The organism is Pseudomonas sp. AG1028 (assembly GCF_007993955.1).
Classification (GTDB): domain Bacteria; phylum Pseudomonadota; class Gammaproteobacteria; order Pseudomonadales; family Pseudomonadaceae; genus Aquipseudomonas; species Aquipseudomonas straminea.
Genome location: NZ_VIVP01000001.1, coordinates 572041 through 628463, shown reverse-complemented (window position 1 = coordinate 628463; position 56423 = coordinate 572041). Strand labels below are relative to the sequence as shown.

At 63.0% G+C, this 56423-nt stretch carries 55 protein-coding genes and 1 tRNA gene (2 of these 56 only partly in view); 16 read left to right on the top strand and 40 right to left on the bottom strand.

Annotation, left to right across the window (positions count from 1 at the left end; all coding sequences use genetic code 11):
- The 3 genes in view from FB481_RS02880 to FB481_RS02870 are tightly spaced (each overlapping or abutting the next) and all read left to right on the top strand, a layout consistent with a single transcriptional unit that may run on beyond the window.
- On the top strand, positions 1-614 hold the 3' portion of the coding sequence (locus FB481_RS02880; RefSeq protein WP_256662694.1) for an ABC transporter substrate-binding protein. The gene continues 400 nt to the left of window position 1, outside the view; only the last 614 of its 1014 coding nucleotides appear in the window; its start codon lies off the left edge, out of view; the stop codon is at positions 612-614.
- A complete protein-coding gene (locus tag FB481_RS02875) occupies positions 607-1677 on the top strand; it encodes an iron ABC transporter permease (RefSeq protein WP_147175012.1) in 1071 nt (356 codons plus the stop codon). The genes FB481_RS02880 and FB481_RS02875 overlap by 8 nt, the downstream gene beginning before the upstream one ends.
- Entirely contained in the window at positions 1674-2465 is a 792-nt protein-coding gene (locus FB481_RS02870) for an ABC transporter ATP-binding protein (protein ID WP_147175011.1), read from the top strand. The genes FB481_RS02875 and FB481_RS02870 overlap by 4 nt, the downstream gene beginning before the upstream one ends.
- A 251-nt stretch (positions 2466-2716) precedes the next feature.
- Here FB481_RS02870 and FB481_RS02865 read toward each other — a convergent pair whose 3' ends face one another.
- The 4 genes from FB481_RS02865 to FB481_RS02850 form a co-directional block, all read right to left on the bottom strand.
- Positions 2717-4840 (bottom strand): TonB-dependent siderophore receptor, encoded by a 2124-nt coding sequence (locus tag FB481_RS02865; RefSeq protein WP_147175010.1) that lies wholly within the window; start codon positions 4838-4840, stop codon positions 2717-2719.
- 153 nt (positions 4841-4993) lie between these two features.
- Entirely contained in the window at positions 4994-5671 is a 678-nt protein-coding gene (locus FB481_RS02860; protein ID WP_147175009.1) for a type 1 glutamine amidotransferase domain-containing protein, read from the bottom strand.
- Between the two features lie 73 nt (positions 5672-5744).
- Entirely contained in the window at positions 5745-7064 is a 1320-nt protein-coding gene (locus FB481_RS02855) for an ATP-binding protein (protein WP_147175042.1), read from the bottom strand.
- A 73-nt stretch (positions 7065-7137) separates the two neighbouring features.
- Positions 7138-7908: a response regulator gene (locus FB481_RS02850; RefSeq protein WP_147175008.1), complete on the bottom strand. Its 771-nt coding sequence runs from the start codon at positions 7906-7908 to the stop codon at positions 7138-7140.
- 104 nt (positions 7909-8012) lie between these two features.
- Here FB481_RS02850 and FB481_RS02845 point away from each other — a divergent pair, with 104 nt between their 5' ends.
- Positions 8013-10313, top strand: coding sequence for a TonB-dependent siderophore receptor (locus FB481_RS02845; protein WP_147175007.1), 2301 nt, complete (start codon positions 8013-8015; stop codon positions 10311-10313).
- Positions 10314-10423: 110 nt separating this feature from the next.
- Here FB481_RS02845 and der read toward each other — a convergent pair whose 3' ends face one another.
- The 19 genes from der to trmJ form a co-directional block, all read right to left on the bottom strand.
- Positions 10424-11896, bottom strand: a complete 1473-nt coding sequence (gene der, locus FB481_RS02840) for a ribosome biogenesis GTPase Der (RefSeq protein ID WP_075963735.1) — start codon at positions 11894-11896, stop codon at positions 10424-10426.
- A gap of 116 nt (positions 11897-12012) precedes the next feature.
- Positions 12013-13164, bottom strand: a complete 1152-nt coding sequence (gene bamB, locus FB481_RS02835; RefSeq protein ID WP_093503598.1) for an outer membrane protein assembly factor BamB — start codon at positions 13162-13164, stop codon at positions 12013-12015.
- Positions 13157-13795, bottom strand: coding sequence for a tetratricopeptide repeat protein (locus FB481_RS02830; protein ID WP_147175041.1), 639 nt, complete (start codon positions 13793-13795; stop codon positions 13157-13159). The genes bamB and FB481_RS02830 overlap by 8 nt, the downstream gene beginning before the upstream one ends.
- A gap of 33 nt (positions 13796-13828) precedes the next feature.
- Positions 13829-15118 (bottom strand): histidine--tRNA ligase, encoded by a 1290-nt coding sequence (hisS, locus tag FB481_RS02825; protein WP_093503600.1) that lies wholly within the window; start codon positions 15116-15118, stop codon positions 13829-13831.
- 20 nt (positions 15119-15138) lie between these two features.
- Positions 15139-16251, bottom strand: a complete 1113-nt coding sequence (ispG, locus tag FB481_RS02820; protein WP_013792381.1) for a flavodoxin-dependent (E)-4-hydroxy-3-methylbut-2-enyl-diphosphate synthase — start codon at positions 16249-16251, stop codon at positions 15139-15141.
- A gap of 1 nt (position 16252) precedes the next feature.
- Entirely contained in the window at positions 16253-17275 is a 1023-nt protein-coding gene (locus FB481_RS02815) for a RodZ domain-containing protein (RefSeq protein ID WP_147175006.1), read from the bottom strand.
- On the bottom strand, positions 17272-18036 hold the full coding sequence (gene pilW / locus FB481_RS02810; protein ID WP_147175005.1) for a type IV pilus biogenesis/stability protein PilW: 765 nt from the start codon (positions 18034-18036) through the stop codon (positions 17272-17274). Before pilW ends, FB481_RS02815 begins: the two co-directional genes overlap by 4 nt.
- A 10-nt stretch (positions 18037-18046) precedes the next feature.
- Complete coding sequence (rlmN, locus tag FB481_RS02805) at positions 18047-19195, bottom strand: 23S rRNA (adenine(2503)-C(2))-methyltransferase RlmN (RefSeq protein ID WP_147175004.1); 1149 nt, start codon at positions 19193-19195, stop codon at positions 18047-18049.
- A 24-nt stretch (positions 19196-19219) separates the two neighbouring features.
- Entirely contained in the window at positions 19220-19651 is a 432-nt protein-coding gene (gene ndk, locus FB481_RS02800) for a nucleoside-diphosphate kinase (RefSeq protein WP_013792385.1), read from the bottom strand.
- Between the two features lie 139 nt (positions 19652-19790).
- Positions 19791-19991: a Fe-S cluster assembly protein IscX gene (gene iscX / locus FB481_RS02795; protein WP_013792386.1), complete on the bottom strand. Its 201-nt coding sequence runs from the start codon at positions 19989-19991 to the stop codon at positions 19791-19793.
- A 15-nt stretch (positions 19992-20006) separates the two neighbouring features.
- Positions 20007-20348: an ISC system 2Fe-2S type ferredoxin gene (gene fdx, locus FB481_RS02790; RefSeq protein ID WP_070887881.1), complete on the bottom strand. Its 342-nt coding sequence runs from the start codon at positions 20346-20348 to the stop codon at positions 20007-20009.
- A gap of 3 nt (positions 20349-20351) precedes the next feature.
- Complete coding sequence (hscA, locus tag FB481_RS02785; RefSeq protein ID WP_147175003.1) at positions 20352-22217, bottom strand: Fe-S protein assembly chaperone HscA; 1866 nt, start codon at positions 22215-22217, stop codon at positions 20352-20354.
- Positions 22218-22271: 54 nt separating this feature from the next.
- Positions 22272-22799, bottom strand: coding sequence for a co-chaperone HscB (gene hscB / locus FB481_RS02780; RefSeq protein ID WP_013792389.1), 528 nt, complete (start codon positions 22797-22799; stop codon positions 22272-22274).
- The gene (iscA, locus tag FB481_RS02775) at positions 22799-23122 is read right to left on the bottom strand and encodes an iron-sulfur cluster assembly protein IscA (RefSeq protein WP_013792390.1); all 324 of its coding nucleotides are present in this window, start codon (positions 23120-23122) and stop codon (positions 22799-22801) included. Before iscA ends, hscB begins: the two co-directional genes overlap by 1 nt.
- Before the next feature lie 12 nt (positions 23123-23134).
- Positions 23135-23521 carry a Fe-S cluster assembly scaffold IscU gene (gene iscU / locus FB481_RS02770; RefSeq protein WP_002552476.1) on the bottom strand — a complete coding sequence of 129 codons (387 nt, stop codon included), beginning with the start codon at positions 23519-23521 and terminating at the stop codon, positions 23135-23137.
- 41 nt (positions 23522-23562) lie between these two features.
- Entirely contained in the window at positions 23563-24777 is a 1215-nt protein-coding gene (locus FB481_RS02765; RefSeq protein ID WP_147175002.1) for an IscS subfamily cysteine desulfurase, read from the bottom strand.
- A gap of 44 nt (positions 24778-24821) precedes the next feature.
- On the bottom strand, positions 24822-25319 hold the full coding sequence (gene iscR / locus FB481_RS02760; protein ID WP_013792392.1) for a Fe-S cluster assembly transcriptional regulator IscR: 498 nt from the start codon (positions 25317-25319) through the stop codon (positions 24822-24824).
- Positions 25320-25468: 149 nt separating this feature from the next.
- Positions 25469-26248 carry a serine O-acetyltransferase gene (cysE, locus tag FB481_RS02755; protein ID WP_147175001.1) on the bottom strand — a complete coding sequence of 260 codons (780 nt, stop codon included), beginning with the start codon at positions 26246-26248 and terminating at the stop codon, positions 25469-25471.
- Entirely contained in the window at positions 26241-27032 is a 792-nt protein-coding gene (gene trmJ, locus FB481_RS02750; protein ID WP_147175000.1) for a tRNA (cytosine(32)/uridine(32)-2'-O)-methyltransferase TrmJ, read from the bottom strand. Before trmJ ends, cysE begins: the two co-directional genes overlap by 8 nt.
- 128 nt (positions 27033-27160) lie before the next feature.
- On the opposite strand from trmJ, the gene suhB reads away from it, so the two are divergent.
- Complete coding sequence (suhB, locus tag FB481_RS02745; protein WP_013792395.1) at positions 27161-27976, top strand: inositol-phosphate phosphatase; 816 nt, start codon at positions 27161-27163, stop codon at positions 27974-27976.
- A 226-nt stretch (positions 27977-28202) separates the two neighbouring features.
- Here the strand turns inward: suhB and FB481_RS02740 are convergent, their stop codons facing one another.
- The 6 genes from FB481_RS02740 to queA form a co-directional block, all read right to left on the bottom strand.
- The gene (locus FB481_RS02740) at positions 28203-28745 is read right to left on the bottom strand and encodes a glycine zipper 2TM domain-containing protein (protein ID WP_013792396.1); all 543 of its coding nucleotides are present in this window, start codon (positions 28743-28745) and stop codon (positions 28203-28205) included.
- Between the two features lie 125 nt (positions 28746-28870).
- Complete coding sequence (gene secF, locus FB481_RS02735) at positions 28871-29791, bottom strand: protein translocase subunit SecF (protein WP_093503620.1); 921 nt, start codon at positions 29789-29791, stop codon at positions 28871-28873.
- A gap of 10 nt (positions 29792-29801) precedes the next feature.
- Positions 29802-31670 (bottom strand): protein translocase subunit SecD, encoded by a 1869-nt coding sequence (gene secD, locus FB481_RS02730; RefSeq protein ID WP_147174999.1) that lies wholly within the window; start codon positions 31668-31670, stop codon positions 29802-29804.
- A gap of 73 nt (positions 31671-31743) precedes the next feature.
- Positions 31744-32079 (bottom strand): preprotein translocase subunit YajC, encoded by a 336-nt coding sequence (yajC, locus tag FB481_RS02725; protein WP_070887893.1) that lies wholly within the window; start codon positions 32077-32079, stop codon positions 31744-31746.
- A gap of 38 nt (positions 32080-32117) precedes the next feature.
- Positions 32118-33233 (bottom strand): tRNA guanosine(34) transglycosylase Tgt, encoded by a 1116-nt coding sequence (tgt, locus tag FB481_RS02720; protein WP_178109823.1) that lies wholly within the window; start codon positions 33231-33233, stop codon positions 32118-32120.
- Between the two features lie 14 nt (positions 33234-33247).
- The gene (queA, locus tag FB481_RS02715) at positions 33248-34297 is read right to left on the bottom strand and encodes a tRNA preQ1(34) S-adenosylmethionine ribosyltransferase-isomerase QueA (protein WP_147175040.1); all 1050 of its coding nucleotides are present in this window, start codon (positions 34295-34297) and stop codon (positions 33248-33250) included.
- 113 nt (positions 34298-34410) lie between these two features.
- Here queA and FB481_RS02710 point away from each other — a divergent pair.
- From FB481_RS02710 to FB481_RS02700, 3 genes are all read left to right on the top strand, one after another.
- A tRNA-Leu gene (locus FB481_RS02710) sits at positions 34411-34495 on the top strand.
- Positions 34496-34838: 343 nt separating this feature from the next.
- On the top strand, positions 34839-35051 hold the full coding sequence (locus FB481_RS02705; RefSeq protein WP_003284681.1) for a cold-shock protein: 213 nt from the start codon (positions 34839-34841) through the stop codon (positions 35049-35051).
- 97 nt (positions 35052-35148) lie between these two features.
- The gene (locus FB481_RS02700) at positions 35149-35643 is read left to right on the top strand and encodes an RDD family protein (RefSeq protein ID WP_147174997.1); all 495 of its coding nucleotides are present in this window, start codon (positions 35149-35151) and stop codon (positions 35641-35643) included.
- Positions 35644-35714: 71 nt separating this feature from the next.
- On the opposite strand, the gene lptG is transcribed toward FB481_RS02700, so the two are convergent.
- On the bottom strand, positions 35715-36776 hold the full coding sequence (lptG, locus tag FB481_RS02695; protein ID WP_147174996.1) for an LPS export ABC transporter permease LptG: 1062 nt from the start codon (positions 36774-36776) through the stop codon (positions 35715-35717).
- Positions 36769-37881: an LPS export ABC transporter permease LptF gene (gene lptF, locus FB481_RS02690; RefSeq protein ID WP_147174995.1), complete on the bottom strand. Its 1113-nt coding sequence runs from the start codon at positions 37879-37881 to the stop codon at positions 36769-36771. The genes lptG and lptF overlap by 8 nt, the downstream gene beginning before the upstream one ends.
- A gap of 144 nt (positions 37882-38025) precedes the next feature.
- Between lptF and FB481_RS02685 the strand changes: the two genes are divergently transcribed.
- The 7 genes from FB481_RS02685 to rlmF all read left to right on the top strand — a co-directional run bounded on the left by FB481_RS02685 (position 38026) and on the right by rlmF (position 46869).
- Positions 38026-39516 (top strand): leucyl aminopeptidase, encoded by a 1491-nt coding sequence (locus tag FB481_RS02685; protein WP_093503630.1) that lies wholly within the window; start codon positions 38026-38028, stop codon positions 39514-39516.
- A gap of 115 nt (positions 39517-39631) precedes the next feature.
- The gene (locus tag FB481_RS02680; RefSeq protein ID WP_147174994.1) at positions 39632-40051 is read left to right on the top strand and encodes a DNA polymerase III subunit chi; all 420 of its coding nucleotides are present in this window, start codon (positions 39632-39634) and stop codon (positions 40049-40051) included.
- A gap of 9 nt (positions 40052-40060) precedes the next feature.
- Complete coding sequence (locus FB481_RS02675; protein WP_027903429.1) at positions 40061-40468, top strand: hypothetical protein; 408 nt, start codon at positions 40061-40063, stop codon at positions 40466-40468.
- A 125-nt stretch (positions 40469-40593) separates the two neighbouring features.
- Entirely contained in the window at positions 40594-43425 is a 2832-nt protein-coding gene (locus FB481_RS02670) for a valine--tRNA ligase (RefSeq protein WP_147174993.1), read from the top strand.
- A gap of 120 nt (positions 43426-43545) precedes the next feature.
- Positions 43546-43842, top strand: a complete 297-nt coding sequence (locus tag FB481_RS02665; protein ID WP_027911017.1) for a helix-turn-helix domain-containing protein — start codon at positions 43546-43548, stop codon at positions 43840-43842.
- 24 nt (positions 43843-43866) lie between these two features.
- Positions 43867-45696: an SLC13 family permease gene (locus FB481_RS02660; protein ID WP_147174992.1), complete on the top strand. Its 1830-nt coding sequence runs from the start codon at positions 43867-43869 to the stop codon at positions 45694-45696.
- Positions 45697-45876: 180 nt separating this feature from the next.
- Positions 45877-46869 (top strand): 23S rRNA (adenine(1618)-N(6))-methyltransferase RlmF, encoded by a 993-nt coding sequence (gene rlmF, locus FB481_RS02655; RefSeq protein WP_093503636.1) that lies wholly within the window; start codon positions 45877-45879, stop codon positions 46867-46869.
- Between the two features lie 12 nt (positions 46870-46881).
- Here the strand turns inward: rlmF and FB481_RS02650 are convergent, their stop codons facing one another.
- On the bottom strand, positions 46882-47508 hold the full coding sequence (locus FB481_RS02650) for a DUF998 domain-containing protein (RefSeq protein ID WP_093503638.1): 627 nt from the start codon (positions 47506-47508) through the stop codon (positions 46882-46884).
- A gap of 186 nt (positions 47509-47694) precedes the next feature.
- On the opposite strand from FB481_RS02650, the gene FB481_RS02645 reads away from it, so the two are divergent.
- On the top strand, positions 47695-49314 hold the full coding sequence (locus FB481_RS02645) for an NAD(P)/FAD-dependent oxidoreductase (protein WP_093503640.1): 1620 nt from the start codon (positions 47695-47697) through the stop codon (positions 49312-49314).
- Here FB481_RS02645 and FB481_RS02640 read toward each other — a convergent pair.
- The 8 genes from FB481_RS02640 to FB481_RS02605 all read right to left on the bottom strand — a co-directional run.
- Positions 49311-49817 carry a GNAT family N-acetyltransferase gene (locus FB481_RS02640; protein ID WP_093503642.1) on the bottom strand — a complete coding sequence of 169 codons (507 nt, stop codon included), beginning with the start codon at positions 49815-49817 and terminating at the stop codon, positions 49311-49313. The genes FB481_RS02645 and FB481_RS02640 overlap by 4 nt on opposite strands.
- 93 nt (positions 49818-49910) lie before the next feature.
- Positions 49911-50243 (bottom strand): Na+/H+ antiporter subunit G, encoded by a 333-nt coding sequence (locus FB481_RS02635; protein ID WP_093503644.1) that lies wholly within the window; start codon positions 50241-50243, stop codon positions 49911-49913.
- A 13-nt stretch (positions 50244-50256) separates the two neighbouring features.
- Positions 50257-50526, bottom strand: a complete 270-nt coding sequence (locus tag FB481_RS02630; RefSeq protein ID WP_013792415.1) for a K+/H+ antiporter subunit F — start codon at positions 50524-50526, stop codon at positions 50257-50259.
- Entirely contained in the window at positions 50511-51008 is a 498-nt protein-coding gene (locus FB481_RS02625; protein WP_147174991.1) for a Na+/H+ antiporter subunit E, read from the bottom strand. Before FB481_RS02625 ends, FB481_RS02630 begins: the two co-directional genes overlap by 16 nt.
- Positions 51005-52507, bottom strand: a complete 1503-nt coding sequence (locus FB481_RS02620) for a monovalent cation/H+ antiporter subunit D (protein WP_147174990.1) — start codon at positions 52505-52507, stop codon at positions 51005-51007. The genes FB481_RS02625 and FB481_RS02620 overlap by 4 nt, the downstream gene beginning before the upstream one ends.
- On the bottom strand, positions 52507-52833 hold the full coding sequence (locus FB481_RS02615) for a Na+/H+ antiporter subunit C (protein WP_013792418.1): 327 nt from the start codon (positions 52831-52833) through the stop codon (positions 52507-52509). Before FB481_RS02615 ends, FB481_RS02620 begins: the two co-directional genes overlap by 1 nt.
- A complete protein-coding gene (locus FB481_RS02610; protein ID WP_147174989.1) occupies positions 52833-55625 on the bottom strand; it encodes a monovalent cation/H+ antiporter subunit A in 2793 nt (930 codons plus the stop codon). The genes FB481_RS02615 and FB481_RS02610 overlap by 1 nt, the downstream gene beginning before the upstream one ends.
- 469 nt (positions 55626-56094) lie before the next feature.
- Positions 56095-56423, bottom strand: the 3' portion of a protein-coding gene (locus tag FB481_RS02605; RefSeq protein WP_013792420.1) for a membrane protein. The gene runs 136 nt beyond the window's last position; the window shows 329 of its 465 coding nt (coding positions 137-465); the start codon falls outside the window, past its right edge — the gene reads right to left on this strand; it ends in the stop codon at positions 56095-56097.

Below are 56423 nucleotides of genomic sequence, written 5' to 3'. Positions count from 1 at the left end.
GCGAAGTGACCGGCCAGCAGGCCCGCGCCCGTGAGCTGGCGGACCTGTACAGCGAGGCGGTCAAGGATATCGAGTCGCGCATTGCCAAGGCCAACAAGTCCAAGCCGCGCATCTATATCGAGTTCGGCAACAAGGGCCCGGCCGAATACTCCTTCACCTACGGCAAGAACATGTGGGGCGCCATGGCAATTGCGGTCGGTGGCGACAATATCGCCGCGCCGTACGTGCGCGACTGGGGCCAGATCAACCCGGAGCAGGTGCTGGTCGCGCGCCCCGAGGTGATCATCATTTCCGGCCGTGAAGACAACACCAACCCCACCGCCCTGTCCATGGGCCCAGGCGTGGACGCAGCCACGGCGCGCAAACAGCTGCAGGCCTTCGCCGCACGACCGGGCTGGTCGGAACTGCCGGCGATTCGTGATGGTCGCTTGTACGGCGTTTACCAGGGCGCGTCGCGCAGCCTGGGCGACTTCACCATGCTGCAGTTCATCGCCAAGCAGCTGTACCCGGATCTGTTCGCCGACCTCGACCCGATGGCCAATTACCAGAATTACTACCGCAAGTACCTGCCGATTCCGTTAGAGGGCACCTATGCCATCAGCGCCCATGAATAAGCCGGAAACCGCGCTGCCGACTGCGGTCGAGCGCGACGCCATCGCCGAGCACCGCATGCGCGAGCGCAAGCGCTGGCGCAACTGCCTGCTGTTCACCCTGTTGTGCGGCGCCTGCCTGGTGCTGGATATCGCCACCGGGCCGTCGATGCTCTCGCCGTGGGACGTGCTGCGTTCGTTGCTGGATATCGGCGAGCGCCCGGCGATGACCGATACCATCGTCCATGACCTGCGCCTGCCGGTGGCGCTGATGGCCCTGGCCGTCGGCGCGTCCCTCGGCGCCGGTGGCGCGCAGATGCAGACGCTGCTCAACAACCCCATGGCCAGCCCTTATACGCTGGGCATGGCCGCCGCGGCCGGCTTTGGCGCGGCGCTGAGCTTGGCCTTCGGCAGCTTTGGCCTGGGCCCGCTGATCGGCGTGCCGCTGGGCGCCTTCGCCTGCTCGATGCTCGCGGTGGTGTTCCTGTTCGCCCTGGCCACCCTGCGCCACGCCGGCAGCCACACGATCATCCTGGGCGGCATCGCCATGCTGTTCCTGTTCCAGTCGCTGCTGTCGCTGGTGCAGTTCTTGTCCTCGCCGGAGCTGTCGCAACAGATCCTGTTCTGGCTGTTCGGCAACCTCGGCAAGGCGACCTGGACGACCCTCGGCATCACCGCCGGCGTGACCCTCTTGTGCTGCGTGATCCTGATGGGCGATGCCTGGAAGCTGGCGGCCCTGAGCCTGGGCGAAACTCGTGCGGTGAGCCTGGGCGTGAACATCCGCGTGCTGCGCCTGAAAATCCTGATTCTGGTGGCGGTGATGACCGCCACGGCAACCAGCTTCGTCGGCGTGATCGGTTTCGTCGGCCTGGTATCACCGCATATCGCGCGGATGATGGTCGGCGAGGATCAGCGCTTCCTGCTGCCGCTATCGGCCATCTGCGGCGCGTTCATGCTGTCGGCGGCCTCGGTGCTGTCCAAATCCATCGTGCCGGGCGCGCTGTTTCCCATCGGCATCGTCACCGCCATCGTCGGCGTGCCGTTCCTGCTCTGGCTGATCTTCGCCCCACAGCGAGGCCGCTCATGATCCAGCTCGACAACCTCGCCCTCGTCCGCTCCGGGCGCACCATCCTGCATGGCCTGAGCACTACGCTGGAGCCCGGAGCCATCCATGTGGTGCTGGGCCCCAACGGCACCGGCAAGACCACCCTGCTGCGCGCCATGGCCGGCGATTTGCCGCTGGCCGGCGGCACCATCACCCGTGGCGAACACAGCCGCGGCGCCCAGGCGCCAGGCCGGCGCGTGCTGGAAGCCTGGCGCCGCGACTTCGCCTATATGCCGCAGGACTGCAGCACCGAGGTGTCGCTGTCGGTACTCGAAGTGGTGGTGCTGGGCAACCTCGGGCAGATCGGCTTACGCCTCGATGATGCGCAGTTGCAGCGCGCCATGGAAAAGCTCTCCCAGGTCGGCATCGCCCACCTGGCCGGGCGCAGCATCGGCTCGCTCAGCGGCGGGCAGCGGCAGATGGCGTTCTTCGCCCAGGTGCTGATGCGCGAACCCAAGGTGATGCTGCTCGACGAGCCGGTCAGCGCACTGGACCTGCGCCACCAGATCGCCCTGCTCGACCGCGTGCGCCAGGAGACCCGCAGCCGCGACCTGGTGACGGTGGTGGTGCTGCACGACCTGAACCTGGCCTGCCAGTACGCCGACAACCTGCTGGTGCTGGTCGACGGCAAGTTGGCCGCCAGCGGCCACCCAGGCGAGATCGTCACCGCAGAGTTGCTGCAGAGCACCTATGGCGTGGCGGTGGATATTCTGAAGGACCGTCAGGGGCGGCCAGTGGTGCAACCGCTAAGCGCTCACGCCTTCGCCTGAGAAGCTGTTCACGATCTTTATGCGCTAAAGCGGCAACTACAAAGGCAAAAGCAGCCGGTGACCGTAGGAAGGGTCGGGCCGCGCAGGTGAAACCCATCAATTGCGATGGGTTTCACCCATCCTACGGCCTGGCACAATCTGTAGGGTGGGCTTCAGCCCACCGCTGCAAATGTCCGCTCCCGCCGCTTATCTACCAAAATCGACGAATCAGGTCTGGACGATCATGAATAGGTTCTGAGCGCTACGGGTTATCAAAAGGTGTAGGTGAAGCCGGTCTGCACGGTACGTGGCTCGCCCGGGTAGGCGTAGTTGTTCCACGAGCTTTCTTCGTAGCCCTTGTTGAACACGTTGCGCACATCCAGATTCAGCCGCAGCTGCTCGTTGACCTTGTAGAAGCTCAGCAGGTCGGTGACGGTGTAGTCGTCCATGGTGAAGGTCGGTACGGCCGTCTGCCCGGCACGCTCGTCCACGTATTTGATGTTCACACCCAGACCCAGACCGCGCCAAACGCCATCCTGGAACTCGTAGACGTTGAGCAGGTTGAATGCATTGCGCGGGATATTGACCAGACGCGTGCCTTTGGGCAGCGTGCTGTCCTCCGTGACTTCGGCATCCACGTAGGCGTAGCCACCGATCACTCGCCACTCGGGCGTCAGCTGGCCTGCCACGTTGACTTCGAAACCACGGCTGCGCACTTCACCAGCGACGATACGGTAGTTGGGGTCAGCTGGGTCGATGCCCTGCACGTTTTCCTTGATGGTGTGGAAAACCGCCGCGTCGATATTCAGCAGACCGTCCAGCGCTGCCCACTTCATGCCGAGTTCATAGGCCTTGCCCTCTTCCGGGTCAAAACCGCCACCCAGGCGTGCGGCGCCGGAGTTGGGCTTGAAGGATTTGGAGGCGTTGGCATAGACGGCAACGCTGTCGGTCAGGTCATAGATGGCGCCGACACGCGGGGTCACGGCGTTGTCGGCCTTGCTCCAGTCGGCATTGACCGGGCGCAGGTCATCGTATTTATGCTCGAAACGCTCCAGGCGCACACCTCCCAGCACTTTGAAACGCTCGGTCAGCGCGACCTGGTCCTGCACGAAGGCAGCCCAGGTCTTCAGGGTTTCATGGTCGTGGGTTGGCGTGCGCGTCAGTGCAGGCCGTGGCTGGTTGAGTACCGGATCGAAGATATTCACCGGGTAGTCGTTAACGCCACCAGGCGAGCGACTGATGATCGAGCGGTAATCGTAATCTTCGTACTCCACGCCGGTGATCAGCGTATGGGCAAAACCTGCTGTCTCGAAGTGACCGGTCAGGTTCAGCTGGTAGTTGTGGTCAGTCCATTCCAGCTTGCGATAGTTGAAGTTACGGCCCAGGGTCACACCATCGGCGGCGATGCCATTGCCCTCGACCGCGTTGCCCTTGAGGGAGCCGTCCAGGTACTGATAACCGCCGGCCAGGGACCAGTCGTCATTGAGCTGATGCTCGAAACGCAGCTGCACCATGTCGTTGTCGTTATGCAGCATGTTGTCGCTGCCCTTGCCCCAGTAATAGGTGGAATGGCTGGGCGTGCCGCGCTGGCCGGCGAAATGCGTGAGGCCGCGGTCGAGCGGGTGGTTATTACGCATGAAATCACCTTCGAGGGTGATGCGCGTGGCGTCCGACACCTGCCAGCTGAGCACCGGGGCGATGCCGTAGCGCTCGCTCTGCACATCATCACGGAAGCTGTCGCCGCCCTCGCCCACCACGTTCAGGCGATAGGCCAGGCGGCCTTCTTCGTCCAGCGGGCCACTGGTGTCCAGGGTCCCACGGCGCAGGCCCTGGTCGGTGAACTGGCTGCCGATTGTGGTGCGCTGCTCGTCCAGCGGCTGCTTGGTAACCACGTTGAAGGTGCCGCCGGGGTCGCCACGGCCATACAGGGTCGCAGATGGACCGCGCAGCACTTCCACACGCTCCAGAGTGTTGGCATCCGGCGAATTGGGGTAGCCGCGGTTGATCGGGAAACCGTTGCGGTAGAACTCGGAAGAGGTGAAACCCCGCACCGTGAAGTTGGTCAGGCCCTGGCCACCGAAGTTGTTGGCGCGGCCAACACCGCCGGCCTGGTCCAGCGCCTGCTGTAGGCGGGTGGCGGAGATGTCGTCGATCACGTCGCGCGGCACCACGCTCACCGACTGGGGCGTTTCATGCAGGGCGGTATCGGTGCGCGTGGCGCTGGCCGAGCGAGTCGCCGCATAGCCTTGCGCCGGGCCGGTCGCGCTCTCTGCACTGCCGGTCACGACGGAGTCGGGCAACTCCAGCGTGCCATCTTCCGGCACTGTCAGCGAAGCGGCATGAACGCCGACGGAACACAGGGACAACAGGCAGATTGAAGCACGACTCCAGCGCATGAAAAGACGGTCCAGATGGGAGGGGTCGCGATCATAATCCAACTGCGATTCGATCACAATTGCATTAAATAATCACCTTCATCCCCTTTCATCAGGACCGCTTCAAGTGCCCTGACTACGGCGACATGAAGTGGCGCCGTAGCGGGCCGAGACTTACTTGAGCTTTGCCAGCAGCGCTTCGGCAGCAGCCTCCGAGCTGGCCGGGTTCTGGCCGGTGACCAGCTTGCCGTCCTCGATCACGAACGAGCTCCAGTCCTCGCCTTTTTCATACTGGCCGCCGAGCTCCTGGAACTCGTCTTCGATAAGAAACGGCACCACGTCGGTCAGCTGCACGCCGGCTTCTTCGCTGTTGCTGAAGCCGGTGACCCGACGGCCCTTGATCAGCGGGCGGCCATCGGCCGCCTTGACGTGGCGCAGTGCGCCCGGCGCGTGACAGACGAAACCAATGGGCTTGCCGGCGCGCTCGAAGGACTCGATCAGGGCGATGGATTCGCGGGACTCGGCCAGATCCCACAGCGGGCCGTGGCCGCCCGGATAGAACACGGTGTCGAAATCCTGCTGGTTCACCGAGGCGAGTTTCACGGTGCTGGCCAGCTGACGCTGCGCCTCGGCATCGGCCTTGAAGCGGCGGGTGGCGTCGGTCTGCGCGTCGGGCGCGTCACTCTTCGGGTCCAGCGGCGGCTGGCCACCGGCTGGCGAAGCCAGGGTGATCGTGGCACCGGCATCCTTGAACACGTAATAAGGAGCAGCGAACTCCTCTAGCCAAAAGCCGGTTTTCGCGCCAGTGTTGCCGAGCTGGTCGTGGGAAGTCAGCACCATCAGTACTTTCATCATGAACTCCTTGCTTGTGGCGATTAGGGTTCTGAGTTAGTCGACTAAAACGCCGCGGAGTGCCCGAAGCTTTTCACCCATGGCTGGCTGGCAACCACAGCTCGACAGCCAGGCCGACTCCAGCGCGATTTTCCAGACTGAGCGTACCTCCGTGGGCCAGGGCGATACGGCTGGCGATGCTCAGACCGAGGCCATAGCCGCCGGAGCGCACATTGCGCGAGGTTTCCCCCCGTACGAAGGGCTCGGTGATGCGTTCCAGCAGCGCCGGTTCGATGCCTGGCCCGCGATCCTGGATGCGAATGGCGACGCCCTGCTCTTTCTCGATCACCACCACCTCGACCGCACGGGCATAACGCAGGGCATTCTCCAGCAGGTTCTGCAGGCAACGCTGCAGCAACAGCGGGTTGCCAGGTATCGGCGCTGCACTGCCGCTGACGGGCAAAGGTTCGTCGGAGCTGGCCAGCTCGTCACATAGCGCCGTGACCAGTTGCATGACATCCACGGGCTCCGCCACGCCAGGCTCGGTGGCGCGCTGAAAGTCGAGTACCTGGGCGATCATGGCGTCCATCTGATTGATGCTGTTTTTCAGGCGCTCGCGCTGCTCATCATCGGTCAGGCGCTCGATGCGCAGACGCATACGCGTCAGCGGCGTGCGCAGGTCGTGGGACACCGCGGCGAGAAAATGCGCCTGCTCGCGCAGCATGGCGATCAGTCGCTGCTGCATGACGTTAAAGGCCTGGGCTGCCTCGCGTACCTCCAACGGTCCGTTGAGCGGCAGCGGCGGCCGTTCGAGGTTGTCGCCCAGGCCGCGGGCCGCCTCGCCGAGGCGCTGCAGCGGGCGCAGGCACAGGCGCACCGCCAACCAGCAGATACCGAGTACTGCGAGGATGCGCAGCACGTAGACGCGCAGCACGTAATCGGCAATCAATGCCCAGGCCGACTCGCCGCTCCAGCCCTGCTGCTCGTGGCCGCCCACCTGCAGCCAACGTCCATCGGGCTGGGCGACAGCAAAACGGAGATGGGCTTGAGCGGTATCCAGACCGAACAGGCTGCGCCAGACCAGAGGCTGGCCCTGGGTATCGGTCAGCCGTGCTTCCAGCAGGTGCACAGTTGGCTCATGACCCAGTTCGTGGGCCATCGCCTGGCGCAGCAGCGGCTCGATGCGCCTGAGGCCGCGCTTGTCCGCGGCCTCGACATGGGGCTGTTGATCCATGCAGTTCAGTTGGTAACCGGTTGGCATGGTCTGCGTCTCCACGGCGTCACAGCCTTGGGCGACCAGAGTGGCGGTCCGGCTGGCAGCCAAACGCACCGGCGCTTCCAGCGCCTGGGCGAAACGCACGTCGAACCAGATGCTGCTCGACAACAGCTGAATGGCCAGTACGCCGCAGACCATGATCAATAGCAGTTGGGCAAACAGGGTTTGTGGCCAGAGGCGTTTGAGCCAGGCAGCGGCAAACGCGGGCACCTCAACTCACCGAATCATTGGCGGTGACGCTGAGCAGATAACCCTCGTTGCGAATGGTGAGGATCTGTACCCGCTCGACGCTGCCCTTTAAACATTGGCGCAAGCGGCTGATGCACATGTCTACCGAGCGATCATCGGGCAGATGGGGCCGGGAGAAGGCACAACGGGTCAGGTGATCTCGGCTCAGCACACGGTTTTGCGCGGCCAGCAGCTCGCTCAACACGCGGCAATCGGAACGTGGCAATAGCACCGCAGAGCCGTAGGGCTGGCTCAATGTGCGTTTGACCGGATCGAGCCGGTAGCCGGCAAAGAACACCGGCGCCTCGAACGGGCTCACCGGTTCCGGACGCGATGGCACGGCAGCCGAACGGCGCAGCACCGACTTGGCCCGCGCCAGCAGCTCGCGTGGCTCGAAGGGTTTGCCCAGGTAATCGTCGGCGCCCACTTCCAGACCCACCACGCGATCCAGCGCCGAGCCCCGGGCCGACAGCATGATCACCGCCGGGCCACCTTGCGCCTGCACACGGCGGCACAGGCTGAGGCCGTCCTCGCCCGGCAGCATCAGGTCGAGAATCAGCAACTGCACACTGTGTTGTTCGAGCAGCGGCCACATCTGTCGACCGTCGGCAGCCGCCAGTACGTGGTAACCCGAGTCGCTCAGGTACTCGCAGAGCAGCTCGCGAATCTCGTCGTCATCGTCCACCACCAACACGGTTTCCTGCGTTGCCTGCGCCCCGTGCGAGAGCAGTGAGCGCCCCTGATTACATTCCATTACACGCCCGTACAAATCGAGAAATTAGCCAGCCTGCGCTGTATTTAGAATCGTAACAAAAATCTCATGCATATGAGAATGAATGCCAACCAACACGAGCCATCATGAACGCCATTTCCCATCGTCGTACCCTCGCCCGCTTTCCGTCGCAACGCAGCCTGCTGGCGGCTGCCGTCAGCCTAAGCAGCCTGCTGTGCAGCCCGCTCGGCTACGCTGAAGAGCCCGCATCCCGGGGCGCCCTTGAGCTGGGCGCAATCAGTATCGAAGACAACGCCATCGACGACATCACCGAACAGCTGGGCTACACGGTGCGCGGCACTACCAGCTCCACGGGTATGGCGCTAACGCCGCGGCAAACGCCGCAGAGCGTCACCACCATCACCAACCAGCAGATGACCGACCGTGGCATCACCAACGTCGAGCAGGCCTTGGAAGTCACTCCGGGCGTGACGGCCAGCAAGTACGAAGTGGGCGGCCGCACCGACTTCCGCGCCCGCGGTTACAAGGTTACCAACTGGAAGGTCGACGGCCTGCAGTATCAGGGCGATTCGGGCTTCAGCGGCGCCGGCAACTCGCTGAACATGGACATGTACGAGCGCATTGATATCGTACGTGGCGCCAACGGCCTGCTCGGCGGCACTGGCGACCCGTCGGCGACCGTCAACCTGATCCGCAAGGCCCCGCGCAAGGACTTCGGCGGCAGCGCCTACATGACCTACGGCAGCTGGGACCGCACGCGCCTGGGCGCCGACCTCAACCTGCCGCTCAGTGAAGACGGCCGCCTGCGCTCGCGCTTCGTGATCACTCAGGAAGACGCCAACTCCTTCCGCGACCACCAGTCCGAGCGCTCGCGCGCTGCCCTGGCCAACTTCGAGTTTGATCTCACCGACGCCACCACCCTGGGCGCCGGCTATCAATACGAATACGACAAGACGATCGGTGGTGGCTGGGGCGCCAACATCCCGATCTGGTACGCCGACGGCAGCAAGACCAAGTGGTCGCGCAGTACCAACCTGGTGCCGAGCTGGAGCCACGGCGAAAACGAAACGCGCACCACCTTCGCCTCCCTCAGCCACCGTTTCAACGAAGACTGGACGCTGGACGTGAAGGCCGCGCAAAGCGTCACCGAGGCGCTCAACCATTACGGTCTGGGCAAGGTCAACCAGTTCAGTCGTGGTCTCTACACCGGTTACCCGGAGCGCGATGGCAGCGGCATGATCCTCAACGGCCTGCACAGCTCCAGCGACACCACCCAGCAATCCGTGCAGTTCGACCTGAGCGGCGCCTTCGAGCTGTTCGGCCGCAGCCACCAGGCCATGTTCGGCTACAGCGACAGCCGTACCTTGGGCTGGACGCCTGAATACAGCTGCATCATGTCCAGCGCAAGCCGCCAGACTGCCCCGGTGGTGGGCTGCCAGTTCCGCAGCAACAACGGCCTGCCGATCACCAACTGGCACAACGGCGTGGATGACGACCTGTATATGACGGCCAGCAAGACCGGCCGCCACGGCAAGAGCGTCACCCGCCTGCAGGGCATGTACGCGGCCACGCGCCTGAGCATCACCGACCCGCTGTCGGTCATCCTCGGCGTGCGGGTCAGCGACTACCACACCAAGAGCGCAACCGCCGCGGGCGTCAAGACCAGCCAGACCGAGTCAGGCATCGTCACGCCCTACGCGGGCGTGGTCTACGACCTCAACGACACCTACTCGCTGTACGCCAGTTACACCGATCTGTTCACCCCTCAGACAGAGGAAACCACCGGCGGCAGCCGAGTGGAACCCATCATCGGTCAGAGCTACGAAACCGGCATCAAGGGTGAGTGGTTCGACGGCAGCCTGAACGCCCAGGTCGCCTACTTCCGCACCAAGCAGGAGAACAAGGCGGTCACCGATCCCGGCAGCCTGACGCCATCCGGCGCCCAGGCTTACGTGTCGGGCAGCGGCACCGAAACCGACGGTATCGATATCGAGGTGGCCGGTGCACTGACCGAAAACTGGAACGTCTACGGCGGCTACACCTACCTGCACTTCCGCCGCCTGGACAGCGATGGCCGCAGCGACCCGTCGCACCTGTTCAAGGCCTCGACCACCTACCGCCTGAGCGGCATGCTGGATCGCATAACCCTGGGCACCGGGGTCAGTGCGCAAAGCAATATCCGCGCATTGTCCAGCCCGGCCGGCATTCCAACCAATGGCCAGAGCCGCAGCGCCACCGAGGTCAACTGGTCCGGCTACGCAATCTGGAACGCCATGGCCAAGTACGACATCAACGATGACACCGACGTAACGCTGAACATCAACAACCTGTTCGACAAGACCTACTACACCCGCTATGGCTTCTATGCCGGCGCCATCTATGGCGACCCGCGCAGCATGTCCGTCACCCTGCGCACGCGGTTCTGACCCAGCAACAAGGCGGCGCCCCTCAATGGGTCGATGCTTTGCGGAGGCTGAAACGAAACAGGGGTAGCTCCTTTCGAGAGCTACCCCTGTTGTTTTTTGCAGGCTATGAATCAGCGCTTGTCCTTGCGCTTCTTCTCGGCCTTCTTGTGGTGACTCATCAGGCGACGCTTCTTGTTCACCTGGCGATCGGTCAGGGTGTTCTTGTTGCCTTCATAGGGGTTCTCGCCGCCCTTGTACTCGATGCGGATCGGCGTACCGACCAGCTTGAGCACGCGACGGTAGGTGTTCTCCAGGTAGCGGGAATAGGCACGCGGCACAGCGTCGACCTGGTTACCGTGGATCACGATCAGCGGCGGGTTGGCGCCACCGAGGTGGGCGTAACGCAGCTTGATGCGGCGACCGTTGACCAGCGGCGGCTGGTGTTCCTGCACGGCGTCTTCGAGAATCTGCGTCAGGCGGCTGGTCGGCCAGCGGGTGATCGCCGACTTGAACGAGGCCTGCACCGACTTGTACAGATGGCCAACGCCAGTGCCGTGCAAGGCGGAGATGAAGTGGATATCGGCGAAGTCGACGAAGAACAGCCGGCGCTGCAGTTCGGTCTTCACGTAATCGCGCTCGCTGGGCTCCATGCCATCCCACTTGTTGAGCGCGATGACCAGCGCACGGCCACTCTCGAGCACGAAGCCGAGCAGGTTGAGGTCGTGGTCGACCACTCCTTCGCGGGCGTCCATGACGAACACCACCACGTTGGAATCCTGAATGGCCTGCAGCGTCTTGACCACCGAGAACTTTTCCACCGCCTCGAAGATCTTGCCGCGGCGACGCACGCCGGCGGTGTCGATCAGCGTGTACTTCTCGTCGTCACGCTCGAACGGGATGTAGATGCTGTCGCGGGTGGTGCCGGCCTGATCGTAGACGATGACCCGGTCTTCGCCGAGCATACGGTTGACCAGGGTCGACTTGCCGACGTTGGGGCGGCCGATGATGGCCAGCTTGATGCCGTCCTTCTCGCTCGGGCCGGGAATCCGTTTGGCTTCCTCGCCCTCGGCGACCTCTTCGGCCTCCTCGCCTTCTTCCGGCTCACCGGCATCCTTGGGGAAACTGCCCAGGGCCGCTTCGAGCATCTGGGTGATGCCACGGCCGTGGGCACCGGCGATCGGCAGGGCTTCGCCCATGCCCAGCGGCGAGAACTCGGCGCGGGCCAGGTCCGGGTCGAGGTTATCGACCTTGTTGACCACCAGGAAGCTGCGCTTGTTGCGCTTGCGCAGGTGCTCGCCAATCATCTGGTCGGAGGCAGACAATCCGGCACGGGCATCGACCAGGAACAGCACGGCGTCGGCTTCCTCGATGGCCTGCAGGGACTGCTCGGCCATCTTGGCGTCGATGCCTTCCTCGTCACCGGAGATACCGCCAGTGTCGATCACGATGTAGGTGCGCCCCTGCCACTTGGCCTCGCCGTACTGGCGGTCGCGGGTCAGACCCGAAAGGTCCCCGACGATCGCGTCGCGGGTGCGGGTCAGGCGGTTGAACAAGGTGGATTTGCCGACGTTCGGCCGGCCCACCAGGGCAATTACGGGAACCATTCGGCTCTCCACTTCGTTATTTCAAAAAATACAAAAGCCGCTGCACAGGCAGCGGCCGCAAATCTCGCACTATCTGCCCCGCTCGCCCGATGCTATCGGGCGAACAGAGCCGGGGCTCACTTGATGGTCAGGGCCACCAGTTTGCCGCCGTTGCCGAAGGCATACAGCCAGTCGCCTACCACCAGCGGACGGGCACGCAGGCCGTCGCTGTCGATACGGGTACGGCCGACGAAGCGACCGTCTACCTGGCTGACCAGGTGCAGGTAGCCTTCGAAATCACCGAACGCGACGTAGCTGGAGAACACCGCCGGCGAGGACAGCTGGCGACGTGCCAGAGCATCGTTGGTCCACAGCGCCGAGGCGGAGCGCTCGTCGATGCTTTCCACGGTGCCGTTGGCCAAGGTCACGTAGACGTTACCGAAGCCCTGGGCCACGCCCATGGAGCTGGAGGCTTCGCGCTGCCAGATCACCCGGCCGCTCTGCAGATCCAGCGCCGCAACGCGGCCCTGGTAGCTGACCACGTACAACTGGCCGCCGGAAAGCAGCAAGCCGCCGTCGATATCGACGATACGATCGAGCTCGGAGCGACCTTGCGGGATGGCCACACGCTGTTCCCATACCGGGATGCCACGCTGCGCATCCAGAGCAATCACCTTGCCGCTGGACAGGCCGGCGATGGCCAACTGGTTGGTCAGCAGCGGGCTGCCGGTGCCGCGCAGGGTCAGTACCGCCGGGGTGTTCTCGAAGATCCAGCGCTGCTGGCCGCTGTAGGCGTCCAGCGCAACCAGGGTGTCGTCCTGGGTCTGCACCAGCACGGTGTCGCTGCTGATGGCCGGGGCGGAGAGCACTTCGCTCGGCACGCGGGCGCGCCATTTCTCTTCACCGTTGGACGAATCCAGGGCGATCACCTCACCCTTGAGGGTGCCGACCACGACCATGCCATAGCTAGCCGCCACGGCGCCGGAAACCGGAACTTCCAGCTTCTTCTTCCAGGCGACCTTGCCGGTCATGCGGTCCATGGCCACGACCAGGCCTTCGACGTCGGCGGCGAAGATCTGCTCGCCATCGACTACCGGCTCGAGCATGTTGTAGATGTCGCCCTGACCGTCACCGATCGAGCGGCTCCACTCTTTCTGCAGCTTCACTTCCTCGGTGAACTTGGGAAGCTCGGCAGGCGGCAGTTCTTTCTTGCTGTTGCTGCTGCAACCTACGGCCAGAACGGCCAGGGCCAGCATTGCGGCATTCTTCCAACGCATCACGTCATGCATCCCCTTTGGCCAGGTCGTCGATCTTCATCTGCAGACCACCGACGGCAGCTTCTTCGGCCAGCGCACCCTTGGCTTTCACATAGGCGACATGGGCGTCGTCGGTACGGCCCAGTTTCACCAGCAGGTCGCCCTTGAGTTCTTCACGGCTGGCCACAAACGCCTGGTCGGCGTCGCCGTCGAGCAGCTTGAGCGCTTCGTCGGCCTTGTCCTGGGCGGCCAACACGCGAGCCAGACGCTGACGGGCGAGCTCGCCCAGGGTGTCGTTGGCGGGCTTGTCGACCACGCTGCGCAGCTCGGCTGCCGCGTCGTCCAGCTTGCCGGACTCGACCGCAACCTTGGCTACGAACAGGCTGCCATACTGAGCGTACTGGGTGCCGCCGAAGTCTTTCTTCAGCTCACCGGCAAGCGAGGCCACCTTGGCGGCGTCTGGCTGACCGCTCGGGGTCATGGCCGACTCCAGCAGTTGCTGATAGATAATCGACGCGCCCTGCGCCTGGTTGGTCTGGTACTTCTGCCAGCCCTGCCAGCCGAATACCGCGATCAGCGCCAGGGCGCCGCCCGCCAGCAGTGGCTTGCCGTTACGATCCCACCAGTCTTTCAGGCCGGCCAGTTCATCATCATCGCTGTTCAACGCCACCCCAATACTCCTTAATCGCTAAATCGCTCAAGCCTGCTGGGTGCAGGATGCCAGATGGTCGGCAAGATCCGACCAGGCAATGCTTTGTTGTTCGCTGTCGCCGCGCAAAGGTTTGCAACCTACCACGCGCTTGGCCAGTTCGTCCTCACCGAGGATCAGAGCATACAGGGCTCCGCTCTTGTCGGCCTTCTTGAACTGGCTCTTGAAGCTGCCACCGCCGGCATTGACCAGCAGACGCAGCCCCGGAACCTGGTTACGAATGTCTTCGGCCAGGGCCAGGGCTGCCAGCTCAGCCGCTTCGCCGAACGCGCAGATAAAGGCATCGGCCGGACGGCTCAGTTCGGCGGGCACGCATTCCAGCGTTTCAAGCAGCAGCACCAGGCGCTCGACGCCCATGGCGAAGCCCACACCCGGGGTCGGCTTGCCGCCGAACTGGGTGATCAGGCCATCGTAGCGGCCACCGGCACATACGGTGCCCTGGGAACCGAGTTTGTCAGTCACCCACTCGAATACGGTGCGGCCGTAGTAATCCAGGCCACGCACCAGCTTCGGATTGATTTCGTATTTGATGCCGACGGCATCCAGACGCGCCTTGAGGCCCTCGAAGTGAGCGCGGGACTCGTCGTCCAGATAGTCGTGCAGGGTCGGGGCATCGGCAAGCAGCGCCTGGGTCTGGGCATTCTTGCTGTCGAGGATGCGCAGCGGGTTGGTAGTCAGGCGGCGCTGGCTGTCTTCGTCGAGCTGATCGAAGCGCTCGCGAAGATAGGCCACCAGCGCATCGCGATACACACCGCGGGCTTCGCTCGAACCCAGGCTGTTGAGCTGCAGGGTCACCGCATCGGCCAGGCCGAGCTGCTTCCACAGCCGCCAGGTCAGGGTGATCAGCTCGGCGTCAATGTCCGGCCCGGGCAGGTTGAACACTTCCACACCGATCTGGTGGAACTGGCGATAACGGCCCTTCTGCGGCTTCTCGTAGCGGAACATCGGGCCCGCGTACCACAGCTTCTGCACCTGGCCGCCGCCGGTCAGGCCATGTTCGAGCACGGCGCGCACGCAGCCTGCGGTGCCTTCGGGGCGTAGAGTCAGGGATTCGTTGTTGCGGTCGAGGAAGGTATACATCTCCTTGTCGACCACATCGGTGCCCTCGCCGATGCCACGGGCGAACAGGTCGGTGAACTCAAGGATCGGCAGACGGATTTCCTGATAGCCATAGCTATCCAGCAAGGTCGCCAACGTGCTTTCCAGATAGCGCCAGGCCGGGGTCTGCTGCGGCAGGATATCGTTCATGCCACGAATGGCTTGCAGGGACTTGCTCACTTGTTTTCCTTAAGCACGGATCAGCCGCGCACGATCACAGCCGCATCGGCTGCGGCCTTCTCGGCCGCCTTTTCGCGGATCAGCTTTTCCAGCTCATCCACCAGGTTGGTATTGGTCAGTTTGGAAGCCGGCTTGCCGTCGATGTACACCAGATTGTTCGGCGTACCACCGGTCAGGCCGATATGCGCTTCCTTGGCTTCGCCTGGGCCGTTGACCACGCAGCCGATCACCGCCACATCCAGCGGCACCAGCAGGTCCTCGACCCGGGTTTCCAGCTCGTTCATGGTCTTGACCACATCGAAGTTCTGACGCGAGCAGCTCGGACAAGCGATGAAGTTGATGCCCCGCGAACGCAGGCGCAGCGACTTGAGGATATCGAAACCGACCTTGATCTCTTCCACCGGATCGGCGGCCAGGGAGATGCGGATGGTGTCGCCGATACCTTCGGCAAGCAGCATGCCCAGGCCCACTGAGGACTTCACGGTTCCGGAGCGCAGGCCGCCGGCTTCGGTGATGCCCAAGTGCAGGGGTTGTTCGATCTGCTTGGCTAACAGGCGATAGGCTTCGACGGCCATGAACACGTCGGAGGCCTTCACGCTGACCTTGAAGTCCGGGAAGTTCAATCGGTCGAGGTGCTCGACGTGGCGCAGCGCGGACTCAACCAGCGCTTCGGGCGTCGGCTCGCCGTACTTCTTCTGCAGGTCCTTCTCCAGGGAGCCGGCGTTGACGCCGATGCGAATCGGGATGCCCTTGTCGCGGGCAGCTTCGACCACCGCCTTGACGCGATCTTCGCGGCCGATGTTACCCGGATTGATACGCAGACAATCGACGCCCAGTTCGGCCACGCGCAGGGCGATCTGGTAATCGAAGTGAATGTCGGCCACCAACGGCAGGTTGACCTGCTGCTTGATGCGCCCGAAGGCTTCGGCGGCGTCCATGTCCGGCACCGAGACACGCACGATGTCGGCACCGGCCGCTTCGAGGCGACGGATCTGCTCGACGGTGGCGGCGACATCGTTGGTGTCGGTGTTGGTCATGCTCTGCACTGCAATCGGGGCATCGCCACCGACCGGCACCGAGCCCACCCAGATCTTGCGAGACAGACGACGTTTGATCGGCGATTCACCGTGCATATTACTGCCCACCTAACTTGATACGTGCGGTCTCGTTCGAGATATACGGCGTCACGTCCACGGCAGCGCCGTTGTAAGTCACCTGGGCGCCACGGGCAAAGCCCAGACGCAGTTCCATGGGGGCATGGCCACGAACATCGAGGCTGTCGCCACCGCGTTTCAGACCGCTGGCGATGACCTTGCCATTGGCGTCGGTTACCTGGATCCAGCAGTCAGCGGTAAATTTCAGGCTGATCAACCCTTCACCGGCAGCGACCGGCGCTTGCGGCTGAGCAGCGGCTGGCGGCTGAGCCGTGGTTGCAGCAGGTGCCTGAGCAGCCGGCGCGGCAGCATGGGATTCGGCAGGCGCCTGTTCAGCAGGTGCGGCTTGCTGCTGGGCGGGCGGATTCTGCTGCAGCAACTCGGTGGCGGTCGCCGGCGGTGTTTCGCTCGGCGCCTCTTCCTGGGCCTGCTCGGTCGGCACACCCGGCAGCGGCAGTTCGGTGCCCTGGCTCTGCGCCTCGGCAACGGCCTGATCTTCCGGCTCGTCGAGCTGATGAATCTGCGTGCTGCCGTCGGCGCCTTCGACCTCGACGTGGCCAAGGCCAACGTTCTTCAGGTCGTCGAGCTGCCAGCCTTGTTCCTGCCACCAGTAGAAACAGGCACTCCCCACGCCTAGCAGCAACAGGAAGCTGACCAGACGCAGGATGCTCTGCGAATAACGAGTCGGCTCCTCGATACGGCCCAACGCATGCACGCTGGCGCCGGTTGCGTTACTGCCGGTGAACTGGTCGAAGTCAGCCACCAGCGGCGCCTGCTCCAGCCCCAGTAATTTGGCGTAGGCGCGAATGTAACCACGAGAGAAGGTATTACCCGGCAGCTTCTCGAACTCGCCGGCCTCCAGTTGGCTCAGGCGCGTCGGGGTGAGGTTGAGCTGGGTGGCGACTTCGGCCACCGACCAGCCCCGGCTCTCGCGCGCTGCACGCAGGGCTTCTCCAGGATTGACGCGATGAGCTGCTGCAACTTCGGGTTGGGCCGCTTTCATCTTTGCTCCGACAGATATTGCTGATATTCCGGCGTACCGGGATAAAGACGTTTCAGCTGCAGGCCGAGGCTGGCAGCGCGGTCACGATCGTCGAAGATCGTCGCCAGGCGGGCGCCCAGCAGCAGGCTGCGGGCGTTCTGCTCGGAAATGGCGCTGAAACTTTCGTAATAGCTGCGCGCCGGCACGTACTCGCGATCTTCAAAGGACAAGTTGGCCATTTCCAGCAAGGCACGCGGCTGGCGACTGTTGAGACGCAACGAGCGCTCGAAATAGCCTTTGGCCTCTTGGCGCTGGTTGAGCATCATGGCAGTCATGCCCATGTTCTCGAAGACCCGAGCGCGCTCGGGATAGAGGCTATCCTCGGCGGCCAGGCTGTAACGCTCCATGGCTTCCTTGTAGCGTTTCTGCTCGAACAGGAAGCCGCCGTAATTGTTCAGCAGGCGCGCGTCCTTGGGATTCTTGGACAGCGACTTGCGAAAGTGCTCATCGGCCAGCTTGGGCTCCATTTCCCGCTGGAACACCAGGGCCAGCACCGCGTGGGCATCGGAGCCCGACGGGTCGATATCCAGCGCGTTCTTCAGCGGCACCTTGGCCGGCCCCGTCTCGCCCTGCTGCAGATACCCGATGCCCAGTTGCACGAACGAATCGTAGGCCTTCTTGCGCCCTTCAGAGGTTTTCATCGGGTCGACGTCACCGGTCGATACGCACGCAGTGAGCAGACTGACGCCGAACAGGAACAGCAGGGAACGCAGCACGGTCATGGAGATCCTCTCAGTTACGGCTGGCGGTGGGACGCGCCGCCTCGGCGTCGGCATTCAGCTGACGCACGGCAATGTAGCGTTCGCTACGACGGGTGCGGTCCATGACCTGGCCGACCAGTTGCCCGCAGGCCGCATCGATGTCTTCACCACGGGTGGTACGCACCGTGACGTTGTGCCCGGCCTTCTGCAGCAGCTCCTGGAAGCGGCGGATGGCATTGTTGCTCGGGCGCTCGTAACCCGAATGGGGGAACGGGTTGAAGGGAATCAGGTTGATCTTGCAGGGTACGTCGGCCAGCAGCGCGACCATCTGCTCGGCGTGCTCGAGTTTATCGTTCACATCTTTGAGCAGGGTGTATTCGATTGTCAGCACACGTTTCTCGCCAAGGCGGGAAATGTAGCGCTTGCAGGCAGCCAACAGCATGTCCAGCGGGTACTTCTTGTTGATCGGTACCAGCTGGCTGCGCAGCTCGTCATTGGGCGCGTGCAGCGACAACGCCAGGGACACGTCGATGACCTCGGCGAGCTTGTCGATCATCGGCACCACGCCGGAGGTCGACAGGGTGACCTTGCGCTTGGAGATGCCGTAGCCCAGGTCGTCCATCATGATTTTCATGGCGGAAACGACGTTGTCGAAGTTCAGCAGCGGCTCGCCCATGCCCATCATCACCACGTTGGTGATGGCGCGGTCGATCTTGGCCGGCACGCTACCGAAGGATTTATTGGCGATCCAAACCTGGCCGATAATCTCGGCACTGGTCAGGTCGCTGTTGAAACCTTGCTTGCCCGTGGAGCAGAAGCTGCAGTCCAGGGCACAGCCGGCTTGCGAGGAAACGCACAGGGTGCCACGCCCACCTTGGGGGATGTACACGGTTTCCACGCAGCTGCCCGACGCCACACGCACGACCCACTTGCGCGTGCCATCGGAAGAAATGTCTTCGCTGACCACTTCGGGCCCGCGAATGTAGGCAGCGGCCTCGAGCTTCTCGCGCAAGGCCTTGCCGACGTTGGTCATGGCGGCGAAATCGTCGACGCCGAAGTGGTGAATCCACTTCATGACCTGACCGGCACGAAAGCGCTTCTCCCCGAGGCTCTCGAAGAACTGCTCCATTTCCGGCTGGGTCAGGCCCAGCAGGTTGATTTTGCCATTCGTGTCGGTCATGACGTCACCTTCGCACGCTTCGCCTTAGCGAATGCGGGCGTTGATCTCGGTAGCGGAGAAGAAGTAAGCGATTTCGCGAGCAGCGGAAGCTTCCGAGTCGGAACCGTGAACGGCGTTCTCGTCGATGGAGACGGCAAAGTCAGCACGGATGGTACCGGCAGCCGCTTCTTTCGGGTTGGTAGCGCCCATCAGCTCGCGGTTCTTGGCGATGGCGTTCTCGCCTTCCAGAACCTGAACGATGACCGGACCGGAAGTCATGAAAGCAACCAGATCCTTGAAGAAGCCACGCTCGCTGTGCTCGGCGTAGAAGCCAGCAGCCTCGCGCTCGGAAAGTTGCAGCTGCTTGGAAGCAACGATGCGCAGGCCGGCTTCTTCGAAGCGAGTGGTGATCTTGCCGATAACGTTTTTAGCAACGGCATCCGGCTTGATGATGGAGAAAGTACGTTGAACAGCCATGTGAAACTCCAGAAACGGTGGATTAAAGCCAAAAATTAAACCCGCGAATTATACGCGGGTTCCAGTCAAAAGCATAAGAGCGATGCCCCAAGGTGGCATCTGCTCGGCATAAAAGAGGCGGATATCGTCCGGCCCTGACTTACTGCGCTTCTTCGATCCAGGCAGCCTGAATGGCTTCGAGGACCTTCTCGCCACCGCGCTGCGGGTCGTCGGAAAACTCCGGCAGCTCGACCACCCAGCGGTGCAGCTGGACGAAATTGACATAACGGGGATCGACGTCCGGCTTGCTGTCGGCGAGCTGGATGGCGATTTCGAGCACATCAACCCATTTCAGGCTCATGTCGTGGCTTCCTGATCAGTGCGGCGCTTCAGCGGCGTGGTTGAGCGAGTACTTGGGAATCTCGACGGTAATGTCCTGCTCACCGACGATCGCCTGGCAGGCCAGGCGCGACTGCGCTTCCAGCCCCCAGGCCTTGTCCAGATAATCCTCTTCGAGTTCGTCGGCTTCGTTCAGCGAGTCGAAGCCCTTGCGCACGATGCAGTGGCAAGTGGTGCAGGCACACACGCCACCACAGGCGCTTTCCATCTCGATATGGTGCTCGTGGGCCAACTCCAGAATCGACGTACCGGACGGCGCCTCGACCACCAGGCCCTCGGGGCAGAATTTCTCGTGGGGCAGAAAAGTTACCACGGGCATCGCTTATTCCTCGATCTCATTCAGGCTGCGCCCGGCCAGCGCGGCTTTTACCGTCGAATCCATACGCCGGGCGGCAAAGGCATCGGTCACCTGCGACAGACGCTTGGTCTGCTGCTCGATGGCCAGGCCATCGGTGCCCGTCAACAAATCACGCAATTCCTGCATCTGCAGCTCGATGACCATGCGCTCCTCGGCATCCAGCAAGCGCTCGCCATCGGCTTGCAGCGCGCCCTCGACCGCTTCGAGCAGACGCTGGGCGTCGACCTGCTGCTCACGCAATACGCGGGCGGCCTTGTCGCCACCGGCATGCTGGAAGGAATCCTGCAGCATGCGCGCGATCTCGCCATCGGTCAGCCCATAGGACGGCTTGACCTGGATGCTGGCTTCGACGCCCGAGGCGAGTTCGCGAGCACTGACACTGAGCAGGCCGTCGGCATCGACCTGGAAGGTCACGCGGATCTTCGCCGCTCCCGCCACCATCGGCGGAATGCCGCGCAGCTCGAAGCGCGCCAGGGAGCGGCAGTCGCTGACCAACTCGCGCTCGCCTTGCAGCACATGAATCATCATGGCGCTCTGGCCATCTTTGTAGGTGGTGAATTCCTGAGCGCGCGCCACCGGAATGGTGGTGTTGCGCGGAATCACCTTCTCCATCAGCCCGCCCATGGTTTCCAACCCCAGGGACAGCGGAATGACGTCGAGCAGCAGCAATTCTTCACCGTCGGCGCGGCGATTGCCGGCCAGGGCGTCGGCCTGGATCGCGGCGCCAATGGCGACCACCTGATCCGGGTCGATATCGGTCAGCGGCTGACGACCGAACAACTCGCCGACCGCCTCGCGTACACGCGGCACACGGGTCGAACCACCGACCATGACCACCGCACCGACGTCCTCGACCTCGATGCTGGCATCACGCACGGCGCGGCGACAGGCCTTCAGGCTGCGCGCCACCATCGGCTCGATCAGCGCCTGGAAATGGCTGCGGGACAACACGCCGCGCCATTGCCCATAACTCACCTCGACGCTGTCAGCCGCGGTCAGCGCTTCCTTGGCGGCGCAGGCCGCCTGAAGCAGGCTACGCTGGGCGCCGGGATCGATATCGGCGGAAAGGCCCGCCTGCTCGACGATCCAGCCGGCGATGGCGTGGTCGAAGTCGTCGCCGCCCAGGGCGCTGTCGCCGCCGGTCGCCAGCACTTCAAACACGCCGCCAGTCAGGCGCAGGATGGAAATATCGAAAGTGCCGCCGCCTAGGTCATAGATCGCCACCACGCCTTCGGCCTTCTGGTCGAGACCGTAGGCCACGGCAGCGGCAGTCGGCTCATTGAGCAGGCGTAGCACGCTCAGGCCGGCCAGACGTGCGGCATCCTTGGTGGCCTGGCGCTGAGAGTCGTCGAAGTAAGCGGGCACGGTGATGACCGCACCAACCAGATCGCCCCCCAGCGTCGCTTCGGCACGCTGACGCAGCACCTTGAGGATATCGGCGGACACTTCCACCGGGCTTTTCAGGCCCTGCACGGTGTCGATGAACGGCATGTGCGACTCGCCGGCGACGAAGCGGTAAGGCAGTTGCTCACCCAGTTGCTTCACATCGGCCAGGCCACGCCCCATCAGGCGCTTGACCGACAGGATGCTGTTGTACGGGTCGCTGGAAGCCTGGGCGCGCGCGGCTTCGCCGACTTCGACGCGATCGGCGTGATAGCGCACAGCCGACGGCAGGATCAGGCGACCCTCGGCATCGGCCAGCGGCTCGCTGACGCCGCTGCGCACGGCTGCGACCAAGGAATTGGTGGTGCCCAGATCGATCCCTACCGCCAGGCGACGCTGGTGGGGTTGGGGGCTCTGGCCGGGCTCAGCAATCTGCAATAAAGCCATAGGTAGTCGGTGCTTATCTGGGTATCAGGCACGGCCACGGCAGCCGCGCGAGCGTTAATCGTCGAGGCGCTCTTCCAGCTGGCGCACCTCGTGGGAAAGCTTGTCGAGAAACTGCATGCGGCGCATCAGGCGTTCGGCCTCTTCTCTGCGCGCATCGTCCTCCCAAACTTCGGCGAAGCGTTCGTTGAGTTCCTGCTGAGCGACTTTGAGGCGTCCCTTGAAAGCCGCCACGCCAGCCAGATCGGCTTCATCCTGCAGGTCTTCGAGCTCTTCACGCCACTGCATCTGCTGCAGCAGGAAGTCGGGATCCTGCACGGTGACTTCCAGCGGCAGCTCGGGCCCGCGCATCGCTAGCAGGTAACGCGCACGCTGCGAATCGCTCTTCAATGTGCGGTATGCCTCGTTGAGGCTCGCCGAGCGCTCGAGCGCCACGCGCTGCTCACGCTCGGAGGCATCGGCGAAACGGTCCGGGTGCACGCTGCGCGCCAGCTCGCGGTAGCGAGCGGCGAGCTGATCGAGATCCAGGCGAAAGCTGGGCTGCAGCTCGAACAGGGCGAAGTGACAGGGGCCGGCGTTCTTCATCAGACGTTGAAGCTTTCGCCGCAGCCGCACTCGCCACGCACGTTCGGATTGTTGAACTTGAAGCCTTCGTTCAACCCTTCCTTGACGAAATCGAGCTCGGTGCCGTCGAGGTAGACCAGGCTCTTGGGATCGATGATCACCTTGACGCCATGGCTCTCGAAGATCTGATCTTCGCTGGCGGTTTCGTCGACGAACTCCAGCACGTAGGCCAGGCCGGAACACCCGGTGGTACGAACCCCGAGACGGATGCCCTCACCCTTGCCACGACCGTCGAGCGAACGACGGATATGCTGGGCAGCGGCTTGAGTCATGCTGATGGCCATCGACCAACCTCCTTAGAGCAAACCTTTCTTCTGCTTGTAGTCGCGCACGGCCGCCTTGATGGCGTCCTCGGCGAGTACCGAGCAGTGGATCTTCACCGGCGGCAGCGCCAGTTCTTCGGCGAGCTGGGTGTTCTTGATGGTTTCCGCCTCGTCCAGCGTCTTGCCCTTCATCCACTCGGTGGCCAGGGAGCTGGAAGCGATGGCCGAACCGCAGCCATAGGTCTTGAACTTGGCATCTTCGATGACGCCCTGCTCGTTGACCTTGATCTGCAGACGCATCACGTCGCCGCAGGCCGGCGCGCCGACCATACCGGTGCCGACGTCAGGGTCTTCCGCGTTCATCTTGCCGACGTTGCGCGGGTTCTCGTAGTGGTCGATGACCTTTTCGCTGTAAGCCATTTTTCAATCCTCTCTCATCAGGCGCCGCTCACCGGCAGCTTTTAGTGTGCTGCCCATTCCACCTTGGAAATGTCGACACCTTCTTTGAACATATCCCAGAGCGGCGACAGTTCGCGCAGCTTGGTAACGGCCTCGCAGACCTTCTGTGCGGCGTAGTCGACTTCTTCTTCGGTGGTGAAGCGGCCAAAGGTGAAACGAATCGAGCTGTGCGCCAGTTCGTCGTTGCGGCCCAGGGCACGCAGGACGTAGGAAGGCTCCAGGGACGCCGAGGTACAAGCCGAACCGGACGATACCGCCAGGTCCTTGAGGGCCATGATCAGCGACTCGCCTTCGACGTAGTTGAAGCTCAGGTTCAGGTTATGCGGCACACGGGCAGTCATGCTGCCGTTGATGTACAGCTCTTCCAGGCTCTCGACCTGCTTGAAGAAGCGATCGCGCAGCGCCAGTACCTTGGCGTTCTCGGCGGCCATCTCTTCCTTGGCGATGCGGAAGGCTTCACCCATGCCGACGCACTGATGGGTCGCCAGGGTGCCGGAACGCATGCCGCGCTCGTGGCCGCCACCATGGGTCTGGGCTTCCAGACGGATACGCGGCTTGCGACGCACGTACAGCGCGCCGACACCTTTCGGGCCGTAGGTCTTGTGCGCCGAGAAGGACATCAGGTCGACCTTGAGCTTCTCCAGGTCGATCTCGACCTTGCCGGTCGATTGGGCGGCATCGACGTGGAAGAACACGCCACGAGCACGCAGCAGCTCGCCGATGGCGGCGATGTCGTTGACGGTGCCGATCTCGTTGTTGACGTGCATGATCGACACCAGCGTGGTGTCCTCGCGCAGCGCCGCCTCGACCATGGCCGGGGTGATCAAGCCATCTTCACCGGGCTCGATGTAGGTGACTTCGAAACCTTCACGCTCGAGCTGGCGCATGGTATCCAGCACCGCTTTGTGCTCGATCTTCGAGGTGATCAGGTGCTTGCCCTTGCTAGCGTAGAAGCTGGCGACCCCCTTGATGGCGAGGTTGTCGGACTCGGTGGCACCGGAGGTCCAGACGATTTCGCGCGGGTCGGCATTGACCAGCTCGGCGACCTGACGACGGGCGTTCTCGACCGCTTCCTCGGCCTTCCAGCCAAAGACGTGGGAGCGCGAAGCCGGGTTGCCGAAGTTGCCTTCATTGGTCAGGCATTCGATCATTTTCTGCGCGACACGCGGGTCGACCGGCGTTGTCGCGGAGTAATCCATGTAGATTGGCAATTTCATTTTCGGTATCTCCTAATCAGGTATCAGGCCGGCGCCTTGCGTGCTCAATCGACGGTGGACGCTTCAATCTTATCCAGATGCTGCGCCCTGCCGTTGCTGGCACAGCGACGTTGATCCTGACGCTGGGCGACTTCCTGCACTTCGCGGCGCGTGACCAGGTCGGCCAGGCTGATGCCGCTGAGAAACTCGTGAATCTGCTGACTCAGGTCGCACCACAGGTGGTGGGTCAGGCAAATGTCGCCGGAGTGGCAACCGCCCTGCCCCTGGCAGCGCGTGGCATCGACCGATTCGTTGACCGCGTCGATCACTTCAGCGACCTGGATGCCCTGCATGTTGCGCGACAGCTGATAACCACCGCCCGGCCCGCGTACGCTGGAAACCAGACTGCCGCGACGCAGTTTGGCGAACAGCTGCTCGAGATAGGAAAGGGAAATACCCTGACGCTCGGAGATATCGGCGAGGGATACCGGCCCATCCTGCGCATGCAGCGCCAGATCGAGCATGGCAGTCACGGCGTAGCGGCCTTTGGTAGTCAGTCGCATGAAGGGTTACCAAGGATTCACAATGTGGGGCGATTATCTGCTTTTCCGAGTATTTGAGTCAACTATAAGACCGACCAAATTACTCGGATTTAGCTCCGCCGCCCTTCAAAACTGGCGGCGGATCATAGCAAAGCCAGACCCGCCCCGCATCACGCAGCCGGCTTGTCGCCCTGATCCTTGCAGACGCCGGCGAAGTCCTCGTCACGCAATTGCGGCATATCCTTAGCACAGTAATCACTGCCCAGCTTGCCCAGTGCGCCGCAAATGCCTTCGAGGCGGTTGTCGACCGCATGCAGATGATCGAGCAATTGACCGATCGCACGCGCCACCGGATCGGGCATATCCTGACTGACACCGTAGGCATCGAAGCCCAGTTTGTCGGCGATGGCCTGGCGCTGCGCCTCGAGCCCGTCATCACCCTTGACGATGATCTTGGCCGGAATACCGACCGCGGTGGCACCCGCCGGCACCGCCTTGGTGACCACAGCATTGGAGCCGATCTTGGCGCCCGCTCCCACGGTGAACGGGCCGAGCACCTTGGCGCCGGCACCGACCACCACACCATCTTCGAGGGTCGGATGGCGCTTGCCCTTGTTCCAACTGGTACCGCCCAGGGTCACGCCTTGGTAGAGCGTCACGTCGTCACCGATCTCGGCGGTCTCACCGATGACAATGCCCATGCCGTGGTCGATGAAGAACCGCCGGCCGATCACTGCTCCCGGATGAATCTCGATGCCGGTCAGCCAGCGACTGAAATTCGACACGCCACGCGCCAGCCACTTCCAGCCGGAAGCCCAAAGCGCATGCGCGGCGCGATGCAGCCACACGGCGTGCAGCCCGGGATAGCAGGTAACCACCTCGAAGGCATTGCGCGCCGCCGGATCACGATGGAATACGCCCTGGATATCTTCCCGCATGCGCTCAAACATCAGTCTTTCCCCGTTTGTGGTGCTCACCGCGCGCCGCCTTGAGAGTCTCGGTCAGGATGCCGCGCAAGATATTCATTTCCAGCCGGGTCACCTCGGCGCGCCCGTACAGACGGCGCAGGCGACTCATCAAATGTCGAGGGCTGGCGGGATCGAGAAAGCCGATTTCCACCAGCGATTTTTCCAGATGCCCGTAAAAGGATTCCATCTCGTCTGCCGTCACCGGTAGATCACCCTCCTCGACAACCACTTCCTGGCGAGGCGCAACCGGCGCGTTTTCAAGAGCCAGGGCCGCCATGCGCACTTCGTAGGTCAGCACCTGCACGGCAGCCGCAAGATTCAGCGAGCTGAACGCCGGGTCGGAGGGAATATGCACGTGAAAATGACAGCGCTGCAGCTCTTCGTTGGTCAGGCCCGCATGCTCACGACCGAACACCAGCGCCACCTCACCGCCTTCAACCGACTTCTGCACCGCAGCCACGCCGCACTCGCGCGGATCGATCAATGGCCAGGGAATGCGGCGCTCCCGCGCACTAGTGCCGAAGGCCAGACTGCAACCGACCAGCGCATCTTCGAGACAGGACACCACCTGAGCAGAGTCGAAGATATCGGTAGCGCCAGAGGCACGTGCTACGGCTTCCTCACTGGGAAACTGGCGCGGATCGACCAGTACCAGCCGCGACAGCCCCATGTTTTTCATGGCCCTGGCCACCCCACCGATATTGCCGGGATGACTGGTATTGACCAGTACCACTCGAATGTTCTGCAGCAAGGTAGACGCCCGCATCGGATAAATGAGGTGACAAATCTTACAGAAGCACCCTCCTTTGTGTCATGCAGGACACCGACGGCACTTCATGCCACGGGCTTTTCTGCTAGAATGGCCGGCTTTATTACGACCCCAGGTGAACTTCCATGCAGCCCATGCTGAACATCGCGCTGCGCGCAGCCCGTAGCGCCGGTGAAATGATCTTCCGCTCAATCGAACGCCTGGACGTCATCTCCGTAGATGAAAAGGACGCCAAGGACTACGTGACCGAGATCGACCGCTCGGCCGAGTTGATGATCGTCCAGGCCCTGCGCAAGGCCTACCCGACCCACAGCTTCCTCGGTGAGGAAGGCGGCCTGCTCGAAGGCAGCGGCGAAGGCGCCGACTATCAGTGGATCATCGACCCGCTCGATGGCACCACCAACTTCGTGCGCGGCGTTCCGCATTTCGCCGTCAGCCTGGCCTGCAAATACCGCGGCCGCCTGGAGCACGCCGTGATCATCGATCCGGTTCGCCAGGAAGAATTCACCGCCAGCCGCGGCCGCGGCGCTGCGCTGAACGGCCGTCGCCTGCGCGTCAGCAACCGCAAGAGCCTGGACGGCGCCCTGCTCGGCACCGGCTTCCCGTTCCGCAACGACCAGCTCGATAACCTCGAGAACTACCTGGGCATGTTCCGTAGCCTGGTCGGCCAGACCGCCGGCGTACGCCGCGCCGGCGCTGCCAGCCTCGACCTGGCCTATGTGGCTGCCGGCCGCTTCGATGCTTTCTGGGAATTCGGCCTGTCCGAGTGGGACATGGCTGCCGGCGCCCTGCTGATTCAGGAAGCGGGCGGCTTGGTCAGCGACTTCAGCGGTGGCCACGAATTCCTCGAGAAGGGCCAGATCGTTGCCGGCAACACCAAGTGCTTCAAGGCCGTGCTGACCGCCATCCAGCCGCACCTGTCGGCATCGCTCAAGCGCTAAGAATAGCGAAAGTCTGCTGCGCGTCGGCACTGCGGCGTTAAAAGCAGGCTCGGAATGCTCATGTACAAAAGTACACTCCGCTTCCTCGCCGGCTTTTGCCTTGCATTGCCCTAGCTCGCTAGACTTTAAAACCCGACTTACAAAAAACCGGCGTCGAGACGGTTTTTTTATTGCCCATAAAAAAGGCGCTCCAAGGAGCGCCTCTTCATATATCTCGACAGCCGGATTATTCATCCGAATCGGAATCGGCCAGCACCAGCTTGCCGTCGCGAACCGGGATCTTGCTGCCCGGCTCTTCATCCATGCGCACCCGGCCGATCTTGCCGTCCAGGTCGTATTTCACGTCATAGCCAACGATCTTCTCACTGGTGTCGTTGACGGTTTTGCAGCGGGTTTCGGTGGTGGTGTAGGTATCACGTGCCTGCATACCTTCCTGCACCTTGTTGCCAGCGTAACCGCCGCCCACTGCACCCGCCACGGTGGCGATCTTCTTGCCGTTACCGCCACCTACCTGGTTGCCCAGCAGGCCACCCACCACGGCGCCGATAGCGGTACCGGCGATCTGATGCTGATCCTGCACCGGACGCTGACGGGTCACGGCTACATCGCGGCATTCTTCACGCGGGGTCTTGATGGTCTCGGTCACCGGCTTGACTGCCAGAACCTCGGCGTACTTGGGCGCGCTCACCATGCTGTAGGTCGCCACAGCGCCGCCAGCAGTGACACCGACGGCACCCAGCACAGCACCAACCAACAATGACTTATTCATGCGATTCTCCTGATCACAACTGCGGCGCCTGTATGCGCCCTACTCCCAGCCTTGGAAATGCAAAACGGGCGACAAGTTCCCTTGTCGCCGTTTTATGCAGCGTGAAATGGTGAACGCATCACGCCTTAAGGGCGCTCATCCACACCTTCTGCAGTGGCTGCAGGCGGAATCAGATCCTCAGAGGTCAGCTTCAGCCAGATCAGCACCGGGGCGCTGATGTAGACCGAGGAATAAGTACCGACCACGACACCGATCAGCAGGGTCAGCGCGAAGCCGGCCAGACTGTCACCACCGAAAACCAGCAGGGCGACAAGTGCCATGGCGGTCGAGGTGGAGGTCGCGATGGTACGCAACAGGGTCTGGGTGACCGATACGTCGATATTCTCGATGATGTCGGCCTTGCGCAGCATCCGGAAGTTCTCGCGAATGCGATCGTAGATGATGATGGTGTCGTTCAGCGAGTAACCCAGCATCGCCAGCACCGCCGCCATCACCGTCAGGTCGAACGGCACCTGGAAGAACGCCAGGATGCCGAGGGTGACGATCACGTCGTGAGCCAGCGAGGCAATGGCGCCAACGCCGAATTTCCACTGAAAGCGGAACGCCAGGTACAGCAGGATGCCGCCCAGGGCCAGCAACATGGCCAGGCCGCCCTGATCACGCAGCTCCTCGCCCACTTGCGGACCGACGAACTCGACACGCTTGACCTCGAAAGAGGTCTCGGTATCGATATTGCGCAGCGCGCCAGCGACCTGATTGCCCAGATCGGGCGAGTCGCCGGCCAGACGAACCAGCACGTCAGTGGTGGAGCCAAAGCTCTGCACCACGGCGTCGGCATAACCGGCCTGACCCAGCTCGCGCTTGATCAGCTCCAGATCGGCCGGCTTCTCGTAGGTCAGCTCGATCAGCGTACCACCGGTGAAATCCAGGCCAAAGTTGAGGCCATGCTTGAACAGGCTACCCAGGCCAATAAGGCTGATAACCACGGTGATGGCAAACGCGACGTTGCGTATCGCCATGAACGGAATGCGGGATGGAAGTTTCATAGCCTTCACCTCAAATCCACAGTTTCTTGAAGTTACGGCCACCGAAGATCAGGTTGACCATGCCTCGGGTGAACATGATCGCGGTGAACATCGAGGTGATGATCCCGATCGACAGCGTGACGGCGAAGCCCTTGATCGGCCCGGTCCCCAACCCGAACAGGATCGCACCGACCAGCAGCGTGGTCAGGTTACTGTCGAGAATCGCGGTGTAGGCACGGTCGAAGCCTTCGTGGATGGCACGCTGTACCGACAATCCATTATTGAGCTCCTCGCGAATACGCGAGTAGATCAGTACGTTGGCGTCGACCGCCATACCCAGCGTCAGCACGATACCGGCGATACCCGGCAGGGTCAGAGTGGCACCGATTACCGACATCAGCCCGACCAGCAGGGTCAAGTTGAACGCCAGGGCGATGGTGGCCAGGAAGCCGAAGAAGCGGTAGATGCAGATCATGAACAGCGACACGAAGATCATCGCCCACTCGGTGGACTCGATGCCCTTGACGATGTTCTCGGCACCCAGGCTCGGGCCGATGGTGCGCTCTTCGGCGAAGTACATTGGTGCGGCCAGACCACCGGCACGCAGCAGCAGCGCCAGCTCGGAGGACTCACCCTGGCCGTTCAGGCCGGTGATGCGGAACTGACTGCCCAGCGGCGACTGAATGGTTGCCAGGCTGATGATCTGCTTCTCTTCCTTGAAGGAGTCGACCTGCACTTCCTTCTCGACGCCGTCGACCATCTGCTTCACGTAACGGGTCAGCGGGCGTTGCTCGATGAAGATCACCGCCATGCTGCGACCCACGTTGCTGCGGGTAGCGCGGTTCATCAGGTCGCCGCCATGGCCATCCAGACGGATGTTGACCTGCGGGCGGCCGTTCTCGTCGAAACTGGCCTGAGCATCGGTGACCTGGTCACCGGTGATGATCAGCTCACGCTCGAGCTGAACCGGCGGACGGCCTTCCTCGCGAAAACCGAATTGCTCGGTGGTGCCGCGTGGCGCATTCGGGTCGGCCGCCAGACGGAATTCCAGGTTGGCCGTCTTGCCGAGAATACGCTTGGCTTCGGCGGTGTCCTGCACGCCCGGCAGCTCGACCACGATGCGGTTGGCGCCCTGGCGCTGCACCAGCGGCTCGGCGACGCCCAGTTCGTTGACCCGGTTGCGCACGGTGGTCAGGTTCTGGCGGATCGAATATTCGCGGATTTCGGCGATCTTGGCCGGCGTCATGGTCACGCGCAGCACTTGCTGGCCGCCACGCTCCTGCGCCTCGAGGTTGAAATCCTTGTAATCCTTGCGGATCAGCTGTTCGGCCTTGGCCAGTGTGTCGGCATCAGCGAAGCCCAGCTGAATGGCGCCACCTTGCTGCGGCATGCTGCGATAACGCACACGCTCCTTGCGCAGCAGGCTCTTGAGCTCACCCTCGTAGACTTGGCGACGGACTTCCAGGGCCTTGTCCATGTCGACTTCGAGCAGGAAGTGCACACCGCCGGAGAGATCGAGACCGAGTTTCATCGGGCTGGCGCCAACCTTGCGCAGCCACTCTGGAGTGGTCTGGGCCAGGTTCAGGGCTACCACGAAGTTGTCGCCCAGTACCTTGCGCACGACATCCTTGGCCGGCAGCTGATCGCCCTGGCTGGCCAGGCGAATCAGACCGCTACGGCCGTGCTCGCCAACGCTCGCCGCCTTGACCTCAAGACCCGCCTCGGTCAGCGCCTTGCTGACGCGGTCGAGGTCAGCCTCGGTGATGGTCTGCGCCGAACTGGCCCCGCTGATCTGGATCGCCGGGTCATCGGGGTAAAGGTTGGGTGCGGAATAAATCAGACTGACGATCAGCACAGCTGCGATCAGCAGGTACTTCCACAAAGGGTATTTGTTGAGCATGAATGACGCCGCCCGCTTATGACGCGGGGCGCAATATGCGCCCCGCGGGATGGATGAAACTGGAACAGAGGAATTAGATGGCTTTCAGCGTGCCTTTCGGCAGGGTTGCCGCAACGGCTGCTTTCTGGATCTTCAGCTCGACGGTGTCGGATACTTCGATGACCACGAAGTCGTCGCTGACCTTGGAAACCTTGCCGGCGATGCCGCCGCTGGTTACCACTTCGTCACCCTTCTGCAGATTGCCGAGCAGGTTCTTGTGCTCCTTGGCGCGCTTGGCCTGAGGGCGCCAGATCATCAGGTAGAAGATGACCAGAAAGCCGATCAGGAAGATCCACTCGAAACCGGTACCAGCTGGGCCGGCAGCAGGGCCAGCGGCATCAGCGTAGGCAGCGGGAATAAAAAAGCTCATTTGACACTCCTGTTGAAAGATCTTTTGGCCATCGAAAGTCAGTCCAGCGGCGGCGTTGGCAGGCCGCGCCGGGCGTAGAAGGCATCGACAAAGGCGGCCAATGTACCCTGTTGAATTGCCTCGCGCAAACCAGCCATGAGGCGCTGGTAATGGCGCAAGTTGTGGATTGTATTCAACATGCTGCCGAGCATTTCGCCGCACTTATCCAAATGGTGCAGATAGGCACGCGAGAAGTGTTTGCAGGTGTAACAGTCGCAGGTCGGATCCAGCGGCGAGTCGTCGTGACGGTGGAAGGCGTTGCGGATTTTCAGCACGCCAGCGTCGACGAACAGGTGGCCGTTGCGCGCATTGCGGGTCGGCATCACGCAGTCGAACATGTCGACGCCACGACGTACGCCTTCGACCAGGTCTTCGGGCTTGCCGACGCCCATCAGATAACGCGGCTTGTCACTCGGCATCTGCCCTGGCAAGTAGTCGAGCACCTTGATCATTTCTTCCTTCGGCTCGCCCACCGAGAGACCGCCGATGGCCAGACCATCGAACTCCAGCTCGCTCAGACCTTCCAGCGAGCGCATGCGCAGCGACTCGTGCATGCCGCCCTGGACGATACCGAACAGCGCCGCGGTACTTTCGCCATGGGCGATCTTGGACCGCTTGGCCCAGCGCAGCGAAAGCTCCATGGAGGTCTTGGCCACGTCGAACTCGGCCGGATAAGGCGTGCACTCGTCGAAGATCATCACGATGTCCGAGCCCAGATCACGCTGCACCTGCATCGACTCCTCCGGCCCCATGAACACCTTGGAGCCATCGACCGGCGAAGCGAAGGTCACGCCCTCCTCCTTGATCTTGCGCATCGCACCCAGGCTGAACACCTGAAAACCACCGGAATCGGTGAGGATCGGCCCCTGCCACTGCATGAAATCGTGCAGGTCGCCGTGGCGTTTGATCACCTCGGTGCCCGGACGCAACCACAGGTGGAAGGTGTTGCCAAGAATGATCTGCGCGCCGATGGCTTCGATATCGCGCGGCAGCATACCCTTGACCGTGCCATAGGTGCCCACCGGCATGAACGCCGGGGTTTCCACCACACCACGGGGGAACGTCAAACGGCCGCGACGGGCCTTGCCGTCGGTGGCGAGCAGTTCGAAGGACATGCGGCAGCTGCGCGTCATACTGAAACCTCGGGCCCGCGCGCGGCGGGATTGCGGGTGATGAACATGGCATCACCGTAACTGAAGAAGCGATAACCCTCGGCCACGGCCTCGGCATAGGCCGCCATGGTTTCGGGGTAGCCGGCGAATGCGGACACCAGCATCAGCAGGGTCGATTCCGGCAGGTGAAAATTGGTGACCAGGGCGTCGACCACATGGAAGGGCCGACCCGGGTAGATGAAGATGTCGGTATCGCCACTGAAGGGCTTGAGCTCGCCATCGCGGGCAGCGCTTTCCAGGGAGCGGACGCTGGTGGTACCCACCGCCACCACCCTACCGCCACGGGCGCGACAGGCCTCAACGGCGTCGACCACGTCCTGGCTGACCTCCAGCCACTCGCTGTGCATATGGTGATCTTCGATACGCTCCACGCGCACCGGCTGGAAGGTACCCGCGCCCACATGCAGGGTGACGAAGGCGCTCTCGACGCCTTTCTCGCGCAGCGCAGCCAGCAGCTCGTCATCGAAATGCAGCCCCGCCGTGGGCGCTGCGACGGCACCGGCTTTCTGCGCATAGACGGTCTGATAGCGCTCGCGGTCGGCGGCGTCATCCGGCCTGTCTATATAAGGAGGCAACGGCATGTGCCCGACACGCTCGAGCAGCGGCAGCACCGGCTCCTCGAAACGCAGCTCGAACAACGCATCGTGACGGGCCAGCATCTGCGCCTGGGCGCCGCCATCGATAGCGATCAGCGAACCCGGCTTCGGCGACTTGCTCGAACGGATATGGGCCAGCACGCGGTGCTCGTCGAGCACGCGCTCGACCAGGATCTCCAGCTTGCCGCCAGTAGCCTTCTGCCCGAACAGACGTGCCGGGATCACCCGGGTGTTGTTGAACACCATCAGGTCGCCGGGACGCAGGTATTCGAGCAGGTCGGCGAACTGCCGGTGAGCCAGCGCACCACTGGCGCCATCGAGGATCAGCAGTCGGCTGGCACGACGCTCGGCAAGGGGGTGACGGGCGATCTGCTCGTCAGGCAGGTAGAAATGAAAGTCGGCAACGCGCATGATCGGAAGTGTGTCGTACTGCAGGGCGGAGCAGCTTACCGGAATTCCCTGCAAGTGACCACGCGAGCGCATTGACCAATGGCATCTTGCTCCCTATACTGCGCCGCCATTGTGCCCCGGTGGCGGAACCGGTAGACGCGGCGGATTCAAAATCCGTTTTCGAAAGAAGTGGGAGTTCGAGTCTCCCCCGGGGCACCATATATCCTTCAACTGTTGCCAGTTTGTGACAGTTCGCACTGAAACAGTGCCGTGTGTCGCCTGGATGCACTTGCTTCAGCCATTATAAAAACCCATCTGAATCTGCACCAAACACTCACGTAAATTACGTGGGTTTTCGCGTGCCCGAAGGGTTGGCATTTGCGCAAAAGTTAGCGTAGAGTTCAGCCACTGTGTTTGCATGGGTCGCCGAGAATCGTGACCTGATGCAGTAGATCGCCCTAGATCCGCTACATCCCGTTCGACTTCCATCACTCCTTGCAACCAGTCTTCAGTCCTCTACACATGGAGGCTGTCATCAACTCAAGTTCCAAGGATAAGAGACATGTCGAATCGTCAGAACGGTACCGTCAAGTGGTTTAACGACGAGAAAGGTTTTGGTTTTATCACTCCAGAAAGCGGTCCGGATCTGTTCGTACATTTCCGCGCTATCGAAGGTAACGGCTTCAAGAGCCTGAAAGAAGGCCAGAAAGTTAGCTTCGTTGCTGTACAAGGTCAAAAAGGCATGCAGGCTGACCAGGTTCAAATCCAGGAATAAGCCGCTGCTCTAAAAAACCCCTGACTCACGTCAGGGGTTTTTTTATGCCTGCAACTTAGCATCCGTGCTTTAACTGTCATCCACGCGAATCCCGACAATGCCCAACCACGCACTGCGCCCCCAGGGCGATTTCCCTTCGGCAGGCCTCGGCCGGCGCCTGGCCGCCATACTGTATGACAGCTTTCTGTGCATCGCCCTGCTGATCGTCGTGGGTTTTGTCTACAAGCTGATTCAGATGGCCATCTATGGCGAAGCGCAGTTGCGGCAATGGGCCGACGCCGGCGCCCTGGATCATGACCCGCTGCTTTCCAGCCTGCTATTGCTGAGCCTGTTCGGCTTCTTCGCCAAGTTCTGGACCCACGGCGGTCAGACCCTGGGCATGCAGGTGTGGGGCATTCGCGTCCAGAACGCGGACGGCACGGCGATCAGTCTCTGGCAGGCGCTGCTGCGTTTTCTGATCGCGATGGCGTCCTGGCTGGCGCTGGGACTGGGCTTTCTATGGGTGCTGATCGACAAGCGCAAACGCAGCTGGCACGACCTGTACTCGAACAGCATCATCGTGCGCCTACCCAAGCAGGCGCATCGCAAATGAAGAGAGCTGGAAGCTTGAAGAAGAAATGAAACGGCGTGCCCTCTCCCATTAAAGGAAAGGGCACGCGTCGATCAGCCAGCCCGGCGTAGCAGCCAGAGCCCGGCGATAGCGCAGATGCTCGCCGGGATCAGCACGGCCAGCAGCGGCGAGAAGCCGAATACCTGGCTCGACGGCCCCAGCAGATCCTGGGCGATGCGGAACACGAAGCCCACCAGCACACCAGTGAACACGCGCTGGCCGAGGGTGACCGAACGCAGCGGGCCGAAGATGAAGGAAATCGCCATCAGCACCAGTGCGGCGGTGACCAGCGGCTGCAACACCTTGGTCCAGAACGCCAGCCAGTAATTGCTGTTGTTCAGCCCCTGCTCCTTCAGATAGTGGATATAGCTCCACAAGCCGGTGATCGACAGCGCCTCGGGCTCCAGCACCACGGTGCCGAGCAGCTGCGGGCTGAGCTGGATATCCCAGCGCTCGGTCGGCGCCTTGACGACCTCGGTGCGACGATCATGGAACAGCGTGGTCGTCACATCCTCCAGCTCCCAATAGTTGCCTTCATAGGTGGCCCGGCGCGCGAAGCTGGACGCTTCCAGACGACGCTCGTCATCGAAGCGATAACGGGTCACCCCGAACAGCACACCGCTTGGCTGCACGGCGTTGATATGCACGAACTCCTGGCCCTGGCGGTGCCACATGCCGCGCTTGGCGGTCTGCGCCTCGCCACCACCCTGAGCCATGGCACGGCTTGCCTGGGCCTGGTTTTCAGTCCAGGGCGCCACGTACTCGCCGATCAGAATGCCGACCAGCATCAGCGCCAGCATCGGCTTCATCACGCCCCAGACGATGCGCCCGATGGACACACCGGCCGCGCGCATGATGGTCAGTTCGCTATTGCTGGCCAGGGTACCCAGACCGATCAGGCAGCCCACCAACGCCGCCATCGGCAGCATGTCGTAAATGCGCCGCGGTGCGGTCAGGAATACGTACCACAGCGCATCGCCGATGCCGTAGTTGCCTTCGATATCGCCCAGCTCGTCGATAAGCGCGAACAGCAGGGCCAGGCCGACGATGATGCCGAGCACAGCCAGAATGGCGAGCAGCACCTGCACGCCGATGTAACGATCCAGCTTAGACACGTGCATTCTCCCGACGGCTAACCAACTTCAGACGCAGCGGCTCCCAATACAGCAGCGCCAGGCCAACCAGCAGGAACAGCAGGTGAACGCCCCACAGCCCGATGTAGGGCGAAATACGCCCCTTATCCAGAGCGCTGCGCGCGGCCACCAGCAGCCCCAGGTAAGTCATGTACAGGAGAATCGCCGGCAACAACTTGAGGAAGCGACCCTGGCGCGGATTGACCCGCGACAGCGGCACGGCCATCAGGGTGACGATGAACACCAGCAGCGGAATGGACAGACGCCATTGCAGCTCGGACTGCATGCGCGGCTCGTCGCTGCCGAACAGCTGCGAGGTCGGAATCGCCTCGCGCTCGCTGATGTCCGCCGCCACCGACGGTTTGGGCAGCAGCACTCCGTAGGTGTCGTACTGAATCACCCGGTAATCGGCCTGGCCGGGATTGCCGTCGTAGCGGTAGCCATTTTCCAGAATCAGGTAGCGGCTGCCGTCGGGCTGCACTTCCTGGCGGCCACTCTCGGCGACCAGCACGCTGATGCCGCGATCCTTGTCGCCTTCGCGGGACACGCGCTTATCGGAGATGAAGATACCGCCCAATTCGGTGCGATCGTCCGACAGCTCACGTGTGTAGGTGACCCGCGAGCCGTTGCGCATGGACTGGAAGCGCCCGGGCACCAGGGTATCGAACTCGGTCAAAGCATCCTGCTGATTGAGGATCCTCGCCACCTGGGTCACGCCTTGAGGCGCCAAGCCCATGCTCAGCCATGCCACCAGCAGCGCCACCACGGTGGCCGGCGCCAGGCTGTAGAGGAACAGCCGCTGCTGGCTCATGCCGGTGGCCGACAGCACGGTCATCTCGCTGTCCAGGTACAGCCGTCCATACGCCAGCAAAAAGCCCAGAAACAGGCCCAGCGGCAGGATCAGCTGCAGGAAACCGGGCAAGCGAAAGCCCATGATCAGAAACAGCACGCTCGGATCGAGTACACCTTGGGCCGCCTGGGCCAGGTACTTGATGAAGCGGCCACTCATGATGATTACCAGCAGTACGGCGCTCACCGCACTCAGGGTAACCAGAACCTCTCGGGACAAATATCGGAAGACGATCAAACAGACACTCCAGGGTTGTCAGGCTCAGGCGGCTGTGCTCAAACTAGCCGAACTGCATGCTGGCGCGCACTTTCAAGCGAACCGGCCGAAAAATTTGTCGTCATTATCCTGAATTCGCGACTCGTTGTCTTGGGGACACCACGCATGGAATTTCTCGTCAAAAGCGCTCGCCCGGAAACACTGAAAACCGCCACTCTGATCATCCCTGTTGGTGAAGGCGGCAAACTCGCCGCTACCGCCAAGGCCGTGGACGCAGCCAGCGGCGGCGCTATTGCTGCCCTGCTCAAGCGCGGCGACCTGGCCGGCAAGCCTGGCCAGACCCTGCTGGTTCACGGTGTAGCCAACCTCAAGGCCGAGCGCGTACTGCTGGTCGGCACCGGTAAAGACGCCGAACTGTCTGACCGCCAACTGCGCAAATTGATCGCCTCTGTTTATGGCGTGCTGAAAACCCTGGGCGGCAGCGATGCGCTGCTGGCCCTGCAGGATTTGCAGGTAAAGGGTCGCGATGCTTACGGCAAAGCCCGCCTCATTGTCGAAAGTCTGGTCGATGCCGGCTATCAGTTCGACCGTTTCAAGAGCCAGAAGGCCACGCCCGGCGCTCTGAAGAAGATCACCCTGATCACCGACAAGGCCGACACCGCCGCCGTCGAGCGCGCCACCCGCGAAGCGCGCGCCATCGCCGTCGGCATGGCGCTGACCAAGGATCTGGGCAACCTGCCGCCGAACATCTGCCACCCCAGCTACCTCGCCGAGCAGGCCAAGGAACTGGGCAAGGCGCACAAGAACCTCAAGGTCGAAATCCTCGACGAGAAGAAACTGCAGGCCCTCGGCGCCGGCGCCTTCCTGGCCGTCGGCCAGGGCAGCGAGCAGCCGCCGCGCATGATCGTTATGCAGTACAACGGCGGCAAGAAAGGCCAGAAGCCCCACGCCCTCGTCGGTAAAGGCATTACCTTCGACACCGGCGGCATCAGCATCAAGCCGGCCGCCGGCATGGATGAAATGAAGTACGACATGGGCGGCGCTGCCAGCGTGTTCGGCACCCTGCGCGCCGTGCTCGAACTGCAACTGCCGATCAACCTGGTGTGCCTGCTGGCCTGCGCGGAGAACATGCCGAGCGGCGGCGCCACCCGCCCGGGCGACATCGTCACCACCATGAGCGGCCAGACCGTGGAAATCCTCAACACCGACGCCGAAGGCCGCCTGGTGCTGTGCGACACCCTGACCTACGCCGAGCGCTTCAAGCCGCAATCGGTGATCGACATCGCCACCCTTACTGGCGCCTGCATCGTCGCCCTGGGCAGCAACGTCTCGGGCCTGATGGGCAACGACGACGAACTGGTCAACCAGATCCTCGCCGCCGGCCGCCAGGCCGACGACCGCGCCTGGCAACTGCCGCTGTACGATGAATACCAGGAGCAACTGGACAGCCCGTTCGCCGACATCGCCAACATAGGCGGGCCGAAAGCCGGCACCATCACCGCCGGCTGCTTCCTGTCGCGCTTCACCAAGGCCTACAAGTGGGCGCACCTGGATATCGCCGGCACCGCCTGGATCAGCGGCGGCAAGGACAAGGGCGCCACTGGCCGCCCGGTGCCATTGCTGACTCAGTACCTGCTCGACCGCGTACAGGCCTGACCGGCAATGATGTGAGGGTGGCCGCCCTGGCTACCCTCACCGCCGAACACATGACGATGCTGCCCACCGCGCTTTTCGCTTGAAGCTTGCCGCTTGAAGCCCGACACTTGCCGCCATGCCCCGAATCGAATTCTACGTACTGTCGTCGGCCACTCCAGCCGAGCGCCTGCGCGCTGCCTGTCAACTGGCGGGTAAAGCCTGGCGAGCCGGCCTGCCGGTGTTTCTGCGCGGTCGCGACAGCGCGCAATGCCACGAACTCGACGAGCTGCTCTGGCGCGTACGCCAGGAGAGCTTCATCCCCCACGGCCTGCATCAGGATGATCCACACGGGCCGGTGGTGATCGGCCTGGACGAAGCGCCCGCGGCGCAACAGGCGGTGCTGATCAACCTCAGCAGCACGCTCAGCCCGCATATCGACCGCTTCAGCCGGGTGATCGAGATCGTCAACCAGGAACCCGACCTGCTGACCGCCTGCCGGGAGAATTTCCGCAGCTACCGGCAGCGCGGCTATGATCCCAAACGTGTCGAACTGTAGACCACTGCCATGGACAACCTGAACCCTCCCCACAAGCCTGCCGCTCTGCTCAGCGACCTCGAATCGATTCGCGAACTGCTCGACGACGACCTCGACCCGCCGCTGCTCACCGACACCTTCGACCCGGCCGACATCCCTGTGCTCTCCGACGTAGTGCGCGCCCCCGAACCGGTGCTCGCCGCGCAACCCGCCGTTCCGGTCAGCGCCGCCGGCATCGCTTCCGAGGACGAGCTGCGCCAGACCGTGCAGCGCGCCATTGGCCGCGACAACGAGATCAACCGCTTGGACACCGAGCTGCGCGCTGCAGCGCAACTGCTACTACAGGACGTGATCGACGATTTCGTGCCGCAGATCGAGGCCGAACTCAAGCGCCGCCTGCAGGCGCGCCTCAACCGCCTGCTGCCGCCACGTCGCTGACCCTCCCCCTGCCCTGACAGCGTTTTCCCGCTCGACCGATAGCCGCGAGAGCGGAAGAAAACTGCGCGGCGGTTGGTTATACTGCTCGGCTTTTCCGATCAGACGCCAGAAGGGTCCCGCCGCGCATGGACAAGACCTACCAGCCCCACGCCATCGAAACCGCCCTGTACGAAAACTGGGAGGCGAAGGGCTACTTCGCTCCGCAGGGTTCGGGTGAGCCCTACACCATCATGATCCCGCCGCCGAACGTCACCGGCAGCCTGCACATGGGCCACGGTTTCAACAACGCGATCATGGACGCGCTGATCCGTTTCCGCCGCATGCAGGGCCGCAACACCCTGTGGCAGCCGGGTACCGACCACGCCGGTATCGCCACTCAGATGGTGGTGGAGCGTCAACTGGCCGCCCAAGGCATCGACCGCCACGATCTGGGCCGCGAGAAGTTCTTAGGCAAGGTCTGGGAATGGAAGAACGAGTCCGGTGGCACCATCACCCGGCAGATCCGCCGCTTGGGCAGCTCGGTGGACTGGTCGCGCGAGCGCTTCACCATGGATGACGGCCTGTCCGAAGCGGTCAAGGAAGCCTTCGTGCGTCTGCACGAGGACGGCCTGATCTACCGCGGCAAGCGCCTGGTCAACTGGGACACCAAGTTCCACACCGCGATCTCCGACCTCGAAGTGGAAAACCACGACGAGAAGGGCCACCTGTGGAACCTGCGCTACCCGTTGGCCGACGGCAACAAGACCGCCGAAGGCAACGACTACCTGATCGTCGCCACCACCCGCCCGGAAACCCTGCTCGGTGACGCCGCCGTGGCCGTGCACCCGGAGGACGAACGCTACAAGGCGCTGATCGGCCAGTACGTCGAGCTGCCACTGGTAGGCCGCCGCATCCCGATCATCGCCGACGATTACTGCGACCCGGAATTCGGCACCGGCTGCGTGAAGATCACCCCGGCCCACGACTTCAACGACTACGAAGTCGGCAAGCGCCACAACCTGCCGCTGATCAACATCTTCGACAAGGACGCCGCCGTCCTGCCGGGCGCGCAGATTTTCAACCTCGACGGCAGCGTCAACGCCCTGCTCGACGCCAGCCTGCCCGCCGCCTACGCCGGCCTGGATCGCTTCGAGGCACGCAAGCGCATCGTCGCCGACATCGACGCCCTGGGCCTCCTGGACAAGATCGATGACCATGCCCTGAAGGTGCCCAAGGGCGACCGCTCCGGCACCGTCATCGAGCCATGGCTGACCGATCAGTGGTACGTCTCCACCAAACCGCTGGCCGAAAAGGCCATCGCGGTGGTCGAGAGCGGCGAGATCCAGTTCGTGCCCAAGCAGTACGAGAACATGTACTTCAGCTGGATGCGCGACATCCAGGACTGGTGCATCAGCCGTCAGCTGTGGTGGGGCCACCGCATTCCGGCCTGGTACGACGAAGCCGGCAACGTTTACGTAGGCCGCGACGAAGCCGAAGTGCGTGTCAAGCACAGCCTGGGCGACATCGCCCTGCGCCAGGACGATGACGTCCTGGACACTTGGTTCAGCTCCGGCCTGTGGACCTTCTCCACCCTCGGCTGGCCCGAGCAGACCGATTTCCTGAAGACCTTCCACCCCACCGACGTGCTGGTCACCGGTTTCGACATCATCTTCTTCTGGGTCGCCCGGATGATCATGATGTCCACCCACCTGACCGGGCAGATCCCGTTCAAGACCGTCTACGTGCACGGCCTAGTGCGCGACGGCCAGGGCCAGAAGATGTCCAAGTCCAAGGGCAACGTGCTCGACCCGCTGGACATCGTCGACGGCATCGACCTGGAAACCCTGCTGGCCAAACGCACCAGCGGCATGATGCAGCCCAAGCTCGCCGAGAAGATCGCCAAGCAAACCAAGGCTGAATTCCCGGAAGGCATCGCCAGCTACGGCACCGACGCCCTGCGCTTCACCTTCTGCTCGCTGGCCACCACCGGCCGTGACGTGAAGTTCGACATGGGCCGCGTCGAGGGTTATCGCAACTTCTGCAACAAGCTGTGGAACGCCGCCAACTTCGTCATCGAGAACACCGATGGCCAGGACACCGGCATCAACGGCGAGGACGTTGATCTGTCGCCGGTCGACCGCTGGATCATCTCTGCCCTGCAGCGCTGCGAGCAGGACGTGACCCGCCACCTCGACGCCTTCCGCTTCGACCTGGCCACCCAGGCACTCTACGAATTCGTCTGGGACGAGTACTGCGCCTGGTACCTGGAGCTGGTCAAGCCGGTGCTGTGGGACGAGAACGCGCCCATCGAGCGCCAGCGCGGCACCCGCCGCACCCTGGTGCGCGTGCTGGAAGTGATCCTGCGCCTGGCACACCCGTTCATGCCATTCATCACCGAAGAAATCTGGCAGCGCATCAAGGGTCAGGCTGGTGTGCAGGGCGATACGCTGATGTTGCAACCCTGGCCAGTGGCCAATGAAGCCCGCATCGACGCCGCCGCCGAAGGTGACATCGAGTGGGTCAAGCAACTGATGCTCGGCGTACGGCAGATCCGTGGCGAGATGAAGATCTCCATGGCCAAGCGCATCGACGTCATTCTCGCCAACGCCAATGCCGAAGACCTGCGCCGCCTCAACGACAACGCCCCGCTGCTCAACAAGTTGGCCAAGTTCGAGTCGGTAAAGGTACTGGCTGCCGGCGAACAGGCGCCGATGTCCGCCACCGCCCTGGTCGGCGACATGCAGGTGCTGGTGCCAATGGCCGGCCTGATCGACAAGGAAGCCGAGTTGGCGCGCCTGGACAAGGAAATCCAGCGCCTGGAAGGCGAAGCCAAGCGGGTTGGCGGCAAGCTGGCCAACGAAGGTTTCGTCGCCAAGGCACCGGCCGAAGTGCTCGAGAAGGAACGCGCCAAGCTGGCCGAGGCCGAACAGGCCCTTGCCAATCTGCTGGAGCAGCGCGGCAAGATCGCCAGCCTGTAAACCAGTGCGCTGAAAAACGGCCCGCCGCGGTAACGACCCGGCGGGCCGTTTTCGTTTATGGGCATGCCGTGTCGCATCAGGCAGTATGCTCTCGACTCATCACACGATCGGACGATGCAAATGGACGTGAGCAAGACCAAGACCAGCTTCTACCGCCGCCTCTACGTCGCCTGGCTGATCGACAGCGGTGCTGCCGATAGCGTGCCCGCCCTGATGGCCGCCACCGGCATGCCACGGCGCACCGCCCAGGACACCCTGAACGCCCTAGAGGAACTGGACATCCGCTGCGAATTCCAGCAGCAGGATGGCGAGCGCAACAATGCCGGCAGTTACGTGATCCGCGACTGGGGCGCCATCGACAAGCGCTGGATCGCCGCCAACCTGCAGCAGATCAAGGCGGTGTTGGGTTACCCCTGAGATACTCCCCGGCAAGGAGCCCAAATGAATATCGACCTGCTGATGGTGCTCGGCCTGCTGTTCACGGCCGTGGTGCTGTTCGTCATCAACAAGCCGCGCATGGACGTGGTGGCCTTGATGATCCTCGTCGCCCTGCCGCTGACCGGCGTGCTGACCATCCAGGAAACCCTGGCCGGCTTCGCCGACCCCAGCGTGATCCTGATCGCCGCACTGTTCGTGATCGGCGAAGGCCTGGTGCGTACCGGCATCGCCTATCGCCTCGGCGATTGGCTGGTGGCCAAGGCCGGCAGCAGCGAAACCCGCTTGCTGATCCTGCTGATGGTGGCTGTGGCCGGGCTGGGCTCGGTGATGAGTTCCACCGGCGTGGTGGCGATCTTCATTCCGGTGGTACTTGGCGTGGCGGCGCGGCTGAAGATCGCGCCGGGCCGATTGATGATGCCCCTGGCCTTCGCCGGCCTGATCAGCGGCATGCTGACCCTGGTAGCCACGCCGCCGAACATGGTGGTGCACAGTGAGCTGCTGCGGGCTGGGCTGCCAGGTTTCAGTTTCTTCAGCTTCACGCCCATCGGCCTCGCCGTGCTGGTGCTTGGCGTGTTCTACATGCTCGCCACGCGGCGCTGGCTGCAGCGAGACATCGATAGCGACGCCTGCGCGCCGCCACGCCTGACGCTCGCCGATCTGGCCGACAGTTATCGCCTCAACGAACGCGAGCGCCGCCTGCGGGTGTGCGCCGACTCGCCGCTGGCCAACCAGGCGCTGGACGAGCTGCAACTGCGTTCGCACTACGGCATCAACGTGATCGCCGTGGAGCGCCAGCGGCAGTTCCGCACCCTGTTGCTGATGGCCACCGGCAACACCCTACTGCTGCCCGGCGACGTCCTGCTGGTCGACCTGGCCAGCCCGGCCATTGCGGTGCTCGGCGCCTATCAGGAACTGGGCCTGGAAGCGCTGCCGCTGCGTAACTCCTACTACAGCGTGCACTCCCACGAGCTGGGCCTTGCCGAAGTGGCCCTGCCGCCGGAGTCGCACCTACCGGGCAAGAGCATTCAGGAACTGGGCCTGCGCAGTCGCTACAAGCTCAACGTGGTCGGCCTGCGTCGTCACGGCCAGGCGCTGGAAGGCCTGCTGGTGGACGAAAAACTGACCCACGCCGACACCCTGCTGGTGGCCGGTAGCTGGAAGCAGATCCATCACCTGCAGAGCCTCAACCGTGATTTTCTGGTGCTCAGCCTGCCCGCCGAGGTCGACGAGGTGGCGCCCGCCGCGCGCAAGGCGCCCTATGCCCTGCTGAGCCTCGCGGTGATGGTCGGGCTGATGATCAGTGGCCTGGTTCCCAACGTCATGGCCGCGCTGATCGGTTGCCTGCTGATGGGCGCCTTCCGTTGTATCGACATGCCCAGCGCCTACCGTTCCATCCACTGGCCGAGCCTGATCCTGATCGTCGGCATGCTGCCGTTCGCCCTCGCCCTGCAGAAAACCGGCGGCATCGACCTGGCGGTGAACGGTCTGGTCGGCGCCCTCGGCAATGCCGGGCCACGGGTGATCCTCGCCAGTCTGTTCGCGGTTACCGCACTGATCGGCCTGTTCATCTCCAACACCGCGACCGCCGTGCTGATGGCGCCAGTGGCCATAGCTACCGCCCAGGCGCTGGGCGTATCGCCACTGCCGTTCGCCATGACCGTCGCCCTCGCCGCCTCGGCAGCGTTCATGACACCGATTTCCTCGCCGGTGAACACCCTGGTGCTGGGGCCTGGTCAGTATCGCTTCGGGGATTTCGTGCGTATCGGCGTGCCGTTCACCATTCTAGTGATGATCGTCAGCGTGGTGATGGTGCCGTGGATATTTCCGCTGTAACAGGCTACTGGCTCGGGCATTAGGCATAACCTGTGGGAGCGGGCGGCCCCCCCCGAGTCCATGCCCGCGATTCGCGCGCATGGCGCGCTCCCACAAACGCAGCGAATCAATGCTTGCACCAACAACCACCAAGCACACCACCCACAGCTGTGGGAAAATGCCCGGCCCGCCACTTCTGCAATGATCAGCATGCCCAGCAAACGCCCGCCCAAACAGCTCGCCCAGTCCGTCGACAAAGGCCAGTTGCACGCCCGCAACCGCCATCAGGGCCGTTACGATTTTCCAGCGCTGATCAAGGCCAGCCCAGAGCTGGCGGCGTTCGTAATCATCAATCCGTATGGCAACCAGAGCATCGACTTCGCCAACCCCGCGGCGGTGAAGGTGTTCAACCGTGCGCTGCTCAAGCAGTTCTACGGCATCGCTCACTGGGATATTCCGGCTGACTACCTGTGCCCGCCAATCCCCGGGCGAGCTGATTATCTGCACTATCTGGCCGACCTGCTGGCCGATGACAACGGCAGTGAAATTCCCCGCGGCGCGGCAGTACGGGCACTGGATATCGGCGTGGGCGCCAATTGCATTTACCCGCTGCTGGGTAACCGCGAATACGGCTGGCGTTTTCTGGGCGCGGACATCGCGCCCGAGGCCATTGCCTCGGCAACGGCCATCGTGCAAGCGAACTCGGGCCTGAGCGATCAGATCGAGCTACGCCTGCAGGCGGATGCCGGGCACGTCTTCAGCAATCTGTTGCAGAGCGACGAACGTTTCGAATTGACCCTCTGCAACCCGCCCTTCCACGCCTCGGCAGCCGAAGCCAGCAGCGGCAGCAAGCGCAAATGGCGCAACCTCGGCAAGCTCGACCCCAAGCGCAAACTGCCGGTGCTCAACTTTGGCGGCCAGGCAGCCGAGCTGTGGTGCCCGGGTGGCGAAGCCGCGTTCGTGACGCGACTGATCGGCGAAAGCGCCGAGCATCGTGACCAGGTGCTGTGGTTCAGCACGCTGATCTCCAAGGCCGGCAACCTGCCCGGCGTATACGCCACGCTGAAGAAGGTCGGAGCCGTGGACACCCGCACGGTAGAAATGAGCCAGGGCCAGAAGCAGAGTCGCTTTGTGGCCTGGACCTTCCATACGGCCGAGCAGCGTCAGCGCTGGATGAATAGCCGCGTCAGCTGAGCACGGCACCCGTCAGCCCGGGCGGCGTAGCAGCATCAGCGCCAGCGCAGCAACCCACAGCAGCGATGCGCCGTAATTGATGCGCTGAAAGAGCCCAAAACCATGGCCGCTCTCCAGCGCGCCGGCCATCAGCGGCAAGGCACCAAGGGCGACCAGCGTACAGGCCAGCGAAAACCAGGAGAAACCAGGCAAGGCGAGCACGCGGCGAGCCAGCCAAACCCACAGCCCGCTGGCCAGCAAAAGGCTGAAGGCCATGATCAGCCCGGCGAGGTTGTGCAGGTTCTGGCTGGTCGACGGATTCGCCGGCGCACAGCCGGCGTCACAGGCGAAATAACCGGTGCCGAAACTGCCCAGGCCGTGGAGCATGATCAGCAAGCCACTCAGACGCGCCCATAGATTATCGAAGCGCCGCAGCACGCAGGCACCGAACAGCAAGAACAGCACGCCCAATGGGAAGTTGTTGATCAGCGGCGAGATACTTTGCGTCGGCGCCCCCTCGGCGCCCAACAGGCTCATGGCCTGATCGACATGGCTGTAGCCGGGATACAGCGCACCGGCGATGGCCACCCCCAGCGCCAGCCACAAAGGCGTGATCAATCCTGCGAAATACCCGGCTTTGAGCGTCCCGTTGCTGTACATGGTGCGTCCTTTTGGTGTCATGAGTGTCCGTTCAGTGACGTGATCCTCGAGCGACGCGACACATCCGATCGCCCCACTGCCCGTCGACTGTGAAACGCCAACTGCAGCTTGCCGGGCATTTTTCGTCCATAATCGCCGCCCTCGAAAAAGCTGCCGGGTTGCCTCCGGCCCTGAAAGGACGATCTCATGCTGCGCATCACCGAACTGAAACTGCCCCTCGATCACGCCGATGACGCCCTGCGCCCAGCCCTGGTCGAGCGCCTGGGCATCGACGACAACGAATTGCTCGAATTCAGCGTGTTCAAGCGCAGCTACGATGCCCGCAAGAAGTCCGGCGACATGCCGTTCATCTACACTCTGGATTTCAGCGTGCGCGACGAGGCCGCGCTGCTGGCGCGCCTGGCCAACGACCGCCACCTCGGCATCGCTCCAGACGTGAGCTACAAGCCACTGACCGTCAGCGCTGAACAACATCCGGCGCAGCGCCCGCTGGTGATCGGCTTCGGCCCGTGCGGCATCTTTGCTGCGCTAATTCTGGCGCAGATGGGCCTCAAGCCCATCGTGCTGGAGCGCGGCCAAGAAGTACGTCAGCGCACCAAGGACACTTGGGGCCTGTGGCGCAAGAAGGTGCTCGATCCCGAGTCCAACGTGCAGTTCGGCGAGGGCGGCGCCGGCACCTTTTCCGACGGCAAGCTGTACAGCCAGATCAAGGACCCGAACCATTACGGGCGCAAGGTGTTGGAAGAGTTCGTCAAGGCCGGCGCGCCGGAGGAGATCCTCTACGTCAGCAAGCCGCATATCGGCACCTTCCGCCTGACCGGCGTGGTCGCCACCATGCGTGAGGAGATCAAGGCCCTTGGCGGTGAAGTGCGCTTTCAGCAGCGCGTCAGCGATGTGCTGATCGAGGATGGCCAGCTGGTCGGTGTCGAGCTGGAAAGCGGCGAGCAGGTGCTCAGCCGCCACGTCATCCTGGCCCTTGGCCACAGCTCGCGCGACACCTTCCGTGCCCTGCACAGGCGCGGCGTGTTCATGGAAGCCAAGCCGTTCTCGGTGGGCTTTCGCATCGAGCACCCGCAGTCGCTGATCGACCGTGCGCGTCTCGGCAAATATGCCGGCCACCCGAAACTCGGCGCAGCCGACTACAAGCTGGTGCACCACGCCAAGAACGGCCGCTCGGTTTACAGTTTCTGCATGTGCCCGGGCGGAACCGTGGTAGCGGCCACCAGCGAGCCGCACCGGGTGGTCACCAACGGCATGAGTCAGTACTCGCGTAACGAGCGCAACGCCAACTCGGGCATCGTGGTCGGCATCACCCCGGATCAGGACTATCCAGGCGGCCCGCTAGCCGGCGTCGAACTGCAGGAGCGCCTGGAATCCCACGCCTACGTGCTGGGCGGCAGCAACTACGAGGCGCCGGGGCAACTGGTCGGTGATTTCATCGCCGGCAAGCCGAGCACCACGCTGGGCAGCGTCGAGCCATCCTACAAGCCGGGGATCAAGCTCGGTGACCTGGCGCCCTCGCTGCCGGACTTCGCCATCGAGGCGATCCGCGAAGCGCTGCCGGCCTTCGCCAAGCAGATCAGGGGCTTCGACCTGCACGACGCAGTGCTGACCGGTATCGAAACGCGCACCTCATCGCCGCTGCGCATCACCCGCGGCGAAGACCTGCAAAGCCTCAACGTACGCGGTCTGTTCCCGGCCGGGGAAGGCGCTGGCTATGCCGGCGGCATCCTGTCAGCGGGCGTCGACGGGATCCGTGTCGCCGAAGGCCTGGCACGTGCGCTGATGGGCGAGCAAGCCAACTAAGGCGCCTGCCAGCGGCACAGCGTGGTACGCCGCGAGCCATTGGACCGGCGCTCGGGATCGGCGACCGTGGCGATCTCGACGAAACCGGCCTTGCGCATCATGCCGGCCGAGGCGGCGTTCTCCTCATGGCGATCGATGTAGATATCCACGATGCCCGCCGCCTGGATGTCCGCCACCACCTGGCGCAGCAACGCCGAGCCGACTCCCTGCCCCGCGGCATTACGATGGATCACCGCCTCGCAGATGTAAGCGTGCTCGGTATCGATACGACTGTCGGGCTGGTGAGAACGAAAGCGCCGGGTACGCACATGGCTGACGAGCCCAAACAGCGCGCCCTGCCCCTCGGCCAGCAGCGCATGGCTGCTGCCATCGGCGATGCCCCGCAAGTGAGCGGTCACCTCGGCCGGCGGCAGGTAGTTCCAGGGGTTGGAGCCATGTTCGAGGATCAACGCGAGGAGCGCTTCGATGTCGGCGGCGTTTGCCACCCTTTGCTGCCACTGCATCTGCCTAACCTCGTAGGGGATGGGACAGAAGCAGTCTAGGGTTAGCTCAATTCTGTCGGCAGGCACAGTTGGCCAGCAAAGCGACAGCCCAGTTCAGGACTCCCAGGGCCGCCCGCGGGTACGGCGCACCAGCTTGACCTTCTCCTGCATCGCCGACTTGGCGAGCATGTGCGCGCTGACCGGTGCGGTGATGAACAGGAACAGGGTGATCAGCAGTTCATGCAGGCTCAGGCCGTCCGTATGGCTGCTGAAGAAAATCATCGACGCCACCACCATGCTGCCCACGCCCAGGGTGGTGGCCTTGGTCGGGCCGTGCAGGCGGGTGAAGAAGTCCGGCAGGCGGTACAGACCGATGGCGCCGATCAGCGCGAACGAGCAGCCGACCAGTAGAAAGAACGCCACCAGTGCTTCGATCCAGAATGGCATGGAAATGACCTCCTTAGTCGATGATTTCGCCGTGCAGCAGGTGCTTGCCCACCGCCACGGTACCGACGAAGCCCATGACGGCGATCAGCAGCGCCGCTTCGAAGAACAGATCCGATTGCAGCCAGATGCCGAACACCACGATCAATGCCAGGGCGTTGATGTATAGCGTGTCCAGCGCCAACACCCGGTCGGGCATGTCCGGGCCACGCACCAGGCGAATCACGTTGAGCGTCACGGCGACGCCCATCAGGGCCATGCAGAAGGGAATCACGTACGCGAGCATTCGAAAATCTCCATCAGCGGGGCTTCATAGCGCGACTTGACCTCGGCGATCAGCGCCTGATCATCGGCAACGTCCAGGCCGTGCAGCAGTAAGGTCTTGTGGTCGCTGCTCAGGCCCGAGGACACGGTGCCCGGGGTCAGCGAGACGATGCAGGCGAGCACCGAGAGCATGAAGTCGTTCTCGATTTCCATCGGCACTTCAACGAACGCCGGGCGCAGTTTGCGCGTGGGGCCGAGCACCAGCCGGGCAACGTGCAGGTTGGCGATGACGATGTCCCACAGCACCATCAGCAGGTAACGGCACAGCAACAGCGGCCGGCGCAGGCGCGGTACGTCGAGCATGAAGCCGCTGCACAGCAGGGCGATACCCCAGCCGAGAAACGCGCCCAGCAGCAGATGGCCGACGCTCGGCTCATTGACCATCAGCAGCCAGATCACCGTAAGCAGCACGCTGAGCATGGGATGGGGGAACAGACGGCTCATCGCTCACCTCCGCGCACGATCTGCAAATAGCTATTCACATCCAGCAGCTGCTGGGCGACGGCCTGGGTGTACTCCTGAATCGGCTGCGCCGCGACCACCAGCAGCGGCCCACCGGCCAGCAGGCAGATCGTGGCCAGGACTCGGATATGGTCGAACTGTGCATTCGTTGCAGGCTCGCCGCTGCAGCGCCAGAACAGCGTGCTGCCGGCACGCACCAGGGCGATCACCATGCCCAGGCCGCCACACAGCACCACCGGCCACAGCACGAAGGTCTGCCAGCCACTTTCCACCGAGCGCAGCAGCATGACCTTGCCCAGAAAACCCGAGAACGGCGGCAGACCAGCCACCGAGATCGCGCCAATGAAGAACAGCCCGCCGAGCAATTTCGGCTGCAGCAGCTGCGGCCCCTTGCGCAGACGCAGGCCGATTTCGCCGCGCTGACGCGCCAGCATATCAGCGAGCAGGAACAGGCCGCCGCATATCCAGGTACTGTGAATCAGGTAGTAAAGCGCCGCACTGAGGCTTTGCGCGCTGCCCAGCGCGACGCCGGCCAGCAGGGTGCCGACCGAGACGATCACCAGATAACCGATCAGCCGGCTCAAGCTGCGCGCCGCCAGCGCGCCGGTCACGCCGAGCAGCAGGGTCAGCGCCGCCAACGGCCACAACAGGTAATCGACCAGATGGGCCAGCTGCCCCGCTTCGCTGCCGAACACCAGGGTGAATACGCGGATGATCGCGTACAGCCCGACCTTGGTCATCACCGCGAAAAGCGCTGCCACCGGCGCGGTGGCCGCCGCATAGGCATTGGGCAGCCAGAAATACAGCGGCAGGATGGCGCCCTTGAGGCCGAAGACGATCAGCAGCAGGTACCCGGCGGCGGCCAGCAAATGCTGGCGGTCTGGGTCGGCTTCGGCCACCTTCAGCGCCAGGTCGGCGATGTTCAAGGTGCCGAGCAGGCCATAGAGCATGCCCACGCCGATCAGAAAGAACGACGATGCCACCAGGTTGAGCACCACGTAGTGCATGCCGGCCTTGATGCGCTTCGGCCCGCCCCCGTAAACCAGCAGCGAGTAGGACGCGATCAGCAAGATCTCGAAGAACACGAACAGGTTGAACAGGTCACCTGTGAGGAAGGCGCCGTTGATGCCGAGCAACTGGAACTGCATCAGCGCGTGGAAATTCGGGCCCCGCTCGTCATCGCCTCGCACCGCGTAGAGCATGGCGAAGCCGGCCAGCACGGCGGTGACCAGCAGCATCAGCGCCGCCAGGCGGTCGAGCAGCAGGACGATGCCGAACGGCGCCTGCCAGTTGCCCAGTGCGTAGACCTGCAACACGCCGTTGTCCGCCTGCAGCAACAGCCAGGCGCTCAGCGGCAGCAGCGACCAGGTGGCCAGCAGCGACATCCAGCGCTTGGCGGTGATCGACAGTTGCGAGCGAATCAACAGCAGGCTGCCGGTGAACAGCGGAATCAGGATCGGCAGGATCAACGCATGATTCATCAGCGCGACTCCTCGCCATCGACGTGATCGGTGCGCAGCTCACCCAGGGCGCGCAGCGACAGCACCACCACGAAGGCGGTCATGGCGAAGCCGATGACGATGGCAGTGAGCACCAGCGCCTGGGGAATCGGATCACCGTATTCGGCACTCTTGCCGATGACCGCCGGCACGCCGGTGCCGAGGCGGCCCATGGCGAACAGGAACAGGTTGACCGCGTAGGAAATCAGGGTCAGGCCCATGACCACCGGGTAGATACGTGCGCGCATCAGCAGGTAAACACCGCTGGCGGCCAGCACGCCCAGGGTGATGGCGTATAGCGCTTCCATCAGAGAACCTCCTTGCTGGTTTCATCCTGGCTGACGTGGCCGATGTTGGAGAGGATCAGCAGCGTGGAGCCGACCACCGCCAGGTACACGCCGAGGTCGAAGAGCAGCGCGGTGGCCAGTTCGAACTCACCTATCAGCGGCAGGTGGAAGTGATCGAATGCCGAGGTCAGGAATGGTGCGCCGAAGGCCAGGCTGCCCAGGCCGGTGAGCGCGGCGATCAGTACGCCGAGGCCGGCGATGCTGTGGAAGCTCCAGGGCATGCGCCGCTGGGTCCACTCCACCCCATGAGCGACGTACTGGAGGATCAGTGCGATAGCGGTGATCAGCCCGGCGATAAAACCGCCGCCTGGCAGGTTGTGACCACGCAGGAAGATAAAGGCAGAGACCAGCAGCGCAATCGGCAGCAAGATGCGCGCGATGCTGTCGAGCACCATCGGGTGACTGTCTTTCGACCAGGGCTTGCCGTTCGGGTCGGTAAGTGGATGGGGCAAATGCAGCCCGGCCAACAGCCCGTAGATGCCAATCGCAGCGATCGCCAGCACGGTGATCTCGCCGAGCGTATCGAAGCCACGGAAGTCGACCAGAATCACATTGACCACGTTAGTGCCACCGCCCCCGCTGACGCTGTTTTCCAGGAAGAACGAGGCGATGCTGTCATACGGCCGGGTCATCACCGCATAGGCCAACAGAGTGACGGCGATCCCGGTGCCGCCAGCCAGCAGTACGTCGCGCAGCCCGCGCAGGCTGCTCGATTCCATCGGCGTGCGATCAGGCATGAAGAACAGCGCCAGCACCAGCAGGATGATGGTCACCACCTCGACCGATAACTGGGTCAGGGCCAGGTCCGGTGCCGAATAGCGGGCGAACGCCAGGGCCACCATCAGGCCGGCGCAGCTCAGGGTCATCAGCGCCTTGAGGCGATTGCGGTGGAACACCACGGTCAGCACCGCCATCACGCACAGCACGACCATGCCGAGCACGGTGATGCCATCGAGCGGCGTCAGCGGCACATCACCGCTGAGCGATTCCATGGGCGACAAGGCGGTGATGATCAGGATCAGCGCGCTGAGTAGCAGAAAGGCCACGTAACGCTGCAGGGAGCCGCTTTCCATCAGTTTGGTCACCCAGCGGGCGCTCTTGACCAGCCGTGCGTTGAGCAGCTCGAACAGTTCCTTGGCATCGACTTCCGGCATGCCGTTGTACCAGCGAAATAGTGGCTCGCGGCAGGCGTATACGATGATGCCGCCGATCAGCGCGACCACGCTCATGCCCAGCGGCAGGTTGAAGCCGTGCCAGATCGCCAGGCTGTAATACGGCACCTCGCCGCCCAGGGTGGCGCTGGCCGCCGAGGCCAGCAGCGGCGCTACCGTGTAGGCCGGCAGCATGCCGACCAGCAGGCAGAGGAACACCAGAATCTCCACCGGAATCTTCATGTAGCGCGGCGGTTCGTGGGGCGGATACTTGGGCAGATCCTTCGGCTCGCCATTGAAGAACACGTCGTGGATGAAGCGCAGCGAATAGGCCACCGAGAACACCCCGGCCAGGGTCGCCACGGTAGGGATCATCCAGTTGAAGATGCCCAGCAGGTCCTGATTGAGCGTTTCGGTAAAGAACATCTCCTTGCTCAGGAAACCGTTGAGCAGCGGCACGCCAGCCATCGCCGAGGCGGCCACCATGGCCAGCACGGCGGTGTGCGGCATGTATTTCCACAAGCCGGCGATGCGGCGCATGTCGCGGCTGCCGGTCTCGTGATCGATGATCCCGGCGGCCATGAACAGCGAGGCCTTGAAGGTCGCGTGGTTGATGATGTGAAACACCGCGGCGACGGAGGACAGGTCGGTGTTGAAGCCGAACAGCAGGGTAATCAGCCCGAGATGGCTGATCGTCGAGTAGGCCAGCAGACCTTTGAGGTCGTGCTGGAACAGCGCCATGATCGCCCCGAACAGCAGGGTCGCCATGCCGGTCATGCTGACCAGGTAGAACCACCACTCCGTGCCCGCCAAGGCCGGGTAGAAACGGGCCAGCAGGAAAACGCCCGCTTTGACCATCGTTGCCGAATGCAGGTAAGCGGAAACCGGGGTGGGCGCCGCCATGGCCTGGGGCAGCCAGAAGTGGAACGGGAACTGCGCCGACTTGGTGAACACGCCAAGCAGAATCAGGATCAGGGTGATGGGATACAGGCCGTGGCTGCGGATGGTGTCGCCGGCTGCCAGTACATCGCTCAGCTCGAAACTGCCGGCGATACTGCCCAGCAGCAGAATGCCGGCCAGCAGTGCCAGGCCACCGCCACCGGTGACGGTCAGGGCCATGCGCGAGCCGCGCCGGGCGTCCGAACTGCCGCTCCAGAAACCGATCAGCAGGAACGACGACAGGCTGGTCAGCTCCCAGAACATCAGCATCAGCAGCATGTTCTCCGACAACACAACGCCCAGCATGGCGCCCATGAACAGCAGCAGATAGGCGAAGAAACGCCCCATGGGCTCCTGCTTGCTCAAGTAATAGCGGGCATAAAGAATCACCAGCAGACCAATACCAAGGATCATCAGGGCGAACAGAAAGCCCAGACCATCGAGGCGCAGGCTCAGGTTGAGCCCCAGCTCGGGCAGCCATGGATGGCTGACCACCTGCACCTCGCCGGCGAATACCGCTGGCTGCTGCAGCCACAGCAACACCAAGGCGGCAGCCGGGCCTATTGCAGCGGCCAGCGCGCAGAGCGACCGCCCCAGGCGGTCAGCCAGAAGCGGAAGAAAGATACCTAAAAATGGTAAGGCGATGATCAGCGCAAGCGCCATACACTAAACCCCTTGTACAAGCCCGCCATGTAGCCTGACGGCCAGTTAGTGTGTGCCAGAAATGCCGGTCGCCTGGCGTCCGGCCGATCCCTGCAATGGTGTGCGTGATGCCAACCCGGCAAGTGGAGAAACCACCTCCGGCAGTCCGGCTCGGAGCATTACCAAGCCAGTTACGATCTGGTGTTCGCATATCGTGCGACCCGCTGTAACTGACTGGTGAACTACCCTGAGCGTTCGACTTGTTTTTCCAGACGAAGCCTGAAAATCCGGCTAAGAAACGCCTTCGATTATGCTTAGCTATCGACTTGGCGTCATGGATAGAATTATTACTAAAACTATCCCCGGTACGCCTTCGGATTAGCCTGGGCGCCGGCCACCAGCCTCTCTAATCCGGGCTTCATACGGCGCAAACGAAAAGGCCGGATCAGCTAACTGATCCGGCCCTGGTACGCGCAACGCGATATACCCGTTAGTGGGTTACGCGGCTGGTGCCATTGACGGTCATGATGCGTACGCGATCACCGACGCGGAAGATCTGGTTTTCTTCAACCGCCTGTACATAAGCGCGCATGCTGCCGTCGTCTTCACGAACGGTGATTTCCACACCCTGGGTGCGGGTGATGCCTTCCTCTGCAGCGGCGCCTAGCAAGCCCCCCGCTACCGCGCCGATCACCGCCGCGACAGCCGAACCACGGCCACCACCGACGCCGCTACCGGCCACACCACCGATTACCGCACCGGCACCGCCGCCGATGGGGGTCTTGGTACCTTCAATCTTCACCGGGCGCAGCGATTCGA

Excerpts from the sequence above, each read along its gene's own strand:
- FB481_RS02765 (WP_147175002.1), bottom strand. The coding sequence starts at position 24,777 with ATGAAATTGCCAATCTACATGGATTACTCCGCGACAACGCCGGTCGAC.
- FB481_RS02660 (WP_147174992.1), top strand. The coding sequence starts at position 43,867 with ATGAATATCGACCTGCTGATGGTGCTCGGCCTGCTGTTCACGGCCGTG.
- FB481_RS02685 (WP_093503630.1), top strand. The coding sequence starts at position 38,026 with ATGGAATTTCTCGTCAAAAGCGCTCGCCCGGAAACACTGAAAACCGCC.
- rlmF (WP_093503636.1), top strand. The coding sequence starts at position 45,877 with ATGATCAGCATGCCCAGCAAACGCCCGCCCAAACAGCTCGCCCAGTCC.
- FB481_RS02665 (WP_027911017.1), top strand. The coding sequence starts at position 43,546 with ATGGACGTGAGCAAGACCAAGACCAGCTTCTACCGCCGCCTCTACGTC.
- cysE (WP_147175001.1), bottom strand. The coding sequence starts at position 26,248 with ATGTTTGAGCGCATGCGGGAAGATATCCAGGGCGTATTCCATCGTGAT.
- FB481_RS02670 (WP_147174993.1), top strand. The coding sequence starts at position 40,594 with ATGGACAAGACCTACCAGCCCCACGCCATCGAAACCGCCCTGTACGAA.
- FB481_RS02610 (WP_147174989.1), bottom strand. The coding sequence starts at position 55,625 with ATGGCGCTTGCGCTGATCATCGCCTTACCATTTTTAGGTATCTTTCTT.
- FB481_RS02705 (WP_003284681.1), top strand. The coding sequence starts at position 34,839 with ATGTCGAATCGTCAGAACGGTACCGTCAAGTGGTTTAACGACGAGAAA.
- FB481_RS02700 (WP_147174997.1), top strand. The coding sequence starts at position 35,149 with ATGCCCAACCACGCACTGCGCCCCCAGGGCGATTTCCCTTCGGCAGGC.
- ispG (WP_013792381.1), bottom strand. The coding sequence starts at position 16,251 with ATGCACGGTGAATCGCCGATCAAACGTCGTCTGTCTCGCAAGATCTGG.
- ndk (WP_013792385.1), bottom strand. The coding sequence starts at position 19,651 with ATGGCTGTTCAACGTACTTTCTCCATCATCAAGCCGGATGCCGTTGCT.
- FB481_RS02740 (WP_013792396.1), bottom strand. The coding sequence starts at position 28,745 with ATGAATAAGTCATTGTTGGTTGGTGCTGTGCTGGGTGCCGTCGGTGTC.
- secF (WP_093503620.1), bottom strand. The coding sequence starts at position 29,791 with ATGAAACTTCCATCCCGCATTCCGTTCATGGCGATACGCAACGTCGCG.
- FB481_RS02675 (WP_027903429.1), top strand. The coding sequence starts at position 40,061 with ATGGACAACCTGAACCCTCCCCACAAGCCTGCCGCTCTGCTCAGCGAC.
- pilW (WP_147175005.1), bottom strand. The coding sequence starts at position 18,036 with ATGACCGTGCTGCGTTCCCTGCTGTTCCTGTTCGGCGTCAGTCTGCTC.
- iscR (WP_013792392.1), bottom strand. The coding sequence starts at position 25,319 with ATGCGACTGACTACCAAAGGCCGCTACGCCGTGACTGCCATGCTCGAT.
- queA (WP_147175040.1), bottom strand. The coding sequence starts at position 34,297 with ATGCGCGTTGCCGACTTTCATTTCTACCTGCCTGACGAGCAGATCGCC.
- FB481_RS02645 (WP_093503640.1), top strand. The coding sequence starts at position 47,695 with ATGCTGCGCATCACCGAACTGAAACTGCCCCTCGATCACGCCGATGAC.
- suhB (WP_013792395.1), top strand. The coding sequence starts at position 27,161 with ATGCAGCCCATGCTGAACATCGCGCTGCGCGCAGCCCGTAGCGCCGGT.
- FB481_RS02640 (WP_093503642.1), bottom strand. The coding sequence starts at position 49,817 with ATGCAGTGGCAGCAAAGGGTGGCAAACGCCGCCGACATCGAAGCGCTC.
- FB481_RS02625 (WP_147174991.1), bottom strand. The coding sequence starts at position 51,008 with ATGAGCCGTCTGTTCCCCCATCCCATGCTCAGCGTGCTGCTTACGGTG.
- bamB (WP_093503598.1), bottom strand. The coding sequence starts at position 13,164 with ATGCATGACGTGATGCGTTGGAAGAATGCCGCAATGCTGGCCCTGGCC.
- FB481_RS02865 (WP_147175010.1), bottom strand. The coding sequence starts at position 4,840 with ATGCGCTGGAGTCGTGCTTCAATCTGCCTGTTGTCCCTGTGTTCCGTC.
- secD (WP_147174999.1), bottom strand. The coding sequence starts at position 31,670 with ATGCTCAACAAATACCCTTTGTGGAAGTACCTGCTGATCGCAGCTGTG.
- FB481_RS02855 (WP_147175042.1), bottom strand. The coding sequence starts at position 7,064 with ATGGTCTGCGGCGTACTGGCCATTCAGCTGTTGTCGAGCAGCATCTGG.
- FB481_RS02815 (WP_147175006.1), bottom strand. The coding sequence starts at position 17,275 with ATGAAAGCGGCCCAACCCGAAGTTGCAGCAGCTCATCGCGTCAATCCT.
- FB481_RS02875 (WP_147175012.1), top strand. The coding sequence starts at position 607 with ATGAATAAGCCGGAAACCGCGCTGCCGACTGCGGTCGAGCGCGACGCC.
- FB481_RS02850 (WP_147175008.1), bottom strand. The coding sequence starts at position 7,908 with ATGGAATGTAATCAGGGGCGCTCACTGCTCTCGCACGGGGCGCAGGCA.
- FB481_RS02845 (WP_147175007.1), top strand. The coding sequence starts at position 8,013 with ATGAACGCCATTTCCCATCGTCGTACCCTCGCCCGCTTTCCGTCGCAA.
- FB481_RS02870 (WP_147175011.1), top strand. The coding sequence starts at position 1,674 with ATGATCCAGCTCGACAACCTCGCCCTCGTCCGCTCCGGGCGCACCATC.
- trmJ (WP_147175000.1), bottom strand. The coding sequence starts at position 27,032 with ATGCGGGCGTCTACCTTGCTGCAGAACATTCGAGTGGTACTGGTCAAT.
- yajC (WP_070887893.1), bottom strand. The coding sequence starts at position 32,079 with ATGAGCTTTTTTATTCCCGCTGCCTACGCTGATGCCGCTGGCCCTGCT.
- rlmN (WP_147175004.1), bottom strand. The coding sequence starts at position 19,195 with ATGACCGACACGAATGGCAAAATCAACCTGCTGGGCCTGACCCAGCCG.
- FB481_RS02680 (WP_147174994.1), top strand. The coding sequence starts at position 39,632 with ATGCCCCGAATCGAATTCTACGTACTGTCGTCGGCCACTCCAGCCGAG.
- FB481_RS02860 (WP_147175009.1), bottom strand. The coding sequence starts at position 5,671 with ATGAAAGTACTGATGGTGCTGACTTCCCACGACCAGCTCGGCAACACT.
- hscA (WP_147175003.1), bottom strand. The coding sequence starts at position 22,217 with ATGGCTTTATTGCAGATTGCTGAGCCCGGCCAGAGCCCCCAACCCCAC.
- iscX (WP_013792386.1), bottom strand. The coding sequence starts at position 19,991 with ATGAGCCTGAAATGGGTTGATGTGCTCGAAATCGCCATCCAGCTCGCC.
- FB481_RS02630 (WP_013792415.1), bottom strand. The coding sequence starts at position 50,526 with ATGCTCGCGTACGTGATTCCCTTCTGCATGGCCCTGATGGGCGTCGCC.
- der (WP_075963735.1), bottom strand. The coding sequence starts at position 11,896 with ATGGTTCCCGTAATTGCCCTGGTGGGCCGGCCGAACGTCGGCAAATCC.
- FB481_RS02615 (WP_013792418.1), bottom strand. The coding sequence starts at position 52,833 with ATGGAAGCGCTATACGCCATCACCCTGGGCGTGCTGGCCGCCAGCGGT.
- FB481_RS02650 (WP_093503638.1), bottom strand. The coding sequence starts at position 47,508 with ATGTACAGCAACGGGACGCTCAAAGCCGGGTATTTCGCAGGATTGATC.
- FB481_RS02635 (WP_093503644.1), bottom strand. The coding sequence starts at position 50,243 with ATGCCATTCTGGATCGAAGCACTGGTGGCGTTCTTTCTACTGGTCGGC.
- iscA (WP_013792390.1), bottom strand. The coding sequence starts at position 23,122 with ATGGCCATCAGCATGACTCAAGCCGCTGCCCAGCATATCCGTCGTTCG.
- tgt (WP_178109823.1), bottom strand. The coding sequence starts at position 33,233 with ATGTCCTTCGAACTGCTCGCCACCGACGGCAAGGCCCGTCGCGGCCGT.
- hscB (WP_013792389.1), bottom strand. The coding sequence starts at position 22,799 with ATGAAGAACGCCGGCCCCTGTCACTTCGCCCTGTTCGAGCTGCAGCCC.
- FB481_RS02620 (WP_147174990.1), bottom strand. The coding sequence starts at position 52,507 with ATGAATCATGCGTTGATCCTGCCGATCCTGATTCCGCTGTTCACCGGC.
- iscU (WP_002552476.1), bottom strand. The coding sequence starts at position 23,521 with ATGGCTTACAGCGAAAAGGTCATCGACCACTACGAGAACCCGCGCAAC.
- fdx (WP_070887881.1), bottom strand. The coding sequence starts at position 20,348 with ATGCCCGTGGTAACTTTTCTGCCCCACGAGAAATTCTGCCCCGAGGGC.